A 57,671-nucleotide genomic window follows, 5' to 3' on the forward strand; every position below is an offset into this window, starting at 1 on the left:
AGGATCGGTCAGGCAGCGGCGAATGGATAAAACCAGCGCCGCCAGATGAGATGGATCAATTTCACAAGGGGTAGCAAAATGGTGGATAGAAAAACTTTCCAGTTGCCGCGAAAGGCGATTGCCCTGGTACTTGCCGGCGGGCGTGGCAGCAGGCTACACGAACTGACGGATCGCCGCGCCAAACCGGCGGTCCATTTCGGCGGCAAGTTCCGGATCATCGACTTCGCCTTGTCGAACTGCGTCAATTCCCAGATTCGACGCATTGGCGTGGTCACTCAGTACAAGTCGCACAGCCTCTTGCGCCACCTGCAGCGCGGCTGGAACTTCCTGCATGGGGAAGTCAACGAATTCGTCGACCTGCTTCCGGCGCAGCAGCGAATCGACGAAGAGTCCTGGTATCGGGGTACGGCCGACGCGGTGTACCAGAACATCGACATCCTCGAGACCTATACGCCAAAGCCCGAATTCGTCGTGATTCTGGCCGGCGACCACGTTTACAAGATGAATTACGCGGTGATGCTGGTTGACCATGTCGAGAGCGGTGCCGAATGTACGGTTGCCTGCATCGAGGTACCGCGTCAGGAAGCCAGCGGCTTCGGGGTCATGGCCGTCGATGAAAATGGTCTGATCACCGACTTTATCGAGAAGCCTGCCGACCCACCGGCGATGCCGGGCAAACCCAATATGTCCTTGTGCAGCATGGGGGTTTACGTGTTCAACGCCAAATACCTGTATGCCGAACTGGCGCGCGACATCGACGACCCGGCATCCGACCATGATTTCGGCAAGAACATCATTCCACATGCCGTGCGAAATCGCGTGGCCGCAGCACACTCCTTCTCGCGCAGTTGCATCGTGGCCCCGGACGAGCAGTTCAGAGAGCATTATTGGCGTGACGCCGGAACGATTGATTCCTACTGGGATGCCAACATCGATCTGACCGCGACGGTACCAGCGCTGAACCTGTATGACCGCAACTGGCCGGTGTGGACGTATCAACAACAACTCCCGCCCGCCAAGTTCGTGCACAACCATCTCGACCGGCGCGGTAATGCCATCGAATCCTCGGTTTCCAGCGGCTGTATCGTTTCCGGAGAAGTCAACCGCTCGCTGCTGTTCTCCGGTTGCCGTGTCCATTCCTATTCACGGGTCAATCTATCGGTTATCCTCCCCGATTCGACGATCGGCAGCAGAGCCCGCCTCAGCCACTGCGTCGTGGACAGCGACTGCGATATCCCACCGAACATGGTGGTCGGTGAAAACCCGGAAGAAGATGCGCGCCGCTTCCGCCGTACCGAGAACGGGATCACGCTGATCACCCGGAAAATGCTCGCACAGCTCACCTGATACGGAAATAGAAGCATCTCTTGCGCATCCTGCACGTTGCCGCCGAAATCTATCCGCTGGTCAAGACCGGCGGCCTTGCTGACGTCGTCGCCGCCTTGCCCGTCGCGCTTGCAGCACGTGGCCTCGATGTCCGCGTGCTGCTGCCCGGAATGCCGGCCATTCTCAACGGCGTCACCGACCTGAAGCCACTGATCCGCCTCGGGCCGGCCTTCGGCGCGGCGGTCATCACGCTGCGACTGGGTCGTCTCCCGGACAGCGGCTTGCTGGCCTATGTCATCGATGCGCCCTTCCTGTACCGGCGTGACGGCGATCCGTATCTTGGCCCGGACGGTCGCGACTGGAACGACAATCATCGGCGCTATGCCCTCCTGGGCTGGATTGCAGCGCATCTGGCTGCCGGCGAGCTGGATGAATCCTGGCAACCGGAGGTGGTGCATGCGCACGACTGGCACGCGGGACTGGCGCCGGCCTATATCGCGCAGAACCCGTCGCTGAATACCGCAACCGTGTTCACGATTCACAATCTCGCTTTCCGTGGTCTGTTTCCTCTCGACCACCATACGGACCTCGGGCTGCTGATTACCGGTGCGGATCAAAGCGCACTCGAATTCTACGGACACTTGTCGTTCATGAAGTCGGCGCTCGTGCATGCCAAGCGCGTGAACACGGTCAGCCCGACCTATGCCCATGAGATCTGCACGCCAAAGCACGGCTGGGGACTCGATGGGCTGTTGCGTGATCGTGGCGGGCATCTGTCCGGCATTCTCAATGGGGTGGATTATACGGTATGGAATCCGAGCAGCGACCCGGCTCTGCCCAGGGGCTACAGCGCCGACAAGCTGCGTGGCAAGAAGGTTTGCAAGCTCAAGCTGCAAGCTGAAATGGGTTTTGCTGTCCGGGGGAAAGCGCCCCTGTTTGCCGTGGTCAGTCGCCTGACGTCGCAAAAAGGCATGGATCTGGTACTCGCGTGCTTGCATGAACTGCGAGCAGAGGGCGGACAACTGGTCGTCATCGGCAGTGGCGAGGCAGAAATCGAGGCCGGCTTCAGGGCCGCGGCCGCGGCTCATCCTCATACCATATCGGTACATCTCGGCTATGATGAAGCACTGGCGCACCGCATCATCGCCGCTGCCGACGTTCTCCTGGTCCCTTCACGTTTCGAGCCTTGCGGCCTGACTCAATTGTATGCCCTGCGCTACGGTACCCTGCCGCTGGTGCGGCGGGTTGGCGGCCTGGCGGATACCGTCACGGATGCCACGCCGGGCAACCTCAAGGACGGCACAGCCAACGGTTTCGTCTTTGACGAACCCAGCAGTCGTGCCTTGGCCGCTCGCCTCCGCGATGCCTGCGCACTCTACCACGATCCGGCGACGTGGCACCATTTGCAACGGCATGGCATGGCGCAGGATTTCTCCTGGGCCGATTCGGCCGCACGCTATGAGGCACTATACCGGAGTATCTGAACCATCTGCTGTCCAGGCACGGTGCCGTGCACCATGGCCATGCCCGTCGCCTCCAGAAACAAACTCCCACAGGAAAATCTCGTGTCCCTTGATCATTGCCTGATTCGACCCTTCGCCGGCCTGCGTCCGCGTCGCACAGACGCTGCTGCAGTCGCTGCGCCACCCTATGATGTCCTCTCCAGCGCAGAGGCCCGGCAGACCGTGATCGGCAAGCCGCTGTCCTTTCTGCATGTCTCCAGGGCGGAGATCGACCTGCCGCCAGAGGTCGATCCGCATGCGCCAGAAGTGTATGCCCAGTCAGCCGAAAACTTTCGGCGCATGATCGATGGCGGGGTGCTTTGCCGTGATCCGGGCGCCTGTTATTACGTCTATCGACTGCTCATGGGCAAGCACATTCAGACCGGACTGGTGGCCGCCGCGTCGGTCGCCGCCTACGATAGTAACCGCATCCGCAAGCACGAGTTTACCAGGCCCGACAAGGAAGATGACCGGGTACGCCAGATCGAGGCGCTGAATGCGCAGACCGGCCCGGTGCTGCTCGCCCACCCGGACAACGCGGAAGCCGAGCGCCTGCTCGCGCTCGCCACCGACAGCCCGCCGGTCACCGATTTGACCGCAGACGATGGCATCCGGCATATGCTGTGGGTCATCGATGACGCCGCGAGCATTGCACGAATCAGCGCGGTGTTTGGCGGCATGCCCAATCTCTACATTGCCGACGGTCATCATCGCTCGGCGGCTGCCGCGCGGGTTGCCGCGGCTCGGCGTGAGCAGAGCAATGCATCCGATAGTGCCGAGTTCTTTCTCTCCGTCATCTTTCCGGCTTCGCAAATGTTGATCATGGATTACAATCGGCTGGTGAAGGATCTCAACGGTCTGACCCAGGAAGCATTTCTGGTGGCGGTTGGCGAGCGCTATACCGTCCGCCTTTCCCCAGCGCCGGTCAGGCCGGAGCGCAGCGGCGTGTGCGGCATGTATCTTGGCAACTGCTGGTATCGGCTGGAAATCCGGCCCGGACGGATGCCGCTCTCCGACCCGGTGCGCCAGCTCGATGTCTCGGTGCTTGCCGAACAAATCCTCGGCCCGCTGCTCGGGATCACCGATCTGCGCCGAGACACACGCATCGACTTTGTCGGCGGCATGCGCGGCCTGTCCGAGCTCGAACGGCGAGTGAACAGCGGCGAAATGGCGGTGGCCTTTGCCATGTATCCGACACCGATGGCCGATCTGATGGCCGTTGCCGATGCTGGCCAGGTCATGCCGCCCAAGTCGACCTGGTTTGAACCCAAGCTCGCCGACGGACTGGTGTCGCACCTACTCGATCCGGCTTAGGCCATACCGGAACGAGGTGTGAAGCGTCAGCGACGCTGCATCAACAGCCGCAGGCAGCGCATCGCTGCTGACGCCTCATTCCTCAAAAGGCAGATATGGACCCTAGCAGTCCCAGATCCGGATTCCTGGAACGTCTTTCTTCGTTTCTCGTGCGCGAGCCGGAAGATCGCGAACAACTCATGCAGCTGCTGCATTCTGCGCACCAGCGCAAGCTCCTCGACGCTGATGCCCTGAGCATTACGGAAGGCGCCATTGCCGCTTCGGAAATGAGCGTGCGGGAAGTCATGGTGCCACGCCCGCTGATGGAGGTCGTCGATGTCAGTGATTCGCTTGCGGAAGTCATCAGCCAGGTCAACACCACCGCCCACTCGCGCTTTCCGGTCATCAACGGCAGCCGCGACAATGTGATCGGCATCCTGCTGGCCAAGGATCTGCTGCGTGTGCAGCGCGAAGACGATTTCAAGCTGCGCGACTGGGTACGTCCGGCAGTGTTCATCACCGAATTCAAGCGCCTCGACGTCTTGTTGCGGGAATTTCGCGTATCACGCAATCACATGGCGATCGTCATCGACGAATACGCCGGGATTGCCGGCCTGATCACCATCGAGGACGTACTCGAACAGATCGTCGGGGAAATCGAAGATGAATACGACTTTGACGAGTCCGACGATAACATTCAACTCGATCCGAATGGTCTGTACCGCGTCAAGGCACATACTGCGATAGCCGACTTCGACGCAGCTTTCGGCACCCGCTTCAGCGAAGAAAAATGCCAGACTGTCGGCGGGCTGATTCTGCACCACCTGGGCCGGGTGCCGCAGTTCAACGAAACGATCGTCATCGACGGCATCTGCTTCCAGGTCTTGCGTGCCGACAGCCGCCGCATCTACACGCTGGTGGTTTCGAATTTGCCAGAGGCGGGCGATCCTGCTGAATAAGGCCAGATATTGGCGCAGCTTTGGCGCCGCCTGCCTGGGAGCCACGGGGGTCGTCGGCTTTGCACCGCTCGGCTGGTTTCCGGTCAACTGGTTGAGCCTCGGCGGTCTCTTTGCGCTGCTCTGCACCGAGATCGACGGCGGCGGCAACCGGCCTGCCTGGCGGGGCGCACGCATCGCCGCCGCCCATGGCCTTGGCCTGTTTCTGGCCGGCGTCTCGTGGGTCTATGTCAGCCTGAGCGTTTTTGGCGGCATGCCGGCAGCCGTCGCGGGCCTCGCTACAGTGCTCTTCTGCCTTGTTCTGGCGATCTTCCCGGCACTGGCCGGGGCGCTGTTCGTTGGCTTCGCCGTTGCCGGCTGGTGGCGACGCGGCCTGCTCTTCGCCAGCCTGTGGGTGCTTGCCGAGTGCTTGCGTGCCTGGGCGTTTACCGGCTTTCCCTGGCTGGCCGCCGGCTATTCGCAAACGCCACCGAGTCCGCTCGCCGGTTATGCCGCGCTGCTCGGCGTCCATGGCGTCTCGTTTTTTTCAGCGCTGCTCGGAGCACTGATCTTCGAGGTCAGCAGGCGCTGCTTGACCACCGAACCCTGCAGTACGCGCGGCGGGCAGCGCCACTTCCCGGCGCTGCCGCTGCTCGCCGGCGCAGCGATTCTCGTCGCCGGCGAGCAACTGCGTGACCTCCGCTGGACAGAGGTGGCGGGTGAACCATTGTCGGTGGCCTTGCTGCAGGGAAACGTGGCGCAGGAAATGAAATGGCGTCCCGAGAGGTTCGTTGATTCGCTGCGCACCTATTACCGGCTGGCACAGGAGCATCCGGCACAACTCACGGTGCTGCCCGAAACCGCCCTGCCTGCTTTCCTCGACCAGGTTCCCAACGAGTATCTCGAGGCGCTGCAAAACCTTGCACTGCGCCAGAACGGCGACCTGCTGCTGGGAATCGCCGTCGCCGACGGCAAGCAGTATTTCAATGCGGCGCTGAGCCTTGGTGCGTCCGGCCAGCAGCGTTACAGCAAGGTTCATCTGGTGCCTTTCGGCGAGTTCGTACCGCCCGGTTTCGCCTGGTTCATGGCCATGGCCAACATCCCGATGTCCGACTTCACCGCTGGCTCGCCGGGGCAGCCACCACTGCGCCTGGCCGGCCAGCGCGTCGGGGTGAACATCTGCTACGAGGACATCTTTGGCGAGGAGATCATCGCTGCGCTGCCAGCCGCAACGCTGCTGATCAATATCTCCAACGTCGCCTGGTTCGGCGATTCCCTGGCGCCAGCGCAGCACCTGCAGATCGCCCGCATGCGCGCCCTCGAGACCGGCCGCATGATGCTGCGCGCCACCAACACCGGCATGACGGCGATCGTCGACGTGGACGGTCGCGTCCTCTCGTCGCTGCCCCCCTTCACCCGCGGTGCGCTGGTCGGCGAAGTGCGCGGCCATACCGGTGCCACGCCCTATGTGCGCTGGGGCAACTGGCCCGTGATCGCTTTTGCCTGCTTGCTGATTGGCCTCCTCGGCCGTCGCAAGGCGGCGCCGCGGAAGCAGGTTCTTGTCCAGCGAGAAACCAAGTAAAATCGCGCTTTCGCTTTTATCCGAAGTTCTCCCATGCCCACGTTTCAGGAAGTAATACTGCGTCTCCAGGATTTCTGGAACCAGCAGGGTTGCGCGCTGCTGCAGCCCTACGACATCGAAGTCGGTGCCGGCACCTTTCATACCGCCACCTTCCTGCGCGCGATTGGCCCCGAGCCGTGGAATGCGGCTTATGTACAGCCATCGCGGCGGCCCAAGGACGGGCGCTACGGCGAGAACCCGAATCGCTTGCAGCATTACTACCAGTATCAGGTGGTGCTCAAGCCCTCGCCCGACGACATCCAGGAGCTATATCTCGACTCTCTGCGTGCGCTCGGGATCGATACCGCCCAACATGACATCCGTTTCGTCGAGGATGACTGGGAAAGCCCGACCCTCGGCGCCTGGGGACTCGGTTGGGAAGTCTGGCTCGACGGCATGGAGGTGACGCAGTTCACTTATTTCCAGGAAGTCGGCTCTCTCCCCTGCAAACCGGTCCTCGGCGAGATCACTTACGGCATCGAGCGCCTGGCGATGTATCTGCAAGGAGTAGAAAACGTTTTCGACCTGGTCTGGGCAGAGGGGCCGGGCTATCGGGTGAGCTACGGTGACGTCTATCACCAGAACGAGGTCGAACAGTCGAAGTACAACTTCGAGCATTCCAATGTCGAGATGTTGTTCCGTCATTTCGGCGAGCACGAATCCGAAGCCCGGCGTCTGATCGCTGCCGGCCTGGCACTTCCGGGCTACGAAATGGTGATGAAGTGCTCGCACACCTTCAATCTGCTGGATGCGCGCGGCGCCATTTCGGTGACTGAACGGGCAGCCTACATCGGCCGCGTGCGCGCCCTGGCGCGCGAAGTTGCCCAGGCTTACCATGATTCCCGCCAGGCCCTCGGCTTCCCGATGTGCAAGGCGGCCGCTGGCACTGGGGTGCAATGACATGAACGAAACCATCCTGATTGAGCTGCGCAGCGAAGAGCTGCCACCGAAATCACTCAAGTCGCTGTCCGAGGCCTTCGCCGAGGCGGTTTTTTCTGCGCTCAAGGCACAGGAGTTCGCTGCCCCGGACAGCGTATGCACCGCTTACGCCACCCCACGCCGCCTGGCACTGACCATCACCGGGATTGCCGCCCGGCAGCCCGACCGCATACTGGAAAAGAAAGGCCCCGGCGTTGCCGGTGCGCTGGACGCCGCAGGCAAACCGACCCGGGCACTCGAAGGCTTCATGCGTGCGGCCGGCGTGAGTTTCGACCAACTCGCGACGACGACTGACAGCAAGGGCGAATACTTCGTTGCCCGGCGCGAGAAAAAGGGCGAGGAACTCGCTCTGCACCTGGCCGACATCGTTGCCCAGTCGCTCCGGAAACTGCCAATCCCGAAGCTGATGCGCTGGGGAGATTCCGAACACCAGTTCGTCCGCCCCGTGCATGGACTGATTCTCCTGCACGGCAAGCGCGTCCTTGCCGGTGAAGTCCTCGGGCTGCACAGTGGCCGGACGACACGGGGTCACCGCTTCCTGTCGAGCGGCGAGATCGTCATCGACCATCCTGACGAGTATGTGGCCAGACTGGCTGCGGGCAAGGTCGTCGTGTCATTTGCAGAGCGGCGTGCAAGCATCGCCGCGCAGCTCGACGCCGCCGCCGGCAAGCTAGCTGCCCGCATCCATCCGGCCGATGGTCTGCTCGACGAAGTGACGTCGCTGGTCGAGTGGCCGGTGGTTTATGTCGGCGAGTTCGAAGCCGAATACCTCGAAGTGCCACAGGAATGTCTGATCCTGACGATGCAGCAAAACCAGAAATACTTCCCGCTACTCGATGGCAAAGGCAGGCTGCTCAACAAATTCCTGATCGTCTCCAACATGCAGGTCAGTGACCCGGCCAACATCATCCGGGGCAACGAGCGCGTCGTCCGCCCCCGCCTCTCGGACGCCCGCTTCTTCTACGACCAGGACCGCAAGAACGGCTTTGCCGCCCGCGTCACCTCGCTGGGCTCGGTGGTCTATCATCACAAGCTCGGCTCGCTCGGCGACCGTGCGCAGCGAATGGGGCGCATCGCCCGCAGCATTGCCGAAAGACTCGGCGCCGAAGCCAATCTCGCCGAACGGGCTGCGCTGTTCGCCAAGATCGATCTGTTGACCGACATGGTTGGCGAATTCCCGGAACTGCAGGGAATCATGGGCCGCTATTACCTGCTGCACGAAGGGGGTCTGGCGGTGGTTGCCGACGCCATCGAACAGCATTACCGACCGCGCTTTGCCGGCGACGCGCTGCCCGCAGGCAACATTGCCTGTGCCGCCGCGCTGGCCGACAAGATCGATTCGCTGGTCGGCTTCTTCGGTATCGGGCAGCTACCGACCGGCGACAAGGACCCCTTCGGCCTGCGGCGCGCCGCCCTCGGGGTACTGCGCATCCTGATGGAGACGCCGCTGCCGCTCGACCTCGGTGAACTGATCAAGGACTCAAAGGCGGAGCTGGTCAAACAGGGAATCCCGCTCGCCGCCGTCGATGAACCTTTGCTCGCCTTCCTCCATGACCGTCTGCGCGGCATGCTCAAGGACGCCGGGCATGCGCCCGACGTCATCGAAGCGGTGCTGGCGCAAAGACCGACGCGCATTGATCTGGTGCCCGCCAAGCTGGCGGCGGTGCGCGAGTTCCTGCTCCTCCCCGAGTCGCTGGCGCTGGCGGCTGCCAACAAGCGCATCGGCAACATCCTGAAGAAAGCCGAGCAAAGCCTGCCCGAGCCGGACATCGCCTTGCTTGAGGAAGACGCCGAGAAGGCCCTGTTCGAGCGTGTGCTGTTGATCGCGCCACTGCTCAGGTCGCATGTCGCCAACGAAGACTATACGGATGCGCTCAAGGTCCTCGCCTCGGTGCACAGCGAAGTCGACCGCTTTTTCGACGAAGTGATGGTGAACGTACACGAACCGCTGCTGCGCAACAACCGTCTGGGCCTCCTGAGAGCGCTTTTCGACCAGCTCAATGCCGTCGCCGACATCTCCAAGCTGGCCGTATGAAGCTCGTGATTCTCGACCGCGATGGCGTCATCAACTACGACTCGAAGCAGTTCATCAAGTCGCCGGCGGAATGGCGTCCCATCCCTGGCAGCATCGAGGCCATTGCCAGATTCAATCAGGCCGGCTACCGCGTGGTGGTGGCGACCAACCAGTCCGGCATTGGGCGCGGCCTGTTCGACATGGATACGCTGAATGCCATCCACGACAAGATGCACCGCGCCGTACACGCTGCCGGCGGACGCATCGACGCGATTTTCTATTGTCCGCACCCGATCGATGCCGGCTGCAATTGCCGGAAACCAAGAACCGGCATGTTCGAACGGATTTCCAAATGCTTCAACGTCGGTCTGGAGGGCGTACCGGCGATCGGCGATTCACTGCGCGACCTGCAGGCCGCCGTCGCGGTGGGGGCGAAACCGTTGCTGGTGATGACCGGCAAAGGAACACAGACACACGCGGAAGGCGGTCTTCCGGAAGGTACGCTGATCTTCCCTGATCTCGCCGCAGCAGCCAACCACCTCCTGATTTCGTGATGGCGGCCTTTCGCACAGTGCTGTTCCTCCTGCTGCTCAGTCTGTTGACGATTCCCTTTGGGGTGCTCGTTTCGCTGGCGGTATTTTTTCCCATGTCGGCGCGTTACCGCATCATCGCGATCTGGCGAAAGGGTTTCATGGCCCTCTGCCGCTACGTGCTCGGTATCCGCTACTGCGTGCTCGGCCGCGAGAACATCCCGGCCGAACCTTCGGTGGTGCTCGCCAAACATCAGTCGGCCTGGGAAACGGTCGGCCTGCAGGAGGTCTTTCCACCGCTGGTCTTCGTGCTCAAGAAGGAACTGTTGCGAGTACCCTTCTTTGGCTGGGGACTGGCGGCGATGAAGATGATCTCGATCGATCGGGCAGCAGCCAAGGATGCACTCAAGCAGATCTTCGATCAGGGACGTGAACGCCTCGCGGCCGGCTACTGGGTGGTGATCTTCCCCGAAGGAACGCGCGTTGCCCCCGGAGAAACGGAACGTTACAAACCCGGTGGTGCGCATCTCGCCGTTCGCAGCTCGGCCAAGGTCGTTCCCGTGGCACACAACGCCGGCGAAATCTGGAAAAAAAGCAGCTTTGCCATTTCCCCCGGCTTGATCACCATCAGTATCGGTCCAGCGATCGATCCTGTCGGCAAGACGGCAGTGAAAATCAACGCCCTGGCGTCTGCCTGGATCGAGGCCGAAATGCGGCGTCTGTCGCCGCATCGCTACAGAGTGCCTGCCGATGCCGTGGCCGCCTGAGCAGCCGCCGGCCGGCGAAACGTCGCACGGCATCGTCGATGGCATGCAACTGCCAATGCTCGGGAGCTTGATCAGCATCCGCCTGGCGCTCGGCGCCAATCGCATCGTCTGGAACCTGCAGACTGCCGGGCAGGCACTGACTCTGTGCCTGCGTTCGCCGAGCGAGGCGCCGCGGCTGCTCGAGAAAGCACTGCGTGAACGAGCGCGGGCGTTGTTCGTCGAACGGCTCGCTCATTACGCACCACAGCTTGGTGTCGACCTGCCCGCGCTCTCGCTATCGGCGGCGCGCACGCGCTGGGGCAGTTGCAGCCGGCGTACCGGCATTCGCCTGAACTGGCGGCTGATCCACTTTGCGCCGCCGTTGATCGACTACGTGGTGATCCACGAACTCGCACATCTGCGCGAAATGAATCACGGCGCACGTTTCTGGTCGATCGTCGCAGAGCTGTACCCCGACTACCGGAGCGCACGCGCAGAACTCAGGCGCTGCGCGACGCATTGCCCATACTGGTGAGGAGAAGACATGAGAATTCTGCATACGATGTTCCGGGTCGGCGATCTCGATCGCTCGCTGGCCTTTTACACGGAAGTCCTCGGGATGCGCGAGTTGCGGCGCCAGGATTACCCGAGTGGTCGTTTCACGCTGGCATTTGTCGGTTACGGGCCGGAATCGGAGGGCGCGGTCCTGGAACTGACGCACAACTGGGACACCTCGTCGTACGAAATCGGCAACGGCTTCGGGCATGTGGCAATCGAAGTTCCCGACGCCTACGCCGCCTGTGAACAGATCAAGGCGCGTGCTGGCAAGGTGGTGCGTGAAGCCGGCCCGATGAAACATGGCACGACGGTGATCGCTTTCGTCGAGGATCCCGATGGCTACAAGATCGAACTGATCCAGAAGAAGGTGTGAAGCCCTTGTCCCAGCCGGACGCAGGGAGGCCACGGATTGCCGTGAAAGTCGAGGAGCGAGAGGCGTCAGCCACTGGGTCGGCATTGCGTAAGCAGACCGCTTCCAGCCGGCAGGTCGGGTCACGGCCTCCGGCCTGACCCGACCGACCAGTGCTTACGGCAATATCTCGCCTTCCTCTGGCTGCGGATGATTCGCCAGTACCAGGACTTCGGAAGGCGGCAAATTGCGTATCTCGACAAAGGCAATGCCGCCGCCGGTCCGCTTCACCACCAGACTCGAACCCACTGCATGCGGTCCGGCATACGCAGCCGCGCTGCCCGCCTGAGCGGTGTTCAGCACCACCGTCAGCACCGACCCGGGCGGGCTGAGCGAGCTGTCCACCAGGACGTCGGCGCCACGTGCGTCGGTACCATGGCCATTGACCACGCACAGCAGCTCTTCGTCATCAAGGATGCGCGACCAGGCGATCAGCTCGCCCGGCCCGTAGACGTCGAAGGCTCGTCCGAACAGGGAGATCGGGCGCAGGTACTGGCGACCGTGCCGCAGGCACGGGTACTGCGCGCGTACCGTATGGATCGCGGCAATGCGGATGAAGGCCGGGCTCTGTTCGTCGAAGCAGTGATGGCCGGCGGTTCCGAACGGGCCAAAACCAGGCAGATCCGGATCCTGAGTAGACTCCAGGCCGGCTCGCCCGCTCCGGAGCGGATGCACCGGACCGAACATGGCTTCGCGGAGATAACGATCCGAACCCTTCCACTCCGGCAGCCAGAAACGCTCTGCCGGCTCCGGCCCTGCCAGGCTCTGCTCGGTCCCGTAATAGACACACGGGATACCCAGCGTGAAGGCCTGCATGGCCACGCCGGCAGCGATCTGCTGCTGCGATGCTGCCTCGCTCGAAAAACGCAGTTTCTGACCAAACACATGGTCATGGTCGTCGAGGATCGAAACATGCCGGCTGCCGAGATTGCGGTGCGAACCCATGCCCGCAGAACCCGGGTTGAAACCGTCGAAGTAGGCATGCGGGTGCACCAGGCCCTTGGCAACGCCATTCAACGTCGGGCGCATCTCGCCAATGTCGAGCGCGGCATTCAGGTTGCGGTCAAGAACGTCCAGATAGCGATCTTCGGCGTAGTCGCCACCCGCCACCTCACCGACGAGGAAGAAATCGTCCTTGCCGAGGTTGCTGGCGAATTCCTTGATCGCGCCGCAGAAGTTGCGCGCGTCTTCAAGCGAAACGTGCTTCAGCGTGTCGATCCGAAAGCCATCGCAGTCGCTCAGCGCGATCCAGTACTTGTAACACTGCGCCAGGTCGCCCAGCGCCGTGGTCTGGTTGAAATCCCGCAGCGTGATGAAATCGCTGCGTTTGTGCTCGGCAATCGGGTCGTTGATGTCGCCGGCACCAAGGCTGCCGCTGCCGGCGCGCGTGTAGTACTCCGGGTCCTGTAGTTCGCTCGGCCAGATACCGTCTTCGGGACCGGCGATGGCGCCGACCGTCTGTCCCTGGTCGCCGAGCCATGCACCGAAGGCGTAACGCCCCTGGGTATAGTAAGGCGTCGAGGTGCCACCCGGTGTACCCTCAGGATAAACCCAGTTGGAACCCGAGTGATTGAAAATGATGTCGAAGATGACCCGGAGTCCGGCCTGGTGCGCTTCCCCCACCAAGGCAAGCAGATCGGCGCGACTGCCGAAGCGCGGATCGACATCGAGGAAGTCCTGGACACCGTAGCCATGATAGCTGTCGAGATGCCCGCGCTGCTTGAACACCGGACTCAGCCACAGCGCCGTCACGCCAAGCCGTTTCAGGTATGCCAGCTTGGAGCGCACGCCCGACAGGGTTCCGCCCTGCCAGCGATCGGCACCCGACGCCGCCCAGCGATCCCAGCGCCACGCCTGACCATTGGGCAGGGCAGTCCGGGCAGCGGCGAGATTGTTTCGGTCGAGCAAGGGGCGCGTCCCTTCGGCAGCGTCGCTGAAACGGTCTACCAACAGAAAATACAGCACCTGGTCTCGCCAGTCTGTCGGTGATGGAAAATAGTGCTGCCGACGCGGCAGCTTGACATTGCGGCGGATACTGGCTGGCCGCGGACTCTTGAGAGCCTGCTTGGCGAATTGCATGATGTAGACCTCCATGGACGAATGGACGAAATGGACGAAATGGACGAACAACGAAGAGGCACCGGCTTGCCCCCCCGATCAGTGTGGCCAGTTCCGTGTCGCCTCGCCAACCAGGCCGGGATGACGCACCATATGGGCTGAGCCGGTATGGCGATGATGCCGAAGCCACTTACATTTCTCATTAAATAGCATACTTGACATGTTTTCAAGGGAAAATGGCGAGTCACTTCGGCTGCTCCCGCCTGGCCGCCGGCCAGGCGCCACGATGATCGAATGCGTGTTGTGCGTGCGCCGATGCCGGCCGGGTCGCCCGGACATCCGCCACAATGCCTCGTGCACATTGTCTGGACGAGGGCGAAGGGCCTTATACTTGGCGAAATCCTTTTTTCTCTTTGCGCACGTGATGATCCCCTGCTTCGCAAGCTACCTCCGCCACCTTGCCGGATGGCTACTCATCGTTCCACTGCTGTGCCCGGTGGTCGCCGCACACGCCGGGCTGGCGATCGCCCTCAATTCGGCGGAAGGCACGCTCAGCCTGATCGATAGCGAAACCTATCAGGTCACTGGCAAGGTGCCCGTCTGCAAGGAGCCGCACCACCTGATGCCGACGCCCGACGACAAGTCGTTGATCGTTGCCTGTGCGGCTTCCAACCAACTGGTATTCTTCGATCCGAACACTGGTCAGGAGCAGAAACGCATCCGCAACATTTCGGACCCCTATCAACTGGGCTTTTCGCCGAACCGCAAATGGTTCGTCGCCACTTCCTTGCGCCTCGACCGCGTCGATCTCTATGACCCCAGCGACTTCCGGCTGATCGCCCGCCTGCCCGCGCCGAAAACACCATCGCACATGGCTTTTGACGATAACAGCCAGTTCGTCTTCGTGACCCTCCAGGACTCCAATGAGATCATGGCCATCAGTCTGGGCACGCAGACCGTCGCCTGGGTGATCCCGGTTTCCGCAACACCGGCCGGGATCGTGATGTCACCCGACAATCGCAATCTCCTGGTAGCCTGCATGGGTGCAGGCGTCGTCGAGGTCATCGAATGGCGCACTCGCAAGAGCGTCATGAAGATTCCTACCGGCACCGCGGCCCACAATCTGCAGCCCAAGGGCGATGGACGCCATTTCTACGTTTCCAACCGTACGCTCGATGGCAGCATTGCGCTGCTCGATACGCAGACGATGACGGTGGTGGAAAAATACGAGGTCCCTGGTGGACCGGACGACATGATCGTGCGCGCCGACGGCAAGGAACTCTGGACGACGGCACGCTTTGCCCGCAAGGTGCAGGTCCTCGACCTGGTCACCAAGAAAATCAAACATTCGATCAGCGTCGGCAGTTCGCCGCACGGCGTATTTTTCGTCAACCATGCCGGCCTCAGATGAAACCTGAGCTTCAACACCTGCTCCTGGCCCTGCTGACGTCGACCCTGCCGGCGCTGGCCATTCCTGACGCGCACGCCGCTGCCGCCTGCAAAGGAACGCTCTACCTGACCTTCGACACCGGCAACATGCGCCATGCCGAATCGATTGCCGATACCCTGGCCAGGCACGGGGTCAAGGCGACCTTCTTTCTGGCGCAGGAAGAAACCAGCCGTGGCGATCACGCCCTCGATGCCAGTTGGGCTTCCTACTGGCGGGCGCGCGTCGCCGAAGGCCATGCCTTCGGCAGCCATACCTGGCGGCACGGTAGTTTTCGCAGCGACAGCGGCCAGCAGGTACGCTACCGGCTGCCGGATGGCCACACCGAGATCCTGGACGCGCGCGCCGTTTGCGAGGAGTTGCAGCGTTCCGACGTGCGTTTCCAGGAACTCACCGGTCGTCGGCTCGATCCCCTCTGGCGCGCTCCGGGAGGCCGCACCACACCGAACACCCTGGCTGCGGCGCAGGCCTGTGGCTACCAGCATGTCGGCTGGGCGCCGGCGGGTTTTCTCGGTGACGAACTGCCTTCCGACACCTACCCCAACCCGGTGTTGCTGCAGCGCGCCCTCGACCGTCTCAAGGATGGCGACATCGTCATGGCCCACCTCGGTATCTGGTCTCGCAAGGATCCCTTTGCGCCAATGCTGGACCCTTTGATCTCCGGCCTCAAGAACAAGGGCTTCTGTTTTGCCACGCGACGGGCACCATGATCAACGCCTGCATTGAAGCGTTCGTCGATCTGCAGGGCTGGCTATTGGCGCATCTGCTGCAACCCGTGCTGCTGGCCACGGGAATGGGCAGCTATCTGGAAATGGCTTTCGACGGCATCGAGTTCTTCCTCTGCGGGGTATTGCAGATCACCGTCGCTTTCCTGCTGCTGCGACCCCTGGAGGCGTTGCGACCGATCGAGGTCTGGCCGGATCGCAAGGCGGTGCGGGTAGACGTGCTGTATTCCTTCCTCGACCGGCTGGGAATCATTCCGCTGCTCATTTTCGCCCTGCTGGCACCCCTGTTCGCCGACCTCGAACGCTGGCTGCGCTTCAACGACATCATTCCGCCGCAACTCGAGGATTGGTTCCCGATGCTGGAAGCCCGGCCATTGCTCAGTTTCCTGGTCTATCTGTGCATCCTGGACTTTACCGAGTACTGGCGCCATCGCCTCTCACACACCTTCCGCTGGTGGTGGGCGCTGCACGCGATCCACCACAGCCAGCGCCAGATGACGCTATGGACGGACAGCCGCAACCATCTCCTCGACGACCTGGTTGGCGGTTGCTGGTTCGCCATCGTCGCGCTCCTGGTCGGCGTCCCGCCAGGCCACTTCATTGGCCTGCTGATCGTCGTCAAGACCATCGAAAACCTCTCGCACGTCAATGCCCGGCTGTCCTTCGGCCGCATTGGCGAACTCCTGCTGGTCAGCCCGCGCTACCATCGCTGGCACCATGCCATCGACCTTCCTGCCGGCCGGCAGTACCGCTTTGGCTGCAATTTCGCGATCCTCCTGCCGATCTGGGATCAACTCTTCGGTACCCAGTATCGTGGCCAGACGATGCCGCCCTGCGGCCTCAGGCAGGGGCCACTGCCGGAATCGGCCGCGCGGAGTGGCTTCTGGCAACAGCAGTGGGAAGGACTTTGCGCCCTCGCGGCGACGTTTCTCCCGGAAAACAATCATGGCGAAGAACGCCAACGCCAAAGCCAATGATGAAGACCTTCCATGCTCGATGAAGCTCGCTCTTTTGCGCTGACAGCGCACGGCAGCCAGATGTACGGCGACCGGCCATACGCCTTCCATCTCGAAGCGGTCGTCGGCCTGTTGTCGCCCTATGGCGCCGAAGCACAGATCGTCGGCTATCTACACGACGTCGTCGAGGATACCGGGGTCAGCGAAAGCGATATACGCGAGCGCTTTGGACCACTGATTGCCGACTGTGTCAGCCTGCTGACCGATTCTCCCGGTGCCAGCCGTGCCGAGCGCAAGGCGGTCACCTACGCCAGACTGGCAAAGGTCAGCGGAGCCACCGAACTGGCCCTGGTAGTCAAGGCTGCCGACCGCCTGGCCAACGTCAGGTGCTGTGTCGCCGATCAGAGGCGCCGCCTGTGGGAGGTCTACCGCAGCGAGCACCCATGCTTCCGGCAAGCCGCCTACCGTGACGGCCTCTGTGAGTCACTGTGGATGGAACTCGACGCCTTGCTGCAGGTATCGCCCTGATGATCGCCGGGAGAGCAAGCGGTGTTTGAAATCCAGAACTACGCGAGCTTCGTCGCCGCGATTCTCGTCTTCCAGTTGATTCCCGGTCCCGGCACGCTGGCCATTCTCAACGCCACTGCACGCAACGGCATCGCCGCCGGCATCGGCGCCGTCCTCGGCACACTGCTCGGCGACATGGGGTATATGGTCGCGGCAATTGTCGGCCTGGCCGCCGTGATGAAGGCAAACCCTGCCCTTTTGCAGGGCCTGCAGTGGTTCGGTGCCGCTTATCTGGGCTGGATGGGGCTGCAACTGTTGCGAAGACCGCTTGCCAGTGGCAATGGCGACCAGGAGGCCAGAAAAAGCGCCTGGGTGTATTTCCGGCAAGCCTTTGCGGTCAGTCTCACCAACCCGAAGGTGATGCTCTTCTTCGTGGCCTTCTTCCCCCTCTTTCTGCGCGCCGACGCCTCCGCCCTGACGCTTGGCGTGATGATCGCGCACGTGACCCTCCTCAGCTTTCTCTACCAGGCCGGCCTGGTGCTGCTTGGCAACGCGGTCGCGCGCAGACTGAGGACGCTGCCGCTGCTGCGCACGCTGGCGACCCGTCTGGCGGGCTCGGCCCTGCTCGGTTTCAGTGTCAAACTGGCACTCGACAATCGCTGACACAGGCTACGCCACAACAAGCCCCAAGAGCTAGGGCGTGTCATCGATTACCGGATCCTCCCTTGCCGACTGCTCGCGCAGTATGCTGCACTACATGCCGTTCAAGAAACAGGATGTCGATGCCTGGGTGCGCGCGGGTGGCGCAGCGGCCAGTAGCGACGATTTTGAAAACAGGGAGGGTTCCAGTGGCTAGGGTCAAGGCAGCAAGCTCCGAACAGGGCGAGGAGATGAGCGATCTTGCTCAGGCGGAGCAAGAGACGGAAGACAGCGCGCTGGAAGAAGGCAAGGTCTTCGACTACATCACCGGCAATCCTGTCAAGGACAGCGAAAGAGAGCGTGTGCGGCAGCGCATTGCGCGCGCCATCATCCATGAATATGGCATTGCTGCCGAGGACATGGAGCCGGACTACGGCGTGAAAGTCGCGGGGCGAAACAAGAGAATCGACATCGCCATCTTCCGTCCCGGCACCCCGCACGAGGACCAGAATCTCTATCGTGCTGTTGCCGTGGACAAGGAGCCCAAGGTGGGCACCAAGGGTGCCTATCGCATGCGTGACCCGGACGAGGCGCGCAAGGAATTCCAACTGCTTGAAGCGGTCATGGCCGAGGTCGAGACTTGCGAGTACGGACTGTGGACCAACGGGCTGGAGTTCTTCTTTTTCCGCAAGGAAGTCACTCGCTTCGATACCCGCTTCAAACCCATCGCCGACTGGCCGATGGGCGACGAGACCATTGGTACCCGTGAAGGCGCGTCGCTCGCCAGGATGCGGCGGGCCGATCCGGTCATGCTGCGCACGGCTTTCCGTCGTTGCCACAACTACATCCATGGCAACGAGGGCATGCCCAAGGACGCCGCCTTCTGGCAGTTCCTCTACCTCATCTTCTGCAAGATGTACGACGAGCGTCGTCTCGGCGAGCAGCGTGTCTTCTGGGCCGGCCCCTACGAACCGTTCAGTCCCGAAGGGCAGAAGGAAATCCGCCTCCGTATCGTGCCCCTTTTTGAAGCGGTGAAGCGTGCCTACCCGGACCTCTTCAAAGGTAACGAAGAAATCACCCTGTCTGACCGGGCACTGGCGTTCATCGTTTCCGAACTCTCACGCTACGACTTTGCGCGCACCGATGTCGATGCCAAAGGTGCGGCCTACCAGGAGATCGTCGGTACCAATCTGCGCGGCGATCGTGGTCAGTACTTCACGCCGCGCGGCGCGATTCGGCTGGTCATCCAGATGCTTGCCCCGAAGGAAAGCGAACGGTTACTGGACCCGGCTTGCGGCACGGGTGGTTTTCTGGTCGAGACACTCAACTATCTCAACAAGGTTTTTCACGACGAAAAAAACGTCAGGCCCGGCGACGAGGATACCCAGGAATTCATTTCGCTGCGCGACCGTCTGGCCGATTTCGCCGCCAACAAGCTCTTCGGTTCGGACTTCGATCCCTTCCTCGTTCGTGCCGCGCAGATGAACGTGATGATGGCCGGCAATTCGCTTGGCCACCTGTACCACATGAACTCGCTCGAATTTCCCGTCGGTCACCTGCCGGGCGTCAAAGCGGCGAATGACACGCTTCGCCTCGGAAGCGTGGACGTCATCGCCACCAATCCACCCTTCGGTTCGGACATCCCGGTGACCGAGCGAACCATTCTCGAGCAGTATGAACTCGCCCGCCGCTGGGTACGCCAGGGCGATGGCTTCGTCATGACCCAGGCGATCAAGCCCGCCGTTTCACCCGAGGTGCTGTTCATCGAGCGTTGCGTGCAGTGGCTGCGGCCGGGCGGCCGCATGGGCATCGTTTTGCCGGACGGCATTCTCGGCAACCCCGGTGACGAGTACATCCGCTACTGGATTCTGCGTCATTGCTGGGTGCTCGCCAGCATCGACCTGCCGGTCGAGTCCTTCATCGTCGAAGCCAACGTCAATATCCTCACCAGCCTGCTGTTCCTCAAGAAGAAGCCCACGCAGGAGATTCAGGCCAGCGATCTGGGCAAGAAGCAGGATTACCCCGTATTCATGGCCGTTGCCGAGAAAGTCGGTTTCGACCGCCGAGGCAATGTGCTCTACAAGCGCCGACCAGACGGCGAAGAGATCCTCGTCGACAAGACCTATGAAGAGAAGGTGCGCATCGGCGGCAGGCTGGAAGTGCGCACCCTGCACCGCAAGGAGCGCATCCTCGACGATGACCTGCCGGACATTGCCGCCGCCTACGCGGAATTCCGCGCCAGGCATCCGGAGCCCGGGCAGTGATCACGCGGCTGGAAGCGATCCGCTACCGCTGCTTCGAGCGGCTGGCGATTGATCTGAGTAATTTTCAGGTCATCGTTGGTGCCAACGGAGCGGGCAAGACCACGCTGCTCGATCTGCCGGTGTTGTTCGGTGATTTGTTGCGCGCGACGACGGTCGGCTCCGCCTTCAGTGACAAGCGGCCGGACTTTCTGCCTCGCACGGGGGATCTGCGCGAGATTCTTTTTGCCCGGCGCGGTACCCGCTTCTCTCTGGCTCTCGAGGCTGCTCTTCCGGAAGGCGTCGCCAACGATGTTCGCAATGGCGCCATAGCCCGCCTGAAAAACCAGAGAGCGCGCGAAGCGTTCAGTTCAAATGAACAACGCTGGCCCACTCACCTGCGCTACGAAATCAGCTTCGAGCTGGCTGATGGTGGGCCGCTGCACGTTCGCAACGAGTATCTATTCCTGTTTCCGAAGGCTTTCGCCCCTGAGCGCGCGGCTGTCGAACTGCATGGTGCACAGGCCGAACATAACAGGAACTGGTTGACGGTACTGAAGCGCGACAGCATATCGGGCACCGAAATCAGTCCGGAATCGCCAAAACGACGGCAAGGAGGTTCGGGCAAGATTGATCTCCCATCCACGGTATTGGCCTTGCCGCGTGTTCTGTATGAGTCGAGCAGCGAATACCCGGCAGCGCGCTGGCTCTACGAGCTGCTGACCGGAGGCGCGGTTTTTCTCGACCCCAATTGGGCTGAAATGCGGCAGGCTAGCCCGCCTGGTCAGCCGCGAACCGTCATTCCCAGCGGCCGCAATATCCCGTGGCTGGCGTTCGACCTCAAGCGCCAGGGCGCCGGCGGATCTGCGGCAGCCGACTATCGCAGCGAGAGCTACGCGGACTGGATTGATCACGTGCGAACCGCCTTGCCGCAGGTTGTCGACATCGACGTACGTGAGCGCGAAGACGATCACCACGCTTATTTCGTGCTGACCTACCGTGGCGGCTACAGCGTGTCGTCCTCCGGACTGTCCGACGGAACCCTGCGTATCCTGGCGTTAACGCTGCTGCCCTACCTCGCCAGGCAACCTGTCATCCTGGTGACGGAGGAACCCGAGAACGGCCTCCACCCCTATGCGATCGATGCGGTGTTGCAGTCGCTCTCGTCGATGTACGACAGTCAGGTGTGGATATCTTCACACTCTCCGGTGGTGCTGGCCAGCACCAAGATCGACCAGTTGCTGTGCGCGCGGCTGGCCAGCGCGGGTGGAGTGGAGATGGTCGCCGGCAGCGATCACCCGCGTCTCAGGGAATGGCGTGGCGGTATCGACCTCGGCAGCCTGTTCGCGGCCGGGGTGCTCGGATGAGCGACCACAAACGGCCCTGCGTCATTCTGGTCGCCGACAGCAACATGGCTGCAGCCTTCCGCGGCTACCTCACCCGAGACCAGTGGCACCGCAGTCTGGGCTGTGCCCCTTTCGACTTCAATCCCGATGTGGGTGGCGATCTGCTGGTGGACGAAGGGGGGAACGATCCCGGCGTCTACCTGCGCGCCCATGAACTGCTGCGACCCTACCTGAATACCCACGAACGTGTGCTGGTTGCGCTCGATTGCGAATGGGATGGGTCACCCGGCAAGCAGGCCATCGTCGATGACGTCAGCGGCCGACTGGTCAGCAGCGGTTGGCAAGCCAGTGCTATCAAGGTGATTGCCATCGAGCCGGAACTCGAGAACTGGCTCTGGCAGGACAATCCGCTGGTTGCCGACGCCCTGCGCTACCGTGGCGAGTCCGGTCTGCGCACCGTGCTTGCGCAGCAAGGATTCTGGCTCGCAGACGAGGCCAAGCCCCGGCGGCCAAAGGAGGCCGCGGAATGGGTGCTGCGGCAAACGCGCCGACCGCGCTCTTCAGCGATCTATGAAGAGATCGCCCGGCGGATCTCGATCAAAGGCTGTACCGATGTCGCTTTCATGGAGCTGAATGCTGCGTTGCAGGAATGGTTTCCGGCTGAGGTGCCTACATGAAATTCGCAAGCTTCAGGAATGCACGTGTGGTGCGGTCGGATTGGCTCGAAGAAGGTGGCAGGCGGCTGGATTGCAATCCCTATATGTCGGGGGCGCTTGAAGCGCGGGATGCTCTAAGACTTCTTAGCGAAAGGAAGGACAAGCTTGCGGATGTCACCACTGGCATTTTCGACTCCGGAAGGGAGAGTCGGAGCTGGGTCGATGATCGTAGATACGGTGTTCCGTTCATGGGCAGCTCAGCGATCGGCTTGGCTGACCTATCAACTCTGCCACTGATTTCCAAGAAGCAAGTGGAGCGGAATCCACGGCTGCTGTTGAAAGAGTCCTGGTCTCTTATTACGCGCTCTGGGACTATTGGCCGAATGGCTTACGTTCGGCCAGATATGGCCGGCATGGCATGTTCTGAGGACGTCTTAAGAGTAGTGCCGGATGAATCCAAGATTTTGCCGGGTTACCTCTATGCCTTTCTCTCCAGCAAGTATGGCGTGCCGTTGGTTGTGGCTGGCACTTATGGCGCGATCATTCAGCACATTGAGCCGGAGCACATCGCCAACCTTCCTGTACCGCGTTTTGGCCATGATTTCGAGAGGAAAGTCGACTTGCTGGTGGCTCAAGCAGCGAACAAACGAGATAAAGCGAATTACATTCTCCGTGAGGCCATTTCCGAGCTGATCAGCACGCTTAGGCTTGCAAATCTACGTGCGGTGCCATCATCCACGCCCTTTTCCGTCTCGATTGCGCCTGCGGTAGACGTGCAATACCGACTGGATGCATTTTTTCACAGCAGTTACCATCGGCAAGCAATAGCAGCACTGGAATCCAGCGGGGCAGATCTCTCTCCTCTGCGGAGTGTGGTAACTGGCATCGAAGAGCCGAACCGTTTCAAACGTATCGTGCTGGACGGTGACACGGCAGGGATTCCGCTGTTTGGTACTTCAGCAATCTTCTGGAATGATCCAGAACCTTCCTATCGATTGCCCTCAAGGCTTGCGGCGCATTGCATAGTTTCCCGAAAAACGCTGCTTGTTCCTCGTTCGGGGCAGCTTTCTGGAGTCATCGGCCGTACCGTGCTCCCTTATGGTCGAATTATTGGCGGCGCGGTTTCTGAGGATGCCATTCGGATTCATTGTCACTCCGAAGAAGACGCAGGGTTCCTTTTCGTCTTCTTGTCTTGTGAATGCGGCATTCGACAGCTCAAGGCGAGAGCATTTGGTACGTCCATACCTCACCTTGACGTTCGCCAGATTGGTGATTGCACGGTTCTGGCCCGCAGCCATCCACTCTGGAAACGGTTAGGCCATCGCGGCTTGAACGTCTCGGCGCTACGAAGTCAGGCAATTGATTTGGAGAATCTGGCAAGGAAGATTGTTGAAGCTAAAATCAAATCAGAGGAAGACTGATGGCCAAAGTGATCCCCATCGGCCAGCCAATGAACGATGCCGAGCGCATCGCCATTGCCCACCTGCGGGATCACTTGCCGGACAGTTTCGTCCTGTGGCACAACTTCGAACTCGAACGCCAGGGCGAGCGCTTCGAGATCGACATCGGCCTGCTGGCCCCGCATGCCCTGTACCTGATCGACGTCAAGGGTACGCGTGGCAGCATCGATGTCTACGGTCCCCGGTGGTATCCGGAAGGCCGCGCGCCTTATCCTTCGCCGCTCGCCAAGTTGCGCAGCCATTCGCGCGCCTTCAAGGGGCTGATCACCCAGAGTCACCCCGGGCGAGCGGAACTGGAGAACATCTACGTCGATGCCGCGATTCTGCTCACGGCGCCTGATGCGCATGTGAACGACCGGGCTGGGATGGACGCGCCCGCGGTGGTCAAACTCAAGGATGCCGAGCGCTACTTCAAGGATGCGACGAGCATCCCGGCGCGCTTCTCCAGAAACATCCTGGCGCAGCAGTCGTTGATCCTGCATGCGCTGCGAGTGCTCAAGCCGGCCTCGGCTGTGCTGCGCTTCGGTCACTGGCAGGTGACGGAAAAGCTCGGCGCCGCCGATGCCTATACCGAATACCGCGCCGAGAATGCCTTTGCCGGTGGCACGGCGCGCTTGCGCGTGTATCAAGCCGATCCGTATCAGCCCGAAGAGGCGCGCAAGGCGCAGGTCAACCGTATCACCAACGCCTATCGAGCGCTCTCACGGCTACCGCTGCACCCCAACATCGTTGCCGCGCGCGATTTCTTCGCGACCGACGACGACCGCGCATTCATCCTGATCCTCGACGATGCGTCAGGGCAGGCACTGACCGTACATCTGGCGCGACCGCAACTGGCGCTGACGCTCGACCAGAAGTGGCGGGTGGCGAAAGACCTGCTGGCGGCGCTGGCCCATGCCCACCAGCACGGCGTCGTGCATCGCAATCTCACGCCGGGGGCGATTCTGATTGGCCAGGATGGCACCACCCGCATCACCGATTTCGACTTCGCGAAGCTGGGCGTGGATCGCAGCCTGACGATCGCGGATTCGATCATTGATCTGGTGGAAAAGGCCTATGTGGCGCCCGAGGCGTATCGGGCGCCGGAAGTGGCGAACCGTGCTTCCGATGTGTTTTCCGCCGGGGTGATTCTCTACGAGTTGTTCACTGGCGAGCGTCCGTTTGATGGTGATCCAACGCGTGTCTTCGACACCGACGGCGTTTTCCCGGTGCCGCCTTCGCAGTTGCGGCCGGAATTGAATGGAGCCTTCGATGCCTGGTTGCAGGCGCTCTGCCAGTTCGACGAGGCGCAACGGCCGATGGCCTTGGCGGCCCTGGCGGCGCTGAATGCCCTCCTCTCTCCCGCCTTGGCCCCCGTAGCCGAACCGGCGTCAGTATCGACGATGGTTCCGCCGGAGCCCGAAAGCGATGTGGATTTCCGCAACCTACCGCCGGGTTATGCGCTGACCCGGACCTATGTTGTCGAAAGGAAGCTTGGTCAGGGCAGCTTCGGCGTGGTCTACAAGGTAATCGACACGCTGGGCGACGTGCCGCGAACGGTCAAGCTGATTCTCCACGATCGCCATTCCACGTACGAGCGCCTGAAAAAGGAATACCGCAATCTGGTGCAGATTCCCGAGCATCCGCATGTGGGGCGGGTGCTCTACGGTGAGGTGCTGCCCGGCAGCGATGTTCCCTTTCTCGTCTTCGAGTACGTCGAAGGCGCCGACGTGGCCGACATGATCCAGCAGCATCTGCTGGCGCCGGACGATGCGCTCGAACTCGGCAAACAGGTGATCGATGGGCTGGCCCACCTGCACGCTCATGGCTTTCACCACTGCGACATCAAGCCGCGCAATCTGTTGTGGACGCAGAAGGGGGCGAAGATCATCGACTTCAACGTCTCGGTGCGCGCCGACAACCGTGACGCACGCGGCGGCGGCTCGCGCCGCTACTTGCCCCCGGATTTTGACCCGGAGGTCATCCCGCATAACGGCGAGCGCGCCGATCGCGATCTCTACGCGCTCGGCCTGACGCTCTACGAGGCGCTGACCGCTCGTTATCCCTGGGAAACGAGCGAGCCGCCAGCGAACCGACCGGCACCCGATCCGCGCGAGTTTTCCGGCTTTTCCGACCTGGCGCCGGATCTGGTGACCGTACTGCTCAAGTCGATTGCGCCGCGTCGTGCCGAGCGCTTTGGCTCGGCGATCGAGTTCGGCGACGCGCTGCGCCAGGTGCGTCACGCTCGGCGCCGGGTTCCGGGCATGGCGCCGGTGAATGTGGCCACGACCTCGGGTGGACCGGGAGAGACCTCGAACAGCAACCCCTTCGTCTCACACCTGATCACGCTCTATAGCCAGAGCCGACGCAGCAATGCGGGTACGCGCGGCATGGATGCCCTGGGACACGCGGCCTATGTCGATACCGCCCTCGACCGGGCACTGTTGCCGGCGGTGCTGGCCGGCGAGTTCCGTCTGGTGCTGATCACCGGCAATGCAGGCGATGGCAAGACGGCGTTTCTGCAACGACTGGAGAAGGATGTTGAAGCACGCGGCGGTGCGGTGGATCGTGGTCTGCCCAACGGCAGCCGCATCGAGCTTGCCGGTCGCCGCTACCTGATCAACTATGACGGCAGTCAGGATGAGGCGAGAAGGACAACAACCAGGTGCTGGTCGATTTTCTCGCGCCCTTTGCCGGTCGGGATCCCACCCACTGGCGGACCGACGAAACGCGACTGATCGCCATCAACGAGGGGCGGCTAGTGGATTTTCTGGCTGCCCACGAACCTGATTTCAGCGCACTGAGTGCGCTGGTTCGGCGGGGTTTTGCGACCGGACAGGCGGAATCCGGCGTGGTGGTGGTCAATCTCAACTTACGCAGTGTGGTGGCCGATACGGCCTGCGGTTCAATTCTCGAGCGGACGCTGCAGCGGATGACGGAAACTCAGCACTGGTCGGCCTGCGAGCAGTGCGATCTGCAGGCGACGTGCTACGCGCTGCACAACGCGCGCAGCTTCCAGGATGAGACGGCTGGCCCGCGGCTGATCGAACGGCTCAAAATGCTTTACACCATGACGCACCTGCGCGGGCGCTTGCACATCACCATGCGCGACCTGCGTTCAGCGCTGTCGTTCATGCTGATCGGCAACCGGGACTGCGCCGAGATGCATGCGCTGTATGCCAGCGGTCAGCATGGCGACATCGCCCGCAGTTATTACTTCAACAGTTGGCTGGGTGGCGGCCAGCCGAATGGGGATCGACTGGTGTCGCTGCTGGCCGAGGTCGATGTCGGCCGGCAGGAGGATCCGCGCTTCGATCGCAGCCTCGATTTTGTGCGACCCGATGACCGCGCGCTGTTCCGTTTCGAGCAACGGGGCAATTTCGACCAGGAGGTATTGAAGCGCTTGTTCGAAGAATTGCCGCGTGGCGTGTCCGGGGCGTCGGTACGCCAGCGGGCCCAGCCCCATCGCGAGTACGTAGCGATGGCGCGGCGCCGATATTTTTTCGAGCGACGAGACCTCGGCTGGGAAAGAATGCTGCCTTATCGCTCCGCGAAGCGGATGGCGGACATCGTCCGCGGCACCGAGCCCGCTGCGCCCTTGATTGCCGAACTGTTGCATGCCATCAATCGGGGCGAGGGCCTGCAGCGTCCCGCTCGACTGGGCGGTCATCTCGCCCTGCAGTTGCGACAGGTCGAGCATGGCACGGTACGTACCTACCGACTTTTCCCGGCCGAGCGCTTCGACCTGGAAGTGCAAGCGCAGGGGATGGGGACCTCCGAAGAGCGATTTGTCGAACATCTGCCGACCGGGCTGGCGCTGCGTTTTGTCGGTCAGGGGACCGATGCCATTGCCAGCGAGTTGATCATCAAACCTGTTGGCCGAAGACATCCAGCGTCTGCTGTTCTACCGGCCGTTCATGCCGCGCGCGGTCATGGTGGATTACCTGAAGCTGCTGCTGTCTTTTCACCTCGCTCTCTATCACCTGCGTCTGCTTAAATTGCTGCCTGCCTGGCAACGCTTGCAGAACGCGAATCCGCTGTGTTCGGAGTCGGCCTGTCCGATGAAGCCTCGGCAGTTGCGAGAACCCCAGGGCGACTGTCCTCACCGGCCCGGTTTGTTCGTGGACCTGACAGGCAGCGCCGAATCGGCGACGGTGGCGATTGCCGAGCGCTCTGCCGATGCTTGCTACCGAAGGATTCCGTCCTTTGTCCGGGCGTACTTTGCCGCGAAAAATCTGGATGAGTTCGCCGACTATCTCGTGGCACGCAACAAACTGATTCGGGGTCTGAACAGGCACTTCTCGGTGGGTGAACTGTTTGCTCTGCAGGCCGAGCCTTACCGGGAAGAGCGTGAGAAATTCTTCAGTGGCCGTCTCGCGAATCTCCTGGATTCGCTGAGGGATGATGCCGGCGGTTGGGATGAGGAAACGACCGCCTTGTCGAAAATGGGGCTTTCGGATTTCGAAACGTACATCGAAATTCTCTTGGCCCAGCGCGGGGCATTTCACCGCCGTTACATCATTGAATCTCTCGATTCAACGATGTTGAAGAACCGCTCCGGTGCCCTTCTCGCTCAGTCACGGGCCAAGAATGCGCCGCGGCGATTTGTGCTCGACAGCCGTTTGCTGGAAGTGCTGCTGCAGATCGCCGTGTTGCGTGTTGGCGAGACCGGCTACCACACTGCCGAGATGCGGATTGACGATCTGCTGACCTTTCTGAGAGAGCGCTACGGGCTGTACATTGATCAGTTGCCCCTTGATGAAGGATTCCCGGCGCCATCGATTGATGATCGAAAGGCGTTGCGGACCAACTTGCAAGCCTTCACTGCCCGCTTGCGAGAGATCGGCTTTTACCGTGACCTGTCCGATGCCTACGTGACTCAGACGGTTGTGCCACGCTACACGATTGCAGAAAAGCGAGCGAAGGCATGACTCAGGGACTGCGCGAACTGACTAGCCAGGAGCTGAACGTCGCCCTGGAATCTGTCCTGCTGCCGCGTTTCGCGGCAGTGCTCGGCAAACGGGAGGCGGGGCATTGCATGCGGGTGACGGACCTCGACCGTGACTTGATGGTGCGTCTGTGTGGGGGCCTGCGCAGCCTGGTTCCGGGCGCGACAGTCGTGGTTCTCGCCGACGAAGCCCTGCGGCAGTCGGCCCCGAACATCGCGGTATCAAGCACCAAGCTGGTGGAACTTCGGAACCCCTTGCCCAACGATGAGTTGCGCGCCCCGCTGCTGGTCTTTGTACCGAACGACCTGCGCGCTTCCGCCGAGGACTCTTTCGGCGTAGCCACGTTCGAGGAGATCTCGATCGATGACGCCTATGGCGACCTGGTCTCGTGCTTGCTCGCGTCGGTGCCGGCGCCAATCAAGGGTGCGGTCGAGGTGTTGCTGGAGGATCTGCAGAGCGAGGGCAGAGCCTGGCGCTTTGCTGATGAGGCGTCGGTCGCACGTTTTCTGCTGACCGCACAACTCAATGACTTCGATGCCCAGGCCATTGGTGCGGCCTTGTTCGAATTGGGCCTGGTGCCCGATTTTGAACTGCTGTCAGTTCCGGATCGTGCGCCGGCGCGTGTGGCGCGCAATCGGGAGTGTGTTGAGCGTGTGACCTGGTCAGCACGCTCCGAACGGGCGCGGGCACTGGAGCTCGGTTTGATGGATCCTGCCTATTGCCGGCAGATGGGGGACTTCTTCTCGCGTGTGGGTCTGGCTGATCCGCGAGAATGGACGCACCAGATCGTCAAGGATCGAGCCAACTGGCCTTTGGCATTCAACCGCTGGGTTTTCGCGGATGGCGGAATCAGTCCGGATGCGATCTACATCGGCGATGTGGAGCTTCCCGATCTGCCCTTGGTCAAGGCGGATGAGACCGATCCGCGCCTGACTGATCTGATTGGCCATCGTGTCTTGCCCATCTCCAGGACGGGTCAGAAGAAGTTCAGCGTGTCTTTTCGCGTTGAGCCACAGCCTTCGAAAGTCGAAGGCCTGAGCCGATTCGTCGCCGAGGTGGTGTCTCGGGATAATGGTCCGACCGGCCTGCGTCGCCGAAAAGCGGCATGGACCAGGGCGACGGACGCCGCCACGGTCGCGTTTTCCTCGATCGGCAAGATCGACTGGGAAGAAGGGTGGCACTTCGTTCGTGTCTACGCCGAGACGAAGGATGGAGATCGCGTCGCGCTCTTGAATGAAGCCGGAGAGTCGCTTTCCCGGGTGGTAGACGGAGAAGAGGCCAACCGGCCCAATGAAAGCGATTTGTTCTACGTTGTAACCGACGACGACGTGGAAGTCGAGCCACCACAGCGGGCCGTTCCTCGCGAGCACAGCTTGTCGCATGCGCTGTTTCAGGCGCGCTTCAGAGCAGTGGTGCAGGAGCGTGATCCGGAAGCCATCACGGTATCGGCTTGCGCCTGGGTCGAACGGCAGGCAAGAAGCAGGACGGTCGGTTCGGATACGCTGGAGATCAGGCTCGGCAAGGAAGGTAAGGCGAACGTGCTGATATCCAGCCTGCTTGCCGATATCGAACGTCGATTCCTTGCCGATCCGGTGGCAGTCAATCGTTTGCGCCTGGAAATTACACCTGCCAGAGGAGCCAGCCTGGCAACGCTGTCCTACAGCTGGCCACAAACCGTGGAATGTGGTCGTTTCGTCGAGGCTCGGCAGCATTTGTTCCAGGCCATCCTGCGCGGGGATGAACAATTGATCCTGCAAGGAAGCGATCTAATTGGACTGCGAGAGCCGGCGGAGAATTATGCCAGCGCCTATGTTGATTGGCTTGAGGCGGCAATGGTAAGAGCTGCGTCAGCCGATGCGGTGACATCGAGAGATGCTTTCGAGGAGTTGCGCGGTGCGCTGACAGTCGATTCCGTGGTGCTGGTCATTGATGACTATCGCGGTCGAAGGCGCGAGGCGGTATTGCTCGGGCCAACCCATCCGCTACGCATCACCTGGCACACGACCTGGGCACATCTGGCGCAGCAATGGCTGCAACAAGCCCGGCAGGCTGATCGTGAGTTTGTGGTGTCAACACGCGACGCCGTCTTGAAGCAGCTTGCGCCGGTAGGCTTCCCGCCAGTGCTGTTGCAAAGCGATGAGCTGGGCCGCACCGTATTGGCTGTGGATAACATCACACCGTTCTGGACACTCTATGCGTCTGCCGACGAGAATGACCCACGGGGATTGATCGGCGAGGTGTGTACTGCGCTCAGCCTGGCGGAACCATCGGTCGGCGGTTCGATGATCGATGCCGATTATCTGGTGGCTCGCGTACAGCGCTATATGATCCAGCACCCTTATGTCAGAACGCTGACCATCAATGCCTTCAATGCAGGGCGCGCTGCCGTGCTCGCCGACGTGCTGGTGGGCATGCAGAGAAATTCTCAGTTTTCCGATCTTCGTTACGACGTCCGCCTGTTGGTTCCCGATCCCGACGCGCCTGGGACTGGTGACGCGCTGAACGAGCTTCTTGCTCCCGACTCGGCAGTTACCGGGCGCGAGGTGGATGCTTTTGCCACCCCTACCGAAAGCCATCTGCAGCCGAAGCTGCGGCTGGCCATCCGTTCGATCGAGGAGTTTCGCAAGGCGCCAGATGAGCATGCGGCACATCTGAGTTTCTTGTTCGATCTCTTCCCGGCGGAGGAAATTCGGGCGATTGATGCCGGCGCGTCAGAGGAGTGCGCCTTTGTCCACGGATTGGTACAGCCTTATGCCGTGAAATACCGCGAGGACGAGCAGTCGATTACCTGGCTGAGGCAGCCGCTGCATGGGGGTGCGCAGGCACTGGAAGATGCCGAGGAACTCACCGATCTCGTGGCCACCATGTCGCGCCTGCTGTCGGTAGCGTTGGCCAGCGTATCGCGTTCTCAGGCCTTGCCCAACGCTCGTCCGGTGATCGCGCTGTCTCTCTCGGCCGAGCAACGGGCCATGCTGCATCAGGTGCACGAGGTAAGCGATTGGGTTCTGACGATGGATCGGAACCTCGGCATCGAGTTCTTCGACCATCGGCGCCATCCCACTCGTCCGGATTATCTGATCGATCATTCGCCTGATATGGCCAATGCGATGGGGCATCGTCTGGTGATCACGTCGCGCTCGGTGGCAGAACTGGAAGCCCTGCTGGTACCGCTATTGGCCGACTATGGGTTGCCGAGCAGCGGCAAACATGCCTTGGTGATGCTTGATCAGCTACGCTCGCTTTCCGGGCGCCTCGCACTGAAGCTGCTTTCGTCGCCGACGCAACGCGCAGAGGCGATGGGCCTGGCGCTGTCGCGCTTGTTCCTTGAACATCAGGGCGTTTTCCTGAACCAGATTGTTGTCCCGCTGGATGCGCATCTGGAGTTGTACAGTGCTCTGCGCCAGAACGCGATGGAACTTGGCGATGAGGTCAGCTTCCGTCGCACCGACCTGGCGCTGTTCGACCTTGATCCAAATGGCCGAATGATCACCTGCCGATTGGTGGAAGTGAAATGCTACTCGCAGCTTGGCGACGTGGCAGCCTATGAGCAACTCAAAACGTCTATTGCCGAGCAGATTTCGCAGACCGAGCAGGTCTTGTCGTACCACTTTGATCCGCATCGCAAAGCGATTGATCGGCCCGATCGCCCGATCAAGAACTACGATCTGGCGTCGTTGCTCGGGTTTTACCTGGAACGTTCTGAGCGCTACGGCCTTGTGATGCCGGACGCCGCCGAGGAGGCGCGGTATTTCTTGCGTCACCTCGATGATCTGCCCTATCGCTTGCAGTTCACTCGCAGCGCAATCGTCTTCGATTTCAGGAAGGTCGGTACCGAGACACCAGAGGTGGATCACGGAATCGAGTACTACCGGATTGGTCGGGACCTGATCGAACAGCTGGTGGATGCGGCGGTGGTGGAAACCGAGTCTTTGGTCACTTTTGCGCCGGCTACGGGGCCGGATGTGACGAAGGAGATCACACAGGAGTTGGTACGTCGACGCAGCCTGGCCCCTGGCGTACCGACCTTCGGCAAGGCGGCGTTCGTAAGTCTCGGGCGTGATCGCACAGTGTCATGGGACGGGGGCGATCGGCAGTTCTACCCTAAAGGGGTGGACCGCAGCCTGGTAGTTGATACGAGGTCAACATCCGTGGAATCGGCAAAGGCAGTGCACGATGTGCCTCAGTTACCGTTGGGCAAGGTATCGCGTGACCGCGCCGAGGTGCAGGCGCCGGTGGCTGTCGCGTCGCCAGATTCGAGTGCAGAGCCCGTGATTTCGGCTAGCCAGTCGGCATTCGATCACGCTGTATCGAAGAGCCTGCCGCCTGCCAGCACCGCCGAATACGACATCATGCTGGGGACTACAATTGCCACCCCTCAGTATGGCCTTCTCGGGGAAGTTTCCGGTCGCAAGGTGGCGTTGGATCTGAACCAGACGCATACGATCAGCCTGTTCGGGGTGCAGGGCGGTGGCAAGAGTTACACGCTCGGTCTGGTGGCCGAGATGGCCTCGTTGATGATTCCGGGGATCAATATTTTGCCAGAGCCCTTGGCAACCGTGATCTTCCATTACAGCCCGACGATGGACTACAAGCCAGAGTTTACGTCGATGGTCGGAGCGAATTCCGTCAAGGAACAGGTACAGCAGTTGCGAGACACTTACGGTGCCGAACCTCGGGCACTTGAAGACGTCGTTCTCCTTGTGCCGGCTGACAAATTGGACGAGCGACAGGCAGAGTATCCGGACATCGAGGTGTTGCCACTGCAATTTTCAGCAGCGGAGCTGAAGGCTTCCCACTGGAAGTTCCTGATGGGTGCGGTAGGCAATCAGGCGACCTACATACGGCAGTTGATGCGCATCATGAAGTCGATGCGTGACCACATCACGCTCGATGGATTGCGCAGCGGGATTGATACCTTGTCGGTTCCAGACCACCTGAAGGACCTGGCACGTATGCGACTGGATTTGGCCAGCGAGTACATTGATGATGCCGCGTCACTGACCGATGTGGTGCTTCCGGGTCGCCTGGTGATCGTGGACCTGCGCGATGAGTTCATCGAAAAGGATGAGGCGCTTGGCCTCTTCGTCGTGTTGCTCCAGTTGTTTGCCGACGCACGGGTGGATGGGCGTAGCTTCAACAAGCTGGTGGTTTTTGACGAGGCGCACAAGTACATCGAGAGCCCGGATCTGGTTGCCGGATTGATCGCGGTCGTCCGTGAAATGCGGCACAAAGGGGTGAGCATCATGGTTGCCAGCCAGGATCCGCCTTCGGTGCCCGTCAGCCTGATCGAACTCTCCAGCCAGATCATCATGCACAAGTTCAACTCGCCGGCATGGTTGAAGCATATTCAGAAGGCCAATGCGGCGCTGGCCAACCTCACACCGGAGCGGATGGCGGCGCTGAAGGCGGGTGAGGCCTATGTCTGGTCCAGCAAGGCAACAGACGAGTCGTTTTCCAAAGGTGCCATGAAGGTGCGTTGTCGACCACGGGTAACCCAGCATGGTGGGGCGACGAGGGTTGCTGTTCTGGAAAAGAGTCAGTAATGGAGCAGCAATTCTCATTGTGACTCAAACAATGGAGCGAGTTCGCCGGAAAGTGCCTTTCTGCCAGCCATGAGTGGGGTCCAGTCCCTGAATCTGGCTCATTCGCAGATGCTCGGTGGGAGAACAGAAGGCCACCTTGACCAACATGAGAATTGCTGAGCAACGATGCGGAACAGGCGCATCGACGGCCGCTGGGGTACAATATCGCCCTTTTGCAACCTGATGATTTTACCGAGGTTTCTTCGTGCTCGTCGCCAATAACATCACCATGCAGTTCGGGGCCAAGCCCCTTTTTGAAAACGTCTCGGTCAAGTTTGGCGAGGGCTATCGCTACGGACTGATCGGTGCCAATGGCGCCGGCAAGTCGACCTTCATGAAGATCCTGGCCGGTGAACTCGAACCCAGCGCCGGCAACATCTCCAAGGATCCGCACGAACGCATGGCCTATCTGCGCCAGGATCAGTTCGCCTTTGAACAACAGCGCGTGATCGATGTGGTGATGATGGGTCACGAGCAGATGTGGGCCTGCATGCTTGAAAAGGACACCATCTACGCCAATCCGGAGGCGAGCGAGGAAGACTATATGCACGCCGCCGACCTGGAAGCCAGATTCGCCGAATACGGCGGCTACACTGCCGAAGCACGCGCCGGCGAACTGCTGCTCGGTGTGGGCATCCCGGCCGAACAGCACTTTGGCCCGATGAGCGATGTCGCTCCCGGCTGGAAGCTGCGCGTTCTTTTGATCCAGGCGCTGTTTGCCGACCCGGACATCCTGTTGCTCGACGAACCAACCAACAACCTCGACATTGCCACCATCCGCTGGCTGGAAAACGCGATCAACGAGCGCAACAGCACGATGGTCATCATTTCCCATGATCGACACTTCCTCAACCAGGTCTGTACACATATGGCCGACCTGGATTACGGCAAGATCTCCGTCTATCCGGGTAACTACGACGACTTCATGGAAGCCTCGACACAGGCCCGCGAGCGCCAGCAGAGCGCCAACGCCAAGGCCAAGGAACGTATCGCCGAGCTGCAGAATTTCGTTCGCCGCTTCTCGGCCAACGCTTCCAAGGCCAAACAGGCAACCTCTCGCCTGAAGCTGATCGACAAGCTGAAACCGGAAGATATCAAGCCTTCGTCGCGCCAGTATCCGTGGATCCGTTTCGAGTTTGACGAAAAGGAGAAGCTGCACCGGCAGGCCGTCGAAATCCAGAACCTGAGCTTCGGCTACCACGACAGCGAGCGAAAGATCTTCAACAAGCTCGACCTGACGCTCAACGGCGGCGATCGTCTGGCAATCATCGGAGAAAATGGTGTCGGCAAGACCACCCTGCTGAAGTTGCTGATGGGCGAGTTGCAACCCCAGCGCGGCAGTATCAAGTGGGCGGAGAAAGCTCGCCCCGGTTACTATGCCCAGGACCACGCCAGCGAATTCAACAGCGACCTCAGCCTCACCGCCTGGATCGCCGGCTATGCACGCAGCAGCGTCGGCGATGGGGATGACCTGTCTACGCTGGTCCGCGGCACGCTCGGACGCCTCTTGTTCTCGGGCAATGAAGTGCAGAAAGCGGTCAAGGTGATCTCTGGCGGTGAACAAGGCCGGATGATTTTCGGCAAATTGATGCTCATGCGACCGAACATTCTGGTCCTTGATGAACCCACCAACCACCTCGACATGGAATCGATCGAGTCGCTCAATAGTGCGCTCGAGAAGTTCAAGGGAACATTGATCTTCGTCTCGCACGACCGCGAATTCGTTTCATCGCTCGCCACCCGCATTCTCGAAGTGCGCATCGACGGCAAGGTGATCAACTACCTCGGCAACTACGAAGAGTACCTCGCCAGCCAGGGGATCGCCTGAGGCAGAACTCGAGCGCGCAATTCCGGCGGATCAGTTGGCAGTTCCGTCGGCTGATCGGCCTGCTTCCCTGGTAGCCTTCCTGGCCTCGCGCTCGGCATCCTGCTGCGCCCGTTTCTCCTGTTTGGCTTGTCTCTTGGCCTGCCTGGCTGCCTCTCTGCGGCGCCCTTCTTCAGCCTTGGCCGCTTTTGCAGCCAGCTTCTGCTCGCGTGCAGCGGTCTTCGCAGCCTCCTCGGCGTGGAAACGCTCGGCGCTCTCCTGCTGCCCGGCTTCGCGCCGAGGCTGATCGGCAAGCCGCTGCGCTTCCTTGGCCTCGATTTCCTGTCTCTTTGCCTCGCGTTGGAAATCGCGAGCCGGTTGATCGAGCTTTCTAGCCTCGATGATCGTCGCCGTATAGCGCTTCTTGGCGGCCGCGAGACAATCGTTGACCAGAAACCTGGTATGGCAATTTTTTTGCTCGGCCTCGTGGCGACGCTCTGCTTCCGCACGCATCGACGCGGCTCTCTCCCGCTGCGCGCTGGCCTCTTCGAGCGTTTGCGGCAGCGGCAGCGAAACCTCAGCCCAGGCCGCGCAACTGATCCATAGTAAGGCCAGCAGCAATCTGCCGACACGCATTGAACTCTCCTTCAATGTGAACCGTTAGGCCCGGCAGACTTCCCGGTTGGTCCGAGTCCCTGGCTTTCGCTGGTCGGGTATTCTCCCGGCAAACTGCCAATGTGCAAGGTTTGCGTCGGAAAGGCGAATTGCACCCCCTTGCTCCCGGCCAAACTAACGATATCCAGCAGAATCCGCTGCCGCGCGAGGAGTTCTGCCGCCCTGTTGGGCACCTTGAGAAAAAAGTTCACCAGGATATCCAGGCTGTGAGGCCCGAACTCATAGAAGAACACCTGGGGGTTGTCCTTGCGGGTGTCTGGATCAGTTTTCAGGATCATTCTCACCCCTTCGACAAACTCCTTGATCATCTGAACGGATGTGTCGCTGGTGAGGTTCAGAACAGTCTTGACCTGCCGATACTCGCGCAACTCCATGTTGTCGACAGTGCTGTTCACCAGTTGACTGCTCGGAATGATGACCAGGGAGTTCTGGGTCGTGCGAATTCGGGTGCTGCGAAAACCGACGTTCTCGACGGTTCCCTCGATGCCCTGGACCTTGATCAAATGGCCAATGGCGAAGGGCCTCTCGAACATGATGATCAGCGAACCGAGGAGGTTGGCAAGAGTCTGCTGCGCTGCCAGGGCGACTGCAAGGCCGCCGACGCCGAGACCGGCCAGCACCGAATAGGCGGGCAAACCGATCCGGTCAGCGCCAGTCACGAGGATGAAAACCGCCGCGACGACGGTCATCAGCCGCGTCACTAGGCGGATAAGCTGGCTGTCGATGCTGCTGACCAGCAATTTTTCCCCGGCGATCAGACTCGCAGCGACGGCGCCGCCAGCGGCCCAGACCGTCCAGGTGAGCGTGAGATAGAACAGGGTCCAGATCGACAGCGTCATCACCTGGTAGACGTTGCCCGAAATCCGTAGCGTGTCGGCAAGAATCGATGCGGTCAAAGGCGCCACGATGATCAGGCTGAGCGGCCGCAACAAGCTCGCCCACTTCTCGGCCGATGGCGATCGACTGGCCCAATATCGACTCAGGCGAAAGCACAGGAGAACAACGGCGATGCCGGCACCCAAGACGAACGCGATCGCGCACCAGCGCCACACCGGCTGGTCGAGGAACGTCGTCCGAACGCGATACTCGGGCGTATCGATCAACCATCGGGGCGGTACCAGTCCCCGCAATAGAACAGCCACCCCAACCGGACTATAGGTGGAGAAATCGTCCCAGCCGACGGTGGCATCGGGTTTATACGGCAGGTTCTTGACCCTGCCGTAGAACTCCGGCAGGCGGCTGAGTGTTTCGGGCGTAAACAGATATTCCCCGGCGCGCGGTCCCTTTTCAACCCGTTGAATCCGAATCTCGGAATTTGGCAGGGTCCAGCGCTTGAATTCGGCCTTGGCCATCGCCTCGGCATCCGGAATCGACTCGAAGGGCGGGACATCAATGCGGTCGAGAACTTCCTTCAATTGTATCGACAGCCGACGTGCGGACTCCTGAAGCATGGCCGGCGGCACTTCGTTCAAGTCCAGTGCCCGCTGGGCCGCTTCCTGGTAGTGTATTGACTGGCCAATGGTGCGCAGTTGCGTCGGTGTCAAGTAAAGCTCTGGGGAAGCGAGATACACCTGTACGACACCGACACCCGTTGCATAGCTCTTGTTCATGAATTCGAGGAAGCCCTGGATCGTGGCTCTCGGGCTGGAGGTATCGATCGGTTTCAGGGGGCTGTCCTGTCCCGCACCGACAGGCACGGCGCAAAACAGGAGCATGACCAACGCCAGGATAGCTGCGATCGGGCACCCGGCGGGAGCCAATTGAAAGGTATTCTTCACTGGCACGCTATGAACCTCATCGCAGAAAGGGGTCACTCCCATTCTCTGCTAATCTGTACCAAACCACTTTTCCAGCAGGGCCTGATTATCGTCGTTCATTGCCATCAGCGTTCCCCTATGATCGGTAAGAAATGCCAAGGATAGCAACTTCCTGGCCTCTCTGATAGGTTTTCCCGGCCTTGTCGTCGATACCATAGACATGGCCGGAGGATGGCGAAATGCGTCTGGCAATGGCAGTTGCACGGCTTTCCGCCGGGATGCAGGGATCGACGAGGTCGCAAAGAAGGTGAAAGAGGTGCTGTGATGAAGGCGGGAGACTTCATCGATGTTCAGTCGGGGTCATCTCCGACCTTGCCTCCGATGACTCTGCCGAGCAGAGCGACGAATAATCCCGTGGACAACCCGCACATCAGGATACCTGTCAGGCCCTCGACGGGCCCGAGCAACCGCCACGGTCTGGGCAGTACCAGATCGCCGTAGCCAATCGTCGTATAGGTCACTCCAGAGAAATAGAACGCCGACTCGGCATCGGGCAGGCACTCCGTCCACAGATAAAAGAATGCCCAGACGGCAATCTCGCTCAGGTGGATCAAGATCAGAGCCAGCGTCAAGCGGATAAGTAGCCAGACAATGGGCCAGAAGCGCTTCGGCATCGGGGTGGGCGATCGCATAAAGACTCTGAGCAGCACGGCGAGCCCACTGGCATGCACGATGACCGTGACCCCCACCAGAACACACGCGATGACGAGATTCGAGTGCATCGTCAGGGATTGGCAGCGAGCATCGGGCGGCTGGTGCGGCAGTTCATCAGATTCATCGTCATCGATCCTCACGGTCGGGCGCAGCACCCTGCGTGCTCTGTTTTTCCTCGAACGATCTCAACTCATAAATTGATCCTTGCAGTTCCCGTGCGGCCCTGGAACTCGTCAATGACATCAGCCACCCTGACTCGGCGCCCGAAGTAGCCGACCCTTTCCTCCAGGCCTTCGGCGCGCAGCATGTCACGCACCGCCGCGTGCGCCGCCACCAAGCGCAGGCCGATGCCCGCCGCCTTGAGTTCGTCATGCAGTTTCGCCAGCATTCGCGCACCGGCCAGATCGACAGCGGGTGAAGTGGACAGATCGCATACCACCAAGCTGAGCGGAGCGGCGGTCGACCGAATTCTCTGCCAGACCGCATCGCGCACATACTCGACGTTGAAGTAGAGCAGGGAGGCCTCGACGCGGAACACCAGCGCACCCGGAACTGCCTCGTTGTCCGGGCTGCGCTCCATGTCGGAGTAACTCCGGAGGGTGCCGGGGATGCGGCCGAGGAAGGCCACATGCGGGTGCGCGGCGCGCCGGATGAGCAACAACATCGAGACGAGCACCGCCACAATCACGCCCTTGAGAATTCCGAACAGCAGCACGCCGGCGAAAGCGACCATCGACACGCTGAATTCGAAGCGGCTTACCCGCCACACGTGACGCAGTTCGCCGATATTAATCAAGCCCTTGACGGCAACCAGCACGATCGCCGCGAGAACCACGTTGGGCAGGTTGTACAGCAGCCCGGTCAGGTACATCAGGCAAAGACCGATCGTCAGCGAAGCGAAAACCAGGGCAAGCGGCGTTTTGGCGCCGGCCTTGTCGTTTACCGAGGACTGCGACAGGCCGCCGGCCACTGGGTACGCCTGAAAGAACGCCGCGGCCAGATTCGCGGCGCCCAGGCCGAGCAGTTCCTGGCGCGCGTCGATTTCGTAGCCGTGCGCCTGTGCCAGGGTACGTGCTGCGGAAACACTTTCCACGTACGCCAGCAACAGGCACGCGAACGCCAGCGGGATCACCCCATCCACGTCGCGCAGCCGCAACTCCGCCATGTGGAAATCAGGCAGGCCTTGTGGCAAGGCACCGACGATCTTGAAACCGAGATCCCCCAGTGCGGTCACCGACAGCATGAGGATGGAAATCACCACCACCAACAATGCGATCGGACGGCCCGGCAGGAATCTTTCCCCCAGTAGCAGCACCGCGAGAGCGGCCAAACCGAAAGCGAACACGGCGAGGTTGGTCCCGGGAAGCTGGCCAGCGAGGATGACGATGCGCTCGAAGAAACCCTCACCGCCGCCCTTGACCCCGAACAGCTTGGGCAACTGGGTCATGGCAATCGTCAGCGCCGCGCCAGCCTTGAAACCGAGCAGTATGGTTTCGCTGATGAAGTTGACCAGCGAACTCAGTCGAAACAGCCACGCCAGCACGCACATGGCGGCGATGACCAGTGCAGTCAGCGCCGCGATGTCGGCCCAGCGACCCGGATCGCCCTGCGCCATGCCGGCGATCGTGACGCCGACCAGCATCGAGATTGCCGAGGTGGGACCGACCGCCAGTTGGCGAGATGATCCGAACAGGGCATAGAACAGGCCGCCGACCAGATAGCAGTAGATGCCGTACTGCGGCGGCAGGCCGGCCAGCGAGGCATAGGCGAGCGACACCGGGATGCCGTAGGCGGCAAGAGTGACACCGGCGATCGCGTCGTTCGCCAGCCACTGGGGCCGATACGCGGCGAGCCACTGCGCCGGGGGAAAGACGGCGCGCCAGCCGCGGACCGGTGGGTCGCGCGCCAACGCGCTCGCGGGTCGCGCTCCTTCAGTATCTGCGGCTGGACTCACGGATTGTCTTCCACCTGCGCTTCGAGTCGTCCTTCCCGGACCGCCTTGACGAAAGCCCGGTAGTCCCGCTGATTCTGGTCGCTGTACTCGACCGCGAACTCGCCGATGGCGTCGTCGAAGATGGAGCTTGAACCCATGTAGCCGGCGATCAGCGCCGCATCCCCGGAGCGCGCATGCGCTCGCGCCAGTGCCCTGGCACACAGCCGGCCGTAGATGGTCAGCAGGTCGACATCCCATCCCTCGACGATGGCGCTGATCTTGACATCGCGCAATTGCCGGAAATAGTAGTGCCGGCCGTTGACGCCTGCCGTCCAGCCGAGGAACATGTCGCTCGCTCCCTGCATCAGGCGCTGCCCCGCAACCACTCGCTGGCCGTGATTGGCATGCAGGCTCGCCCCCGCATAGGGTTCCAGAACCGATGCCCGCGCTTCCTTGATCTGCAAGAAGAGCGGGTCATTGTCCGCAGCCATGAACAGCGCCACGAGGCATTGGGTCCCGACGCTGCCCACGCCGACGACCTTGACCGCCACGTCACACAGGTGAAAGCGGTCGAAGAGCACGCGCACGTGCTCGGGAAGGGACGCGCGGTAAGTGTCCAGGGCTTCCCGGTACTGCGTCTGCATTCCCGGAGCCTGTTCTTCACTGGGGTGGAAGACGAGTGGCGGATTGTCCTTGATCTTCGGCAGCGCCCCGTGATGTTCGGCGAGCTTCAGGAAAACGTTTTCGACGGCGCTTTGCTGGCGCGCTTTCTGGATCCGCCGGGCGACGAGCTGCCTGCGTTTGTCGCTGGTTCCGCTCATCTCGGCCTGAACGCGGTCAAGAGGGATGGTGTCGTACCAGACATCGAGCGCCCGCATCGACGAATAGTCGGCCATCCGCTCGCGGTAGGCGCGCACCGTTGCCGTCGCCGCCCGTGTGGCCTCGTTTTCATGCAGGCGCAAGTATTGCGCGGCAATGACGATGCTCGCGGCAAGACGCTTGAGATCCCACTCCCAGGGCGCCGGCAGCGTCTCATCGAGGTCATTGACATCGAAAACCACTTGCCGCTCCGGCGTCGCAAAGCCACCGAAGTTCAGCAGATGCGCGTCGCCGCAGGCCTGTACCCGGAGTCCGGTGTTTGGCGTAGACGCGAGGTCGGCGGCCATGATCGCGGCCGAGCCGCGGTAAAAGGTGAACGGCGACTGCAGCATTCGCCCGAAGCGGATCGGCACGAGTTCGGGCATCCGGCCCTCGTTGGAGGCGGTCAGCACCTCGATCGGATCACGCCGTTTCTTCGGCGGTTTCCATCCGCCCTGTGCCTCGCGCGACACCAGATCGCGCAGTGCGCTCCCTTGTGCGCGGCGCTCCTGCGGGGACAAGACTACCGCTTGGCCATTTCCGGCGGCGCTTTCCTGCTTGTCATCAAACTTGCTCCTTACCATCTGCAATCCTCCGTCTTGGTCAACACGCGTCATATGGATTCATTATAGTCCCAGTTCCGGAGACGCCGCCATTGCCGCGGCGGCCTCGGCGAGAGAAGTTGTTTGCATTCTTTACCATGCCAAATGGGTTACATGCAAGATTATGGGTTTTGCCTGGCAAGCCCGCTCACTGTCCGTGCCAGTAACGTCGATACGCCGCTCGATACGAGGAGAGAGCGAGTTCGCTCGTCAGATCGATGCGCACCGCACCATCCCGATCGGTGCGCCACACCCGGCTGCCGGAATAACGTTCGACGACGTCGGGACGGGGATGCTGATAGCGGTTTCGATAACCCACGGGGATGATCGCCGCACGCGCGCCAACGGCGGAGATGAAGTCGGGCGTCGACGAAGTGCCGCTGCCGTGGTGCGGCACCAGCAGCACGTCGCTGCGCAAGCGGGCCGCGGCCCGGTCGAGCAGGGCCTGCTCGTCGCGCGCCTCGATGTCGGAGGTGAGCAGGACGCTGCCGAAGGCATTTTCGATCCGCAGCACGCAGCTCATGTGGTTGGTTTTCGCCGCCCTATGCTCGTAATCAGTGGCTGACGGGTGCAGGATCGTGAAGCGAACGCCGTCCCATTCCCAGGCCTGCCCGGCAAAGCAGGGTTCGCCGGGAAGTTCGGCAACCGACGACAGCGTGCGCGCAATCGGCAGGGCCTCCTGCACCGCAAGCACGCCTCCCGAGTGATCCGTGTCGCGATGGGTCACGACCAGCGCATCAATCTGCCGGACGCCGTGCGCACGCAGATAGGGAACGATGATGCGTTGCCCGGCGTCCGACTCGGCGCTGTACAGTGGGCCGGCATCGTAGAGGAGATTGTGCTCGGCAGTGCGCACGACAACCGCCAGTCCCTGCCCGACATCGAGGACGTCCACCCAGGTATCGCCCACCGACGGTCGTGCTGCCGGCCAGAGCAGCGCCGGCAGCAACAGGCACAGCCCGAGCCAGCGTGCCGGGAAACCGCGCGGCAGCAGTAGCCAGATCACCCCGAGCATCGCTACCAGCGTCGCCGCCAGCGGCGGTGCCGGCTGTTCCCATACCGGCCAGACCGCCAGCCATTCGAGAAAACCCATCAAACCGGACAGCAGCCAGTGATCGAAGTAGAGCAGCGGCGGCCAGGGAAAGACGGCGAAGAGCAGCGCCAGCGGCGTGATCATGAAGCTGACCAGCGGGATCGCAAGGGCGTTGGCCAGCGGCGACACCAGCGAGAACTGCTGAAACATCAGCAGCAGCAGCGGCAGCGTCCCGAGGGTCACTGCCCACTGCGTCGCACCCCAGTTGGCAAGCAGCGCTCGCCAGCCACGGGAAGCACCCAGCCGGGCCGTACCGACAAAGAAGAGCAACCCGACAGCCGCGAAGGAAAGCCAGAATCCCGGCGCCAGCACCGCCCAGGGGTCGAGCAGCAGCACCGCCAGCAATGCCAGCAGCATGCTGCGACTGGCGCCGAGATTGCGGCCCGACCACAGCGCCAGGGCAACGACGCTCAGCATGTAGACGGTCCGCTGCGCCGGTACGGCAAAACCGGCGAGCAGGGAGTAGCCGAAAGCCGTGCACCAGCCAGCGGCGATCGCTGCTTTCGGCGCCGGCAGGAAGAGCATCAGCCGCTCGCTGCGCCGCCACAGCCAACCGACCAGACCGGCAAACAGCGCCGCCACCATCGTCACGTGCAGGCCGGAGATCGACATCAGGTGCGTCACCCCGGTCAGCCGGAACAGGCGCCACTGTGCTGCCGGAATCGCCTGCTCGTCGCCGATCGCCAGCGCAGCGAGAATGCCCACATACGCTGCATCGGGCAGAACTTCAAAAAAGGAACTGCGTATCCGGTCACGCCAACGCTCGATGACATAGGCAGGCCGCAGCACAAAGTCGTCGAGACGCTGTGCCTCGGCGCGCGGACGCACATAGCCGGTGGCCCGCAGGCCACGCTCGAAGAGCCAGGCCTCGTAATCGAAGCCATGCGGGTTGGCGTTGCCGTGCGGGCGTTTGAGACGAACGGTGAAGCGCCAGCGCTCGGCCGGGCGAATCCGCGGAGCATCTCGCCACTCGTCTTCGCGCCAGCCGTGATACCAGGAAAGCATGATCCGCCGCGGCAGACGCGCGCCGGGAGTTTCTACCGCCTCGACGTCGAATTCGCAGCGTTCACCGCGCTCGAAGGCATGCGGCAGCGCCGCAATGACGCCGACGACCTGCACATCACGCCCCTCCCACTCGGCCGGGAGCTGATCCAGCAATCGCTGCCCGGCGAGCAGTGCCGCCCAGGCCAGGCCCAGCATGGCACAGGCGATCGCCGTGACGGTTCGTCCCAGTGCATGCTGCCAGCGGCCGCAGCAGAGCAGCAGCAATGCACCGCCGACCAGCAGGCCAGCGGCGAGCGACAACGCCGGCAGAGTCTCCTGAAGCTGCAGGCAGCCGACACCGAGAGCAAAAGCAAGAATGTTGCCGCGCATGACGAATTAAAGCAGATTCTGCTCTCGTCAGGCGGCCATCCGCACGTTTCACCCCCGGCGACCGACCACGATCGGGATTTCCGCGGCGCTGCCGGCAAGGTCTCGGCGCGCGTGACCTGGACGGATCTCAGCTCAGCCGGAAGCGCCGCACCTCGGCTTCGAGACTTTCCGAGAGACGTTCGAGCTGCGCCGCCGTGGCGGCGTTGCCGGCAACGGCTGCGCAGTTCTCCTCGGCCATGCGCGCGACCTGCTCGACGTTGCGCGCGATCTCGGTGCTGGCGACGCTCTGCTCGCGCAGCGCATGCGAGATGTCGGCAACCTTTTCCACCACCTGCCGCGCATTACCGCCGATCTCGCTGATCGACTCGCCCGCCTGGGTGGCCAGCGCGACACCTTCGGCTACCCGGCTGACCCCCTGGCTCATGCTCTCCACCGCGTCGCGCGTGCCGCTCTGAATCGACGCAATCATCGTCGAGATTTCCTGCGTTGAACGAGCAGTCCGTTCGGCCAGCTTGCGCACTTCGTCGGCCACCACCGCGAAACCGCGCCCCGATTCGCCGGCACGCGCCGCCTCGATGGCCGCGTTGAGCGCCAGCAGGTTGGTCTGGTCGGCAATTTCCTTGATCACATTGACGATCGCCGAGATTCGTTCCGAGCGACCGCCCAGCTCGGCGACAATCGCCGCCGACTGGTTCACCACCTCGGCAATCCGCTCGATCTCGCGGACGACATTGCCGACCACGCGACTGCCGTCAGCCGACAACTCGCCGGCACGGCTGGCAATGCGATTGGCATCCTGCGCGTTGGTCGACAACTGTTCGATCCCCGAGCGCATCTGTTCGATCGCGCTTGCCATGTTTGACGCCGCCGTGCTCTGTTGCTCGCTGCTGCCATTGATCTGCGCAGCCGACCCGGCAAGCTTTTTGGTCGCACCGAGCACCTCGCTGGCACCGTGGTGGACATTCTCGATCAGGCCGCGGAATGCACTCACCATCTCGTTGAGGCTGTCCCCGACGAGTTTCAGTTCATCGCGGGTAGCGAGGTCGACACGCACATTGAGATCGCCGGTGGCGATCGTGCGCGCATCTTCGGCGAGGCGATCGATGCTGCCGATGGTCGCGTAATACAGGCCGACCGACACATACGCGTAGAGCAGCAGGATCAGCACCGACACCGCGATGCTCATGGACAGCTCACGCTGCGCTCGCTCGATGCGGCGCTGCAGCAGCTTTTCGAGCGTCGGAAACAGCGTCTCGAACATCTCCTGGTAGCCCTTTTCGAGCGACGCGGTGGTCAGTGCGAAATAGTCGTCGGGAAGCGTTGCGTAGGTCCCCGAGAGGATGTCCTGGTTCACCAGCGCGCTGACTTTCTGGGCCGCCACACTCATGTCCGTGATCGAAGCCTGCAGCGAGGCATGCAGGTCGGGATTGTAGCGCGCTGTCTTTTCGAGATTGCGGCGCAGGGAAACGACCGAAGAATTCATTCCGGCCAGCAGAACCGTAAGCTCGACCTGTTGCGACAACTCCAGCGGCTGTTTTTTCGTCAGAACGCCAGTTCCCAGCGCCCGCAACTGGCCCATGCGCTCGATCGCCTGCGGCGACTTTTCGAAGGCCGTATCGATCAGGTAGGTTGAGTCGATATCCGGATCATTGGTCAGCGCATATTCATCGGCGACCACCGCCTGCAAAGCCAGAACCTCTTCAATCAGGCGATTGTGCGCCTCGAAATTCTCGCGCTGAACGAGGTGGAGCCCATCCTTTTCGATGGCAGCCCAGGCTTCGACCACTTTCTTCCAGGCAGCACTCGTCGCCAGTTCTGACACCAGGCTGGCTTCAACGGCCTTGAAGGCTGCACTCACTTCCTTTTCCCGAGCGGCGCGCTTGTCCTTCATCGCCTCGTTGCCACTGAGCATGCCCGCAGAGAAACCGCGATGGATCTGCAGATGCTGAACCATGCGGGCAATCGGCTTGATCACTTCGATCCCGGCCAGTTCCCGCTGCGAGCTGTCGATCACCCGGTGCAGACTCTGGTAGAGGTTCAGCACCAGCATGGCGATCGCCAGCAGCGCCAGCACCCCCATGATCGCAAACTTTTTCGTATAGCCGACGCGGTTGAGCAGCGCGATGGCCGGGGCAAACAAGGTTTTCATGAGCAGACTCCAGCTTACAAGTTCCAATCATCGGCGATCGGTGCCGAAACCTGAGACACGCGTCGGGAGGAATGCAGGCTGCCGTCGCGCAGCGTCAGAATGCGCTCGGCACGCTCGGCGAGCGCCGGGTCGTGGGTGACGATCACGAAACTCGTCTGCCGCGAACGATTGAGCGCCAGCATCAGCTCGAAAACGCCGGCAGCGGTCTGCCGATCGAGATTGCCGGTCGGCTCGTCGGCAAGCACGCAGGCCGGTTCGGTGACCAGTGCGCGCGCGATCGCCGCCCGCTGCCGCTCGCCGCCCGACAACTCCGACGGGGTGTGCCGCAAACGGTGCCCGAGTCCGACCTCGCCGAGCACGGCCGCAGCGCGCGCTTCTGCCTCGGCTTTCGGCATGCGCCGGATGTACAACGGCATGGCGACGTTCTCCAGCGCGGTGAACTCGGCGAGCAGGTGATGAAACTGATAGACGAAACCCAGGTGGCGATTGCGCAGGTTGCCGCGCTGTGCTTCATCGATGCGGTTCAGATCATTCCCCATCAGCTGTACCTCACCAGCGTTGGCGGCGTCGAGACCACCGAGCAGATGCAGCAGCGTGCTCTTGCCCGAACCCGAAGCACCGACGATCGCCACCCGCTCGCCGACCCGGATTTCGAGATCGACACCAAGCAGCACCGCGACTTCGCTGTCACCCTGCTGATAGATCTTGCGTAAGCCCTGACAGGCCAGAACCAGCTCACTCATAACGCAGCGCTTCCGCCGGATTGACGCGTGCCGCACGCCAGCTTGGATAAATGGTGGCCACGAGCGCCAGCAGAAAAGCGACGCCGGTAATCGTCGTCACGTCGCTCCATTGCAGTTCCGAAGGCAGATTCGAAATGTAATACACCTCCTTGGCGAGAAACTGCGTACCGAGCAGGCGCTCGATGAACGGCACCACGACATCGACATTGAGCGCCAGGGCGACGCCGCCGGCGACGCCGAGGCCGAGGCCGACGCAACCGATCAGCGACCCCTGCACGATGAACACCGCCATGATGCTCGCCGGGCTGGCGCCGAGCGTGCGCAGGATGGCAATGTCCGACTGTTTGTCGGTCACCGCCATGACCAGCGTCGAGACGATGTTGAAAGCGGCTACGGCGACGATCAGCGACAGGATGATGAACATCATGTTCTTCTCGATCTGCACGGCGCGAAAAAAATTGGCGTGGCTGCGCGTCCAGTCGCTGATGAAGGCATGGGTATCGAGCTTGCCGGCCAGCGAACGCGCCACCCGCGGCGCCACAAAGAGGTCGTCGAGTTTCAGGCGCACGCCGGAAACCCGGTCATCCATGCGGTACAGACGCTGCGCGTCGGCGAGGTGGATCAGCGCCAGGCCGCTGTCGTACTCGTACATGCCGACCTCGAACAGACCGACGACATGGAAGGTCTTCAGACGCGGCACCACGCCGGCCGGGGTCACCACGCCCTGCGGTGCGATCAGCGTTACCCGGTCGCCGACGAAAACGCCCAGCGCGCGCGCCAGCTCCGAACCGAGGATGATGTTGAAGCGATCCGGCTGCAAGGCGTCGAACTGGCCACTTTTCATGTGCGGGCGAAAGTCTGCGACCCGGTCCTCGAGGTCCGGCAGGATGCCGCGCACCAGCGCGCCGCGTACCGATTGCCCGTAGGCCAGCATGCCCTGCGCCTGCACGAAGGGCGCGGCGGCAAGCACCTGCGGCTGTCCGGCGGCCTGCTTCGCGACCTGTTCCCAACCGGCCATTTCGCCGCCGGCGCCGGTAATCTCGACATGCGAGACGACGGCGAGAATGCGCGACCGCAACTCGGTCTGAAAACCGTTCATCACCGACAGCACGACGATCAGCGCCGCGACGCCCAGCGCGATGCCGAACATCGAGATCAGCGAGATGAAGGAAATGAAGTGGTTGTGCTTCTTGGCGCGCGTATAGCGCAGACCGATCAGCAACTCGTAGGGAAGGGCCATCAGCGGCGGAAACTCATCTCAAGGAACCATTCGAAGCGCCGAAACGGCAAAGGCGCTATGCTACACTTTTCCGACAGTGGCTGCCCTCCCCAGCAGCACTCTCCGCACACCTCACCCACCCTTGCCGTCAGCACCCAATCCGTCCCGCACCCATGCAGCTCACCCTGGTCGTTCCCGAACTCATCTGGCCTGAACCCGACGACCGCGAAAGTTTCGATGCGCTTCCCTGCGACAGCCTGAACACGCTGATCGCGCGCAGCCGGCGCACGCGTCGGCCGCCGCAGTCGCTCGAAGCGACGCTCTGCGATGCTTTCGGCCTTGCCGAGAATGCTGCTTACGCCGCTTTCCGGGTTCTCGGTGAAGTCGCAGGACCGGCCGTGGCCGGCGCCTGCTGGCTGTGCGCCGACCCGGTGCATCTGCGCCTGCACCAGGAACGTCTGATTCTCGCCGACGCTGGCCGTCTCGACATCACCGCCGCCGAAGCGATGGCCATCGTTGACGAACTCAATCGCCAGTTTCCGGATCTCGGCACTTTCCACGTCGGCACCCCCGATCGCTGGTATCTGCAGCTTGCCGGCAATATCGAACTCGGCCGCTTCGACGTGCTGCCGCTGTCCGCCGTCGCCGGCCGCAGCATCGGCCGGCAATTGCCGGAAAGCACCGAGTTGCGCTGGCTGCGCCAACTGCTCAACGAAGTGCAGATGGTGCTGCATCAGCACCCGGCCAACGATATACGCGAGAACGCAGGCCGCTCGACGATCAACAGCCTGTGGCTGTGGGGCGCCGGTGTCCTGCCGGCAGGCAGCGCCCAGGTCTTCACCGGCGTCTGGAGCGACCACCCGCTGGCGCGCGGACTGGGTCGCGCTTTCGACGTACCGGTGCAGGCCGTCCCCGACGATGCCGCTGCCCTGCTGGCACAGGCCAGTCCCGACAGTCAGCAACTGCTCGTTCTCGATTCGCTGCAAGCGCCAGTACAGTACGAAGACGGCGACGCCTACCGCGCGCAACTGCTCGCACTCGAAGCCCGCTGGTTCGCGCCGCTGCAAAGAGCGCTCGCCGGGGGAAAAATCCGGCGCCTGCGCCTCGCAGCATCGACGGCTTACGCCATGCTGGTCTGGGAGAGCAGCCGCAGCGAGCAGTGGCGGCTGTGGCGCCGCCCGCAGCCGCTGGTGGCGACCGCGCAGGCACTGGCCAAGGATCATGAGATGGACGCACAATGACCCGTCTCTGCCGCCGCGGCGTCTCGCCACGCATCCAGTGGCAGCTCGAACAGCAGGGTGTGCACCCGCTGCTGGCGCGCATCTACGCTGGGCGTGGCATCGTCCTGCGCAGCGAACTCGATTACGAATTCTCGTCGCTGCTGCCACCCGCCCGGCTGACGCACGCCGCCGCCGCCGCCGTTCTGCTCGCTGACGCCATCGCCGGGCAGCAGAGAATCCTCATCATTGCCGACTACGACTGCGACGGTGCCACCGCCTGCGCGCTTGGCATCCGGGCACTACGGGCTTTCGGCGCAGAGGTCGATTATCTGGTACCGAACCGCTTCACCTACGGCTACGGACTCTCCCCCGACATCGTCGAGCTCGCGGCGACGAAGAAGCCGAATCTCATCGTCACCGTTGACAACGGCATCGCCAGTGTCGACGGCGTTGCCCGCGCCAGGCAGCTCGGCATCGCCACGCTGATCACCGACCACCACTTGCCAGGCGACGAACTACCGGCCGCCGACTGCATCGTCAACCCCAATCTTCCCGGCTGCACTTTCCCGAGCAAGCATCTGGCCGGCGTCGGCGTGATCTTCTACGTGCTGCTGGCGCTGCGCGCCGAGTTGCGCGAGCGCAACTGGTTTTCCCTGAGCAATGGGCGCAGCGAACCCAAACTCGCCGCGCTGCTCGACCTGGTCGCCCTCGGAACGGTCGCCGACGTCGTCAGGCTCGACCATAACAACCGCGTGCTCGTCAGCCAGGGCCTCAAACGCATCCGTCAGGGCCAGCTCAACCCCGGCCTGCGCGCCCTCTTCCGTGCCGCCGGACGCAATCCGGAGAAGGCCTCGGGCAACGACCTCGGTTTCCTGATCGGCCCGCGTGTGAATGCCGCCGGCCGCCTCGCCGACATGTCGCTGGGAATCGAGTGCCTGATCACCGACGATGAGGGACGCGCGCTGAATATCGCGCAACAACTCGACGCACTCAACCGCGAACGCCGCGAGATCGAATCCGGCATGCAGGAACAGGCCCTGCTCCAGATCGCCAGGGCCGCCCCCGACCTGGATGACGCAGCAGCAGCGTCAGCAGTCTCGCTGTTCGATGCCGACTGGCACCAGGGAGTCGTCGGCATCGTCGCCGCACGCATCAAGGAAAGGCTGCACCGTCCGGTATTTGCCTTCGCGCGCGGCGGCGGCGGCGAGATCAAGGGATCGGGCCGTTCGATCGCCGGCCTGCACCTGCGCGATGCCCTCGATCTGCTTTCCAAGCGCGCGCCGGGCCTGCTGTTGCGCTTTGGCGGGCACGCCATGGCCGCCGGAGTGACGATGCGCGAAAGCGACTTTGCCCGCTTTCGCGAACTGTTCGCAGCGATTGCCGACGAGTTGCTGGCGCCCGCCGATCGCACGCACACGCTGGAAACCGACGGCGGCCTCGAAGCCGCCTATTGCACGATCACCACGGCGCGGCTGCTCGAAGCCGAAGTCTGGGGCCAGGGTTTTCCGGCACCGCTGTTCCAGGACGAGTTCGTCGTCGAGAGCCTGCGCATCCTCAAGGACAAACACCTCAAGCTGCGCCTGCGCAAGGGAACACAAAGCCTCGACGCGATCCAGTTCAACTTCGAACAGGCACCCGGCAACACCATTCGTGCCGCTTACCGGCTGGCAATCAACGACTACAACGGCGTCCAGACGCCGCAATTGATGATCGAACATATCGAAAACCATTCGCTCTGAATGGACTGACGAGCAAGCCGTTCAGCGCCTGTTTTTTGTGCATTTCGAGCGCTTCGCATGGTCTCTGCAAGGGTAAAACAGACGGTGCTTGACGAGCCGCTGCACGCCGGAGATACTTCCACTGAATCGGGCGTTTTGCGCGTCCGTTCTGCCCTCGTTTCTCGAGATCCTCGACCCTTTTGATCAACCGAATCTGGAAAAAGCAAATCATGAGTGCAACACAAATCAAACCCGGCGTCGCCACTGGCGACGAGTTGCAAGCAATTTTCGAACTGGCCAAGGCCAAGCAGTTCGCCCTGCCGGCGGTGAACGTCATCAACACCAGCACGGTGAACGCAGTCATGGAAACCGCCAAGGAGCTCAATTCTCCGGCGATCATCCAGTTCTCCAACGGTGGCGCGCAGTTCTTTGCCGGCAAGGGCCTCGACAATGCCAGCCAGCGCGCCTGCATCGCCGGTGGCATCTCCGGCGCCCAGCACATTCATCTGCTGGCCGAACTCTACGGAGCGACGGTCATCCTGCATACCGACCACGCGGCCAAGAAGCTGCTGCCGTGGATCGACGGCCTGCTCGACGCCGGCGAGAAATACTTCCAGACGCACGGCAAACCGCTCTACAGCTCGCACATGCTCGACCTGTCGGAAGAGCCGATCGAGGAAAACATCGAGATCTGCAAGCGCTACCTCGAACGGATGAGCAAGATGGGAATGACGCTCGAAATCGAACTCGGCGTCACCGGCGGTGAAGAAGACGGCGTCGACAATAGTGGCGTAGACAGCTCCAAGCTCTACACTCAGCCGGAAGACGTGGCATTGGCCTACGAAGCGCTTTCGCAGGTCAGCGATCGGTTCACCATCGCCGCGGCCTTCGGCAATGTGCATGGCGTCTACAAGCCGGGCAACGTCAAGCTGCAGCCGATCATCCTGAAAAACTCGCAGGATTACGTGCAGAAGAAGTTCGGCACCAAGGAGCACCCGGTCAACTTCGTCTTCCATGGCGGATCGGGATCGACCCTCGAGGAAATCCGCGAGGCGATCTCCTACGGGGTCATCAAGATGAACATTGACACCGACCTGCAGTGGGCTTTCTGGGATGGCGTGATGGGCTTCTACAAGAAAAACGAAGGCTATCTGCAAGGTCAGATCGGCAATCCCGAAGGCGATGAAAAACCGAACAAGAAGTTCTACGACCCACGTGCCTGGCTGCGCAAGGGTGAAGACGCTTTCCGGGCCAGACTGAAGCAGGCTTTTGCCGACCTGAACAACATCGGCACCCTGGGATAATTGACTCCCGGCACATGAAAACGGGCTGGTCCAGGTCTGGGCTGGCCCTTTTTTGTGCCTGCCTGACATCACCTTTCATTAGTACACCGAGGATCAAACCATGAGTACCCTGGTAGAGCAGCTCATCCAGACAGAAGCGCACCAATCGATTTTCGAATCGGCCGTGCGTCAGCTTCCCCTTCCGGTCTGTGGTGCTTTCGGCTCGTCGAGCAACCCACATCCGGTCAGCTTCAAGAACACAGAGCGCGTCCTCAGCACCAAGGACAATGACGCCGTACGCGCGCAGTTCCCGCAAAGCGTCGCCGCCTCCAACAATATCGTCCTCACTTCCGCCGGCGCCAGTACTGCCGTAGTGCAGGGCAAACGCGTCGCCGTGCTGTTCTCGGGCGGCCCTGCCGCCGGTGGCCACAACGTGGTCTGTGGCCTCAAGCGGGTTCTCGGCGCCGGCAACACGCTCTTCGGCGTCAAGGCGGGGCCCAAGGGCCTGCTCAAGGGCTCACTGTTCGAAATCACTGACGCCAATGTCGACTTCATCCTCAACACCGGAGGCTTCGACTTCCTCGGCTCGGACCGCACCAAGATCAAGAGCGACGAGCAATTCGCACAGGTCCGCGAAACCTGCATCAAACACCAGCTCGACGCCATCGTCGTCGTCGGCGGTGACGATTCCAACACCAATGCCGCAGTCCTCGCCGAATCGCTGTTCACCGGCGTCAAGGCTGACGGCTCCGGCGTGCAGGTGATCGGAGTACCGAAAACGATCGACGGCGATCTGCAGATCGGCGACCTGCTCTCGATCTCGTTCGGCTTCGATACCGCGACGCGCATCTATAGCGAGATGGTCGGGAACATCCTGCAGGACACCAGTTCCTCGCTCAAATACTGGCATTTCGTGAAATTGATGGGCCGCTCGGCTTCGCATGTCGCACTCGAAGTCGCACTGCAGACCAAGCCGGCGATCACCCTGATCTCCGAGGAAATCGCCACCAAGCAGGAGTCGCTGGCGAGCATCATCGACCGCATCGCACAGGTCATCGTCGAACGTTCGCACCAGGGAATGAACTACGGCGTCCTGCTGGCACCGGAAGGCCTGATCGAGTTCATCCCGGAGATGAACGCCATGATCGCCGAACTCAACGATGTCCTCGCGCATCACCTCACCGAATTCGCCGCGCTGGCTGACGACGCCAAACAGGCTTTCATCGAGAGCCGGCTCAGCCCCGCAAATGCCAGCCTGCTGGCCTCGCTGCCGCACTACATCGTGAACATGCTGCTCGCCGAACGTGACTCGCACGGCAACCTGCAGGTCTCGCTGATCCCCACCGAGCAGTTGCTGGTCGACATGGCCAGACAGCGCGTCAGGGAACTCGATGCGAAGGTTCCGTTCGCCGCGCACAGCCACTTCCTCGGCTACGAGGGCCGTTGTGGCGCACCGACACTGTTCGATGCGGCCTACACCTTCAATCTCGGCCTGACCGCCGGCTCGCTGATTCTCGACGGCCGCACCGGTTACATGGCGACGATCACCGGACTCACCAGCGGCGGCACGCCACAGGCGATTCCGCTCGCCGGTCTGCTCAACATCGAGCGCCGCCATGGCAAGGACGAGTTCGTGATCGAGAAGGCACTGGTCAAAATGGATTCACCGGCGATGCAGTACTTCGTCTCGCGGCGCGACGCCTGGGCCGCCAGCGACCTCTTCGCCTCGCCGGGTCCGCGCCAGTTCTGGGGTCCGACGACGGATCAACTGCCGATCAGCGTTGCGCTGAACTCGGGGGCCGACGCGCTGATGTTCAAGATCGGCTGAACGCGCAGCTTTGTCCGATCAGCAAGGGCCATCGGCAACGATGGCCCTTGCTGGACGACCCGATTCTACCTCGTTCCGTCGCGGACTGACCTGCCGCCGACGTTCTGGGGATTGGCGCCGCCAGACCGGGTATCAGCCACCCGCGGCTTGCTCTCCGTGCTGCTGGAAATCTCATTGAGCGCCAGACGGCCGGGCCAGTCCGCACCATTGCCTGTACGGGCCTGAGCGGCAGGGGAAAAGACCGGCGCTTTGCTCGTATCCGACGCCGGTGTGGCGCACTGCCCGTGCTGCGGCTCCTGAGCAGGCGCCTTGCCGTCCCTCTCCGGACAGCTCGGTTTCTGTTTCACCGGCTGACAACGCCGATCCGTGAACTCAACCCGGCCATCAACCTCGCATCTGAACAACGAACCGGCAATCGCCGGCTGGCAGATTTGCAGCATTTGCAAACCCAGAAAAACCACGACGATGCTCCGCAACTTCATCGATGACTCCCACGCCTGTCTTGATGTGAAAGTCGCGCATGCGACTCACGAATCTCCCCTCCCCCTCGCGGGGGAGGGGGAGGGGGAGAGGGAAACGGTCATGACTTTCATGATCGGAGGTACCTGGAAAAGTCATGACCGTTAGACTGACCACGGGTTTGATCTTCACACGCTTCCAGCATCGAGCACGTGTCGAAAATCACGGTTAGAGAATCTTCTGAGTCGGCACTCTGGATTGCAGTCATCAGTAATCGGTTGATTTCATGACCCGCATGCCGCGAGCCGTCATCTCGGTGACGAAGTCGGCGCCGAGAGACTCGAAGCCCGCCACCGAACTCGAACAGTCCCCGAGCAGCACGAGCTTGCGGACGTTGTCGTCACCGAAATTTGCGGCAATGTCGCGCACCGTGTTGGCCACGCAGTGCGACAGCGCCTCTCCGGCGATCAGAATCTGATCGGCGCGAGCCAGCGTGTCGATGAAGCGCGTATTGACCAGGGTGGACGGATCCGCAGCGTCCGGCACTTCCGCCTTTACGGCACTGTAATGCTCCGTAAAGGGATTCGATCCCTTGGTGACATAGTCCACGATTTCCATCCGGCTACGCGCCCAGCGGTTGAGCGCGCCCATCAGATCGACCTGGATGTTGTGACCCCAGCTACCGATCAGACAGTGTTCGGGCCAGATCAGTAGCGCATAACGCCCCGCCTGACTCAGTTGCCTGACATAAGCCGCACTGCGTGCCTGCGCGTCAGGATGACGAGCGCGCCATTTCCCCGCAATCACGTCGTCCTGGCTGATGACGGTAAAGGGCACAGGCGGGTTGCCCAGCGAATCCACCCACCAGGAAGCGTGGGCGATATCCACCGGGTTGTGCGAATCCAGTGTGACGTGAATATCGTCCAGCCGGGCGGCATGGGCATCGACAAAGGCCGCCAGGCGTTGCATATCGGCATTGGCTCCCGCAACCGGCAGCGCAGCACCTGCGATGTCGCAGAAGTCATTTTGCGGGTCAATGATGAGCAAGTGAGTCTTCTTCATAACCTTCTCCTGATGTTCGTGGTATTTTGCCACTAAGCGCAGTGTATCAGGCATATTTGCCAGACGCAACTAACCAGGGTAAAATTTCTTTCCTCTTGAATGGCTGGGGAAACCATCGCCATGTACCCACCGATCATCGTCACCGTCGACGTGGTTCTGATGACCCTTTGTCTCGATGCACTGTGCGTGGCGCTGCTCCGGCGCCCAAACGACCCCTTTGCTGGAGAACTGGCCTTGCCCGGTGGATACGTCCATGCACAGGAGGATGGGGATGCCGAGGATGCAGCCTACCGCATTCTGCGCGAGAAGATGGGCATCAAGCCGCCCTACCTGGAACAGCTCGCGACGTTTGCCGGAGATCGGAGAGACCCGCGCGGCTGGTCTGCAAGCATCGCCTATTTCGCCCTGGTATCGCCGACGACCGAGGCCACCTGGCAGCCGGTGAGCGAGTTGACGAAGCTCGCTTTCGATCATGCGGCGATCATCCAGGCAGCGGTCGAAAGGTTGCGGAACAAGTCGGCGTATTCCGTTCTGCCTGCGTACCTGCTGCCGCAAACCTTCACCCTTGCTGAACTGCAGAAGATCTACGAACAGGTTCTGGGATCGCCACTGGACAAGAGTTCCTTCCGGAGAAAGATCAAGGAACTCGATCTTCTCGATCAGGTCACCGGCAGCTTTCAGGTCGGCAACCAGCGACCCGCGCAGATTTACCGCCTGAAGAAGATGGTCACCTTCGACAGAACCTTGAGTCAGTCGGCGCCTC

43 protein-coding genes (2 of these 43 cut by a window edge) are annotated in these 57,671 nt (G+C 61.7%); 31 read left to right on the forward strand and 12 right to left on the reverse strand.

Features of this window, described 5'->3' with window-relative positions; genetic code table 11:
- From V5B59_RS15345 to gloA, 12 genes are all read left to right on the forward strand, one after another.
- Positions 1–2 carry a 2-nt sliver of an alpha-D-glucose phosphate-specific phosphoglucomutase gene (locus tag V5B59_RS15345; RefSeq protein WP_034915675.1) on the forward strand. Its footprint begins 1,636 nt before the window's first position, so a 2-nt sliver of its 1,638-nt coding sequence is all that appears in the window; its start codon lies beyond the left edge, outside the window; only part of the stop codon is in view: it crosses the left edge, with 2 bases visible at positions 1–2.
- Positions 3–78: 76 nt separating this feature from the next.
- On the forward strand, positions 79–1,347 hold the full coding sequence (gene glgC / locus V5B59_RS15350) for a glucose-1-phosphate adenylyltransferase (protein ID WP_211203349.1): 1,269 nt from the start codon (positions 79–81) through the stop codon (positions 1,345–1,347).
- Between the two features lie 20 nt (positions 1,348–1,367).
- On the forward strand, positions 1,368–2,810 hold the full coding sequence (gene glgA / locus V5B59_RS15355) for a glycogen synthase GlgA (protein WP_169069947.1): 1,443 nt from the start codon (positions 1,368–1,370) through the stop codon (positions 2,808–2,810).
- 81 nt (positions 2,811–2,891) lie between these two features.
- Positions 2,892–4,142, forward strand: a complete 1,251-nt coding sequence (locus V5B59_RS15360) for a DUF1015 domain-containing protein (protein ID WP_308240086.1) — start codon at positions 2,892–2,894, stop codon at positions 4,140–4,142.
- Between the two features lie 95 nt (positions 4,143–4,237).
- Entirely contained in the window at positions 4,238–5,080 is an 843-nt protein-coding gene (locus V5B59_RS15365; protein WP_332352016.1) for an HlyC/CorC family transporter, read from the forward strand.
- Positions 5,010–6,638, forward strand: coding sequence for an apolipoprotein N-acyltransferase (lnt, locus tag V5B59_RS15370; RefSeq protein WP_288131711.1), 1,629 nt, complete (start codon positions 5,010–5,012; stop codon positions 6,636–6,638). The genes V5B59_RS15365 and lnt overlap by 71 nt, the downstream gene beginning before the upstream one ends.
- 33 nt (positions 6,639–6,671) lie before the next feature.
- Entirely contained in the window at positions 6,672–7,577 is a 906-nt protein-coding gene (gene glyQ, locus V5B59_RS15375) for a glycine--tRNA ligase subunit alpha (RefSeq protein WP_169069946.1), read from the forward strand.
- Position 7,578: 1 nt separating this feature from the next.
- Positions 7,579–9,651, forward strand: a complete 2,073-nt coding sequence (gene glyS / locus V5B59_RS15380; RefSeq protein WP_169069945.1) for a glycine--tRNA ligase subunit beta — start codon at positions 7,579–7,581, stop codon at positions 9,649–9,651.
- Entirely contained in the window at positions 9,648–10,184 is a 537-nt protein-coding gene (gmhB, locus tag V5B59_RS15385) for a D-glycero-beta-D-manno-heptose 1,7-bisphosphate 7-phosphatase (protein WP_169069944.1), read from the forward strand. The genes glyS and gmhB overlap by 4 nt, the downstream gene beginning before the upstream one ends.
- A complete protein-coding gene (locus tag V5B59_RS15390) occupies positions 10,184–10,927 on the forward strand; it encodes a lysophospholipid acyltransferase family protein (protein ID WP_034917166.1) in 744 nt (247 codons plus the stop codon). Before gmhB ends, V5B59_RS15390 begins: the two co-directional genes overlap by 1 nt.
- Positions 10,911–11,441 (forward strand): M48 family metallopeptidase, encoded by a 531-nt coding sequence (locus V5B59_RS15395; RefSeq protein WP_169069943.1) that lies wholly within the window; start codon positions 10,911–10,913, stop codon positions 11,439–11,441. The genes V5B59_RS15390 and V5B59_RS15395 overlap by 17 nt, the downstream gene beginning before the upstream one ends.
- Before the next feature lie 9 nt (positions 11,442–11,450).
- Positions 11,451–11,837 (forward strand): lactoylglutathione lyase, encoded by a 387-nt coding sequence (gene gloA, locus V5B59_RS15400; protein WP_169069942.1) that lies wholly within the window; start codon positions 11,451–11,453, stop codon positions 11,835–11,837.
- 153 nt (positions 11,838–11,990) lie between these two features.
- Here the strand turns inward: gloA and V5B59_RS15405 are convergent, their stop codons facing one another.
- Positions 11,991–13,952: an alpha-amylase family glycosyl hydrolase gene (locus V5B59_RS15405; protein WP_169069941.1), complete on the reverse strand. Its 1,962-nt coding sequence runs from the start codon at positions 13,950–13,952 to the stop codon at positions 11,991–11,993.
- Positions 13,953–14,355: 403 nt separating this feature from the next.
- On the opposite strand from V5B59_RS15405, the gene V5B59_RS15410 reads away from it, so the two are divergent.
- The 14 genes from V5B59_RS15410 (at position 14,356) to V5B59_RS15475 (ending at position 36,245) form a co-directional block, all read left to right on the forward strand.
- Entirely contained in the window at positions 14,356–15,342 is a 987-nt protein-coding gene (locus V5B59_RS15410; RefSeq protein WP_169069940.1) for a YncE family protein, read from the forward strand.
- Positions 15,339–16,088 carry a polysaccharide deacetylase family protein gene (locus V5B59_RS15415; RefSeq protein ID WP_169069939.1) on the forward strand — a complete coding sequence of 250 codons (750 nt, stop codon included), beginning with the start codon at positions 15,339–15,341 and terminating at the stop codon, positions 16,086–16,088. Before V5B59_RS15410 ends, V5B59_RS15415 begins: the two co-directional genes overlap by 4 nt.
- Positions 16,085–17,080 carry a sterol desaturase family protein gene (locus tag V5B59_RS15420; RefSeq protein WP_169069938.1) on the forward strand — a complete coding sequence of 332 codons (996 nt, stop codon included), beginning with the start codon at positions 16,085–16,087 and terminating at the stop codon, positions 17,078–17,080. The genes V5B59_RS15415 and V5B59_RS15420 overlap by 4 nt, the downstream gene beginning before the upstream one ends.
- A gap of 12 nt (positions 17,081–17,092) precedes the next feature.
- Positions 17,093–17,587, forward strand: a complete 495-nt coding sequence (locus V5B59_RS15425; RefSeq protein ID WP_034910786.1) for an HD domain-containing protein — start codon at positions 17,093–17,095, stop codon at positions 17,585–17,587.
- Between the two features lie 21 nt (positions 17,588–17,608).
- On the forward strand, positions 17,609–18,229 hold the full coding sequence (locus V5B59_RS15430) for a LysE family translocator (protein ID WP_034910788.1): 621 nt from the start codon (positions 17,609–17,611) through the stop codon (positions 18,227–18,229).
- Positions 18,230–18,266: 37 nt separating this feature from the next.
- Entirely contained in the window at positions 18,267–18,422 is a 156-nt protein-coding gene (locus V5B59_RS15435; RefSeq protein ID WP_169069937.1) for a hypothetical protein, read from the forward strand.
- Positions 18,423–18,456: 34 nt separating this feature from the next.
- Positions 18,457–20,469, forward strand: a complete 2,013-nt coding sequence (gene mads2 / locus V5B59_RS15440; RefSeq protein ID WP_332352198.1) for a methylation-associated defense system DNA methyltransferase MAD2 — start codon at positions 18,457–18,459, stop codon at positions 20,467–20,469.
- A complete protein-coding gene (gene mads3, locus V5B59_RS15445; protein ID WP_169069936.1) occupies positions 20,466–21,812 on the forward strand; it encodes a methylation-associated defense system AAA family ATPase MAD3 in 1,347 nt (448 codons plus the stop codon). The genes mads2 and mads3 overlap by 4 nt, the downstream gene beginning before the upstream one ends.
- The gene (gene mads4 / locus V5B59_RS15450; RefSeq protein ID WP_034910899.1) at positions 21,809–22,468 is read left to right on the forward strand and encodes a methylation-associated defense system protein MAD4; all 660 of its coding nucleotides are present in this window, start codon (positions 21,809–21,811) and stop codon (positions 22,466–22,468) included. The genes mads3 and mads4 overlap by 4 nt, the downstream gene beginning before the upstream one ends.
- Positions 22,465–23,868, forward strand: a complete 1,404-nt coding sequence (gene mads5, locus V5B59_RS15455; protein ID WP_288131698.1) for a methylation-associated defense system restriction endonuclease subunit S MAD5 — start codon at positions 22,465–22,467, stop codon at positions 23,866–23,868. The genes mads4 and mads5 overlap by 4 nt, the downstream gene beginning before the upstream one ends.
- Entirely contained in the window at positions 23,868–26,624 is a 2,757-nt protein-coding gene (mads6, locus tag V5B59_RS15460; protein ID WP_169069935.1) for a methylation-associated defense system protein kinase MAD6, read from the forward strand. Before mads5 ends, mads6 begins: the two co-directional genes overlap by 1 nt.
- Positions 26,552–27,883, forward strand: a complete 1,332-nt coding sequence (locus V5B59_RS15465) for a hypothetical protein (RefSeq protein ID WP_169069934.1) — start codon at positions 26,552–26,554, stop codon at positions 27,881–27,883. Before mads6 ends, V5B59_RS15465 begins: the two co-directional genes overlap by 73 nt.
- 930 nt (positions 27,884–28,813) lie before the next feature.
- Positions 28,814–34,378, forward strand: a complete 5,565-nt coding sequence (gene mads8, locus V5B59_RS15470; protein WP_332352018.1) for a methylation-associated defense system ATP-binding protein MAD8 — start codon at positions 28,814–28,816, stop codon at positions 34,376–34,378.
- 244 nt (positions 34,379–34,622) lie between these two features.
- Entirely contained in the window at positions 34,623–36,245 is a 1,623-nt protein-coding gene (locus tag V5B59_RS15475; RefSeq protein WP_169069931.1) for an ABC-F family ATPase, read from the forward strand.
- Positions 36,246–36,275: 30 nt separating this feature from the next.
- On the opposite strand, the gene V5B59_RS15480 is transcribed toward V5B59_RS15475, so the two are convergent.
- The 9 genes from V5B59_RS15480 to V5B59_RS15520 form a co-directional block, all read right to left on the reverse strand.
- A complete protein-coding gene (locus V5B59_RS15480) occupies positions 36,276–36,857 on the reverse strand; it encodes a hypothetical protein (RefSeq protein WP_332352019.1) in 582 nt (193 codons plus the stop codon).
- Between the two features lie 11 nt (positions 36,858–36,868).
- Positions 36,869–38,611 (reverse strand): mechanosensitive ion channel family protein, encoded by a 1,743-nt coding sequence (locus V5B59_RS15485; protein WP_169069929.1) that lies wholly within the window; start codon positions 38,609–38,611, stop codon positions 36,869–36,871.
- Between the two features lie 392 nt (positions 38,612–39,003).
- On the reverse strand, positions 39,004–39,522 hold the full coding sequence (locus V5B59_RS15490) for a potassium channel family protein (RefSeq protein ID WP_169069928.1): 519 nt from the start codon (positions 39,520–39,522) through the stop codon (positions 39,004–39,006).
- A gap of 35 nt (positions 39,523–39,557) precedes the next feature.
- On the reverse strand, positions 39,558–41,276 hold the full coding sequence (locus V5B59_RS15495) for a SulP family inorganic anion transporter (protein ID WP_211203351.1): 1,719 nt from the start codon (positions 41,274–41,276) through the stop codon (positions 39,558–39,560).
- A 41-nt stretch (positions 41,277–41,317) separates the two neighbouring features.
- The gene (locus V5B59_RS15500; protein WP_034908417.1) at positions 41,318–42,742 is read right to left on the reverse strand and encodes a DUF2252 domain-containing protein; all 1,425 of its coding nucleotides are present in this window, start codon (positions 42,740–42,742) and stop codon (positions 41,318–41,320) included.
- A gap of 166 nt (positions 42,743–42,908) precedes the next feature.
- Positions 42,909–45,227 (reverse strand): DNA internalization-related competence protein ComEC/Rec2, encoded by a 2,319-nt coding sequence (locus V5B59_RS15505; protein WP_169069926.1) that lies wholly within the window; start codon positions 45,225–45,227, stop codon positions 42,909–42,911.
- Positions 45,228–45,354: 127 nt separating this feature from the next.
- The gene (locus tag V5B59_RS15510) at positions 45,355–47,376 is read right to left on the reverse strand and encodes a methyl-accepting chemotaxis protein (protein WP_169069925.1); all 2,022 of its coding nucleotides are present in this window, start codon (positions 47,374–47,376) and stop codon (positions 45,355–45,357) included.
- A 14-nt stretch (positions 47,377–47,390) separates the two neighbouring features.
- The gene (lolD, locus tag V5B59_RS15515; RefSeq protein ID WP_169069924.1) at positions 47,391–48,119 is read right to left on the reverse strand and encodes a lipoprotein-releasing ABC transporter ATP-binding protein LolD; all 729 of its coding nucleotides are present in this window, start codon (positions 48,117–48,119) and stop codon (positions 47,391–47,393) included.
- Entirely contained in the window at positions 48,112–49,359 is a 1,248-nt protein-coding gene (locus V5B59_RS15520; protein WP_288131683.1) for a lipoprotein-releasing ABC transporter permease subunit, read from the reverse strand. Before V5B59_RS15520 ends, lolD begins: the two co-directional genes overlap by 8 nt.
- A gap of 152 nt (positions 49,360–49,511) precedes the next feature.
- On the opposite strand from V5B59_RS15520, the gene V5B59_RS15525 reads away from it, so the two are divergent.
- From V5B59_RS15525 to V5B59_RS15540, 4 genes are all read left to right on the forward strand, one after another.
- A complete protein-coding gene (locus V5B59_RS15525) occupies positions 49,512–50,579 on the forward strand; it encodes a hypothetical protein (RefSeq protein WP_169069923.1) in 1,068 nt (355 codons plus the stop codon).
- Positions 50,576–52,297, forward strand: a complete 1,722-nt coding sequence (gene recJ / locus V5B59_RS15530) for a single-stranded-DNA-specific exonuclease RecJ (protein ID WP_169069922.1) — start codon at positions 50,576–50,578, stop codon at positions 52,295–52,297. Before V5B59_RS15525 ends, recJ begins: the two co-directional genes overlap by 4 nt.
- Positions 52,298–52,506: 209 nt before the next feature.
- Positions 52,507–53,580 carry a class II fructose-bisphosphate aldolase gene (gene fbaA, locus V5B59_RS15535; protein WP_169069921.1) on the forward strand — a complete coding sequence of 358 codons (1,074 nt, stop codon included), beginning with the start codon at positions 52,507–52,509 and terminating at the stop codon, positions 53,578–53,580.
- Between the two features lie 100 nt (positions 53,581–53,680).
- Positions 53,681–55,387: a diphosphate--fructose-6-phosphate 1-phosphotransferase gene (locus V5B59_RS15540; protein WP_169069920.1), complete on the forward strand. Its 1,707-nt coding sequence runs from the start codon at positions 53,681–53,683 to the stop codon at positions 55,385–55,387.
- 65 nt (positions 55,388–55,452) lie between these two features.
- Here the strand turns inward: V5B59_RS15540 and V5B59_RS15545 are convergent, their stop codons facing one another.
- Together V5B59_RS15545 and V5B59_RS15550 are read right to left on the reverse strand one after the other, a co-directional pair.
- Entirely contained in the window at positions 55,453–55,869 is a 417-nt protein-coding gene (locus V5B59_RS15545; protein ID WP_169069919.1) for a hypothetical protein, read from the reverse strand.
- A 244-nt stretch (positions 55,870–56,113) separates the two neighbouring features.
- A complete protein-coding gene (locus V5B59_RS15550) occupies positions 56,114–56,908 on the reverse strand; it encodes an isochorismatase family protein (RefSeq protein ID WP_169069977.1) in 795 nt (264 codons plus the stop codon).
- A 120-nt stretch (positions 56,909–57,028) separates the two neighbouring features.
- Here V5B59_RS15550 and V5B59_RS15555 point away from each other — a divergent pair, with 120 nt between their 5' ends.
- Positions 57,029–57,671: the 5' portion of an NUDIX hydrolase gene (locus tag V5B59_RS15555; RefSeq protein ID WP_169069918.1), read on the forward strand. Its footprint extends 26 nt past the window's final position; the window shows 643 of its 669 coding nt (coding positions 1–643); it begins with the start codon at positions 57,029–57,031; its stop codon lies beyond the right edge, outside the window.

This window comes from Candidatus Accumulibacter contiguus (genome assembly GCF_036625285.1).
In the GTDB taxonomy this organism is placed as follows: domain Bacteria; phylum Pseudomonadota; class Gammaproteobacteria; order Burkholderiales; family Rhodocyclaceae; genus Accumulibacter; species Accumulibacter contiguus.

Coding starts and splice junctions, on each gene's coding strand:
- glgC (WP_211203349.1), top strand. CDS start 79: ATGGTGGATAGAAAAACTTTCCAGTTGCCGCGAAAGGCGATTGCCCTG.
- V5B59_RS15365 (WP_332352016.1), top strand. CDS start 4,238: ATGGACCCTAGCAGTCCCAGATCCGGATTCCTGGAACGTCTTTCTTCG.
- glyQ (WP_169069946.1), top strand. CDS start 6,672: ATGCCCACGTTTCAGGAAGTAATACTGCGTCTCCAGGATTTCTGGAAC.
- glyS (WP_169069945.1), top strand. CDS start 7,579: ATGAACGAAACCATCCTGATTGAGCTGCGCAGCGAAGAGCTGCCACCG.
- gmhB (WP_169069944.1), top strand. CDS start 9,648: ATGAAGCTCGTGATTCTCGACCGCGATGGCGTCATCAACTACGACTCG.
- V5B59_RS15390 (WP_034917166.1), top strand. CDS start 10,184: ATGGCGGCCTTTCGCACAGTGCTGTTCCTCCTGCTGCTCAGTCTGTTG.
- V5B59_RS15395 (WP_169069943.1), top strand. CDS start 10,911: ATGCCGTGGCCGCCTGAGCAGCCGCCGGCCGGCGAAACGTCGCACGGC.
- gloA (WP_169069942.1), top strand. CDS start 11,451: ATGAGAATTCTGCATACGATGTTCCGGGTCGGCGATCTCGATCGCTCG.
- V5B59_RS15405 (WP_169069941.1), bottom strand. CDS start 13,952: ATGCAATTCGCCAAGCAGGCTCTCAAGAGTCCGCGGCCAGCCAGTATC.
- V5B59_RS15410 (WP_169069940.1), top strand. CDS start 14,356: ATGATCCCCTGCTTCGCAAGCTACCTCCGCCACCTTGCCGGATGGCTA.
- V5B59_RS15415 (WP_169069939.1), top strand. CDS start 15,339: ATGAAACCTGAGCTTCAACACCTGCTCCTGGCCCTGCTGACGTCGACC.
- V5B59_RS15420 (WP_169069938.1), top strand. CDS start 16,085: ATGATCAACGCCTGCATTGAAGCGTTCGTCGATCTGCAGGGCTGGCTA.
- V5B59_RS15425 (WP_034910786.1), top strand. CDS start 17,093: ATGCTCGATGAAGCTCGCTCTTTTGCGCTGACAGCGCACGGCAGCCAG.
- mads2 (WP_332352198.1), top strand. CDS start 18,457: ATGAGCGATCTTGCTCAGGCGGAGCAAGAGACGGAAGACAGCGCGCTG.
- mads4 (WP_034910899.1), top strand. CDS start 21,809: ATGAGCGACCACAAACGGCCCTGCGTCATTCTGGTCGCCGACAGCAAC.
- mads5 (WP_288131698.1), top strand. CDS start 22,465: ATGAAATTCGCAAGCTTCAGGAATGCACGTGTGGTGCGGTCGGATTGG.
- mads6 (WP_169069935.1), top strand. CDS start 23,868: ATGGCCAAAGTGATCCCCATCGGCCAGCCAATGAACGATGCCGAGCGC.
- mads8 (WP_332352018.1), top strand. CDS start 28,814: ATGACTCAGGGACTGCGCGAACTGACTAGCCAGGAGCTGAACGTCGCC.
- V5B59_RS15480 (WP_332352019.1), bottom strand. CDS start 36,857: ATGCGTGTCGGCAGATTGCTGCTGGCCTTACTATGGATCAGTTGCGCG.
- V5B59_RS15485 (WP_169069929.1), bottom strand. CDS start 38,611: ATGCTCCTGTTTTGCGCCGTGCCTGTCGGTGCGGGACAGGACAGCCCC.
- V5B59_RS15500 (WP_034908417.1), bottom strand. CDS start 42,742: ATGGTAAGGAGCAAGTTTGATGACAAGCAGGAAAGCGCCGCCGGAAAT.
- V5B59_RS15505 (WP_169069926.1), bottom strand. CDS start 45,227: ATGCGCGGCAACATTCTTGCTTTTGCTCTCGGTGTCGGCTGCCTGCAG.
- V5B59_RS15510 (WP_169069925.1), bottom strand. CDS start 47,376: ATGAAAACCTTGTTTGCCCCGGCCATCGCGCTGCTCAACCGCGTCGGC.
- lolD (WP_169069924.1), bottom strand. CDS start 48,119: ATGAGTGAGCTGGTTCTGGCCTGTCAGGGCTTACGCAAGATCTATCAG.
- V5B59_RS15520 (WP_288131683.1), bottom strand. CDS start 49,359: ATGGCCCTTCCCTACGAGTTGCTGATCGGTCTGCGCTATACGCGCGCC.
- V5B59_RS15525 (WP_169069923.1), top strand. CDS start 49,512: ATGCAGCTCACCCTGGTCGTTCCCGAACTCATCTGGCCTGAACCCGAC.
- recJ (WP_169069922.1), top strand. CDS start 50,576: ATGACCCGTCTCTGCCGCCGCGGCGTCTCGCCACGCATCCAGTGGCAG.
- fbaA (WP_169069921.1), top strand. CDS start 52,507: ATGAGTGCAACACAAATCAAACCCGGCGTCGCCACTGGCGACGAGTTG.
- V5B59_RS15540 (WP_169069920.1), top strand. CDS start 53,681: ATGAGTACCCTGGTAGAGCAGCTCATCCAGACAGAAGCGCACCAATCG.
- V5B59_RS15545 (WP_169069919.1), bottom strand. CDS start 55,869: ATGAAGTTGCGGAGCATCGTCGTGGTTTTTCTGGGTTTGCAAATGCTG.
- V5B59_RS15550 (WP_169069977.1), bottom strand. CDS start 56,908: ATGAAGAAGACTCACTTGCTCATCATTGACCCGCAAAATGACTTCTGC.